At 57.8% G+C, this 57,671-nt stretch carries 39 protein-coding genes and 1 pseudogene (1 of these 40 running past the window's edge); 27 read left to right on the top strand and 13 right to left on the bottom strand.

Translation table 11 applies throughout. The features are described from left to right. Window positions 1-797, bottom strand: the 5' portion of a protein-coding gene (locus AC58X1_RS08950) for a TRZ/ATZ family hydrolase (protein WP_497428715.1). The gene continues 553 nt to the left of window position 1, outside the view; the window shows 797 of its 1,350 coding nt (coding positions 1-797); its start codon is at window positions 795-797; the stop codon falls past the left edge of the window. Between the two features lie 109 nt (window positions 798-906). Here AC58X1_RS08950 and mtnA point away from each other — a divergent pair, with 109 nt between their 5' ends. From mtnA to AC58X1_RS08870, 16 genes are all read left to right on the top strand, one after another. Continuing rightward, on the top strand, window positions 907-1,983 hold the full coding sequence (mtnA, locus tag AC58X1_RS08945; RefSeq protein ID WP_101321655.1) for an S-methyl-5-thioribose-1-phosphate isomerase: 1,077 nt from the start codon (window positions 907-909) through the stop codon (window positions 1,981-1,983). Window positions 1,984-2,264: 281 nt separating this feature from the next. After that, window positions 2,265-5,039, top strand: coding sequence for a DNA gyrase subunit A (gyrA, locus tag AC58X1_RS08940; protein ID WP_150571400.1), 2,775 nt, complete (start codon window positions 2,265-2,267; stop codon window positions 5,037-5,039). Window positions 5,040-5,109: 70 nt separating this feature from the next. Then, the gene (gene serC, locus AC58X1_RS08935; RefSeq protein ID WP_101323087.1) at window positions 5,110-6,195 is read left to right on the top strand and encodes a 3-phosphoserine/phosphohydroxythreonine transaminase; all 1,086 of its coding nucleotides are present in this window, start codon (window positions 5,110-5,112) and stop codon (window positions 6,193-6,195) included. After that, window positions 6,195-7,289 carry a prephenate dehydratase gene (gene pheA / locus AC58X1_RS08930; protein WP_101321653.1) on the top strand — a complete coding sequence of 365 codons (1,095 nt, stop codon included), beginning with the start codon at window positions 6,195-6,197 and terminating at the stop codon, window positions 7,287-7,289. The genes serC and pheA overlap by 1 nt, the downstream gene beginning before the upstream one ends. 249 nt (window positions 7,290-7,538) lie before the next feature. Further along, window positions 7,539-9,746, top strand: a complete 2,208-nt coding sequence (locus AC58X1_RS08925; RefSeq protein WP_497428787.1) for a bifunctional prephenate dehydrogenase/3-phosphoshikimate 1-carboxyvinyltransferase — start codon at window positions 7,539-7,541, stop codon at window positions 9,744-9,746. Beyond that, window positions 9,743-10,429, top strand: coding sequence for a (d)CMP kinase (cmk, locus tag AC58X1_RS08920; RefSeq protein WP_101321651.1), 687 nt, complete (start codon window positions 9,743-9,745; stop codon window positions 10,427-10,429). The genes AC58X1_RS08925 and cmk overlap by 4 nt, the downstream gene beginning before the upstream one ends. Window positions 10,430-10,552: 123 nt before the next feature. Beyond that, complete coding sequence (gene rpsA / locus AC58X1_RS08915; protein WP_101321650.1) at window positions 10,553-12,232, top strand: 30S ribosomal protein S1; 1,680 nt, start codon at window positions 10,553-10,555, stop codon at window positions 12,230-12,232. A gap of 283 nt (window positions 12,233-12,515) precedes the next feature. Beyond that, window positions 12,516-12,815, top strand: coding sequence for an integration host factor subunit beta (ihfB, locus tag AC58X1_RS08910; protein ID WP_101321649.1), 300 nt, complete (start codon window positions 12,516-12,518; stop codon window positions 12,813-12,815). A gap of 22 nt (window positions 12,816-12,837) precedes the next feature. Next, window positions 12,838-13,101 carry a LapA family protein gene (locus AC58X1_RS08905; protein WP_150571398.1) on the top strand — a complete coding sequence of 88 codons (264 nt, stop codon included), beginning with the start codon at window positions 12,838-12,840 and terminating at the stop codon, window positions 13,099-13,101. A gap of 107 nt (window positions 13,102-13,208) precedes the next feature. Beyond that, window positions 13,209-14,642, top strand: a complete 1,434-nt coding sequence (locus AC58X1_RS08900) for an MBL fold metallo-hydrolase RNA specificity domain-containing protein (protein ID WP_497428714.1) — start codon at window positions 13,209-13,211, stop codon at window positions 14,640-14,642. Window positions 14,643-14,903: 261 nt separating this feature from the next. Then, window positions 14,904-16,343 (top strand): mannose-1-phosphate guanylyltransferase/mannose-6-phosphate isomerase, encoded by a 1,440-nt coding sequence (locus tag AC58X1_RS08895; RefSeq protein ID WP_497428713.1) that lies wholly within the window; start codon window positions 14,904-14,906, stop codon window positions 16,341-16,343. Window positions 16,344-16,420: 77 nt separating this feature from the next. Next, the gene (locus AC58X1_RS08890; RefSeq protein ID WP_497428712.1) at window positions 16,421-17,452 is read left to right on the top strand and encodes a glycosyltransferase family 2 protein; all 1,032 of its coding nucleotides are present in this window, start codon (window positions 16,421-16,423) and stop codon (window positions 17,450-17,452) included. Between the two features lie 103 nt (window positions 17,453-17,555). Then, window positions 17,556-18,101: a dTDP-4-dehydrorhamnose 3,5-epimerase gene (gene rfbC / locus AC58X1_RS08885; RefSeq protein WP_497428786.1), complete on the top strand. Its 546-nt coding sequence runs from the start codon at window positions 17,556-17,558 to the stop codon at window positions 18,099-18,101. 108 nt (window positions 18,102-18,209) lie between these two features. Further along, window positions 18,210-19,040 (top strand): ABC transporter permease, encoded by an 831-nt coding sequence (locus AC58X1_RS08880; protein ID WP_430327733.1) that lies wholly within the window; start codon window positions 18,210-18,212, stop codon window positions 19,038-19,040. After that, on the top strand, window positions 19,030-20,406 hold the full coding sequence (locus tag AC58X1_RS08875; RefSeq protein WP_497428711.1) for an ABC transporter ATP-binding protein: 1,377 nt from the start codon (window positions 19,030-19,032) through the stop codon (window positions 20,404-20,406). The genes AC58X1_RS08880 and AC58X1_RS08875 overlap by 11 nt, the downstream gene beginning before the upstream one ends. A gap of 89 nt (window positions 20,407-20,495) precedes the next feature. Beyond that, window positions 20,496-23,867, top strand: coding sequence for a rhamnan synthesis F family protein (locus AC58X1_RS08870; protein ID WP_497428710.1), 3,372 nt, complete (start codon window positions 20,496-20,498; stop codon window positions 23,865-23,867). Between the two features lie 63 nt (window positions 23,868-23,930). Here AC58X1_RS08870 and AC58X1_RS08865 read toward each other — a convergent pair whose 3' ends face one another. From AC58X1_RS08865 to rfbB, 4 genes are read right to left on the bottom strand one after another with little or no spacing between them, the layout of a single operon-like run. Next, on the bottom strand, window positions 23,931-24,848 hold the full coding sequence (locus AC58X1_RS08865) for a glycosyltransferase (RefSeq protein ID WP_497428785.1): 918 nt from the start codon (window positions 24,846-24,848) through the stop codon (window positions 23,931-23,933). A gap of 29 nt (window positions 24,849-24,877) precedes the next feature. After that, complete coding sequence (rfbA, locus tag AC58X1_RS08860) at window positions 24,878-25,768, bottom strand: glucose-1-phosphate thymidylyltransferase RfbA (protein ID WP_486099058.1); 891 nt, start codon at window positions 25,766-25,768, stop codon at window positions 24,878-24,880. Continuing rightward, the gene (gene rfbD / locus AC58X1_RS08855) at window positions 25,765-26,670 is read right to left on the bottom strand and encodes a dTDP-4-dehydrorhamnose reductase (protein ID WP_497428709.1); all 906 of its coding nucleotides are present in this window, start codon (window positions 26,668-26,670) and stop codon (window positions 25,765-25,767) included. Before rfbD ends, rfbA begins: the two co-directional genes overlap by 4 nt. Next, the gene (gene rfbB, locus AC58X1_RS08850) at window positions 26,667-27,743 is read right to left on the bottom strand and encodes a dTDP-glucose 4,6-dehydratase (RefSeq protein ID WP_497428708.1); all 1,077 of its coding nucleotides are present in this window, start codon (window positions 27,741-27,743) and stop codon (window positions 26,667-26,669) included. Before rfbB ends, rfbD begins: the two co-directional genes overlap by 4 nt. A 433-nt stretch (window positions 27,744-28,176) precedes the next feature. Between rfbB and gmd the strand changes: the two genes are divergently transcribed. Further along, a complete protein-coding gene (gmd, locus tag AC58X1_RS08845; RefSeq protein WP_482126539.1) occupies window positions 28,177-29,208 on the top strand; it encodes a GDP-mannose 4,6-dehydratase in 1,032 nt (343 codons plus the stop codon). Window positions 29,209-29,269: 61 nt separating this feature from the next. Further along, window positions 29,270-30,232, top strand: coding sequence for a GDP-mannose 4,6-dehydratase (locus AC58X1_RS08840; protein WP_497428707.1), 963 nt, complete (start codon window positions 29,270-29,272; stop codon window positions 30,230-30,232). A gap of 20 nt (window positions 30,233-30,252) precedes the next feature. Here the strand turns inward: AC58X1_RS08840 and AC58X1_RS08835 are convergent, their stop codons facing one another. Together AC58X1_RS08835 and AC58X1_RS08830 are read right to left on the bottom strand one after the other, a co-directional pair. Further along, on the bottom strand, window positions 30,253-31,392 hold the full coding sequence (locus AC58X1_RS08835) for a glycosyltransferase family 4 protein (protein WP_497428706.1): 1,140 nt from the start codon (window positions 31,390-31,392) through the stop codon (window positions 30,253-30,255). 14 nt (window positions 31,393-31,406) lie between these two features. Continuing rightward, window positions 31,407-33,413, bottom strand: a pseudogene (locus AC58X1_RS08830) (glycoside hydrolase family 99-like domain-containing protein); the annotation flags it as partial. A 703-nt stretch (window positions 33,414-34,116) separates the two neighbouring features. Here AC58X1_RS08830 and AC58X1_RS08825 point away from each other — a divergent pair. The 3 genes from AC58X1_RS08825 to AC58X1_RS08815 all read left to right on the top strand — a co-directional run bounded on the left by AC58X1_RS08825 (window position 34,117) and on the right by AC58X1_RS08815 (window position 38,025). Next, window positions 34,117-36,036: an acyltransferase family protein gene (locus AC58X1_RS08825; protein WP_497428705.1), complete on the top strand. Its 1,920-nt coding sequence runs from the start codon at window positions 34,117-34,119 to the stop codon at window positions 36,034-36,036. Between the two features lie 106 nt (window positions 36,037-36,142). Continuing rightward, complete coding sequence (locus AC58X1_RS08820; RefSeq protein WP_497428704.1) at window positions 36,143-37,075, top strand: KpsF/GutQ family sugar-phosphate isomerase; 933 nt, start codon at window positions 36,143-36,145, stop codon at window positions 37,073-37,075. Window positions 37,076-37,323: 248 nt separating this feature from the next. Further along, entirely contained in the window at window positions 37,324-38,025 is a 702-nt protein-coding gene (locus AC58X1_RS08815; protein WP_497428703.1) for a glycosyltransferase family protein, read from the top strand. A 28-nt stretch (window positions 38,026-38,053) separates the two neighbouring features. Here AC58X1_RS08815 and AC58X1_RS08810 read toward each other — a convergent pair whose 3' ends face one another. The 6 genes from AC58X1_RS08810 to AC58X1_RS08785 all read right to left on the bottom strand — a co-directional run bounded on the left by AC58X1_RS08810 (window position 38,054) and on the right by AC58X1_RS08785 (window position 47,960). After that, the gene (locus AC58X1_RS08810; RefSeq protein WP_497428702.1) at window positions 38,054-39,148 is read right to left on the bottom strand and encodes a hypothetical protein; all 1,095 of its coding nucleotides are present in this window, start codon (window positions 39,146-39,148) and stop codon (window positions 38,054-38,056) included. Beyond that, on the bottom strand, window positions 39,145-40,605 hold the full coding sequence (locus tag AC58X1_RS08805) for a glycosyltransferase (protein WP_497428701.1): 1,461 nt from the start codon (window positions 40,603-40,605) through the stop codon (window positions 39,145-39,147). The genes AC58X1_RS08810 and AC58X1_RS08805 overlap by 4 nt, the downstream gene beginning before the upstream one ends. Window positions 40,606-40,661: 56 nt before the next feature. Next, window positions 40,662-43,037: a glycosyltransferase family 2 protein gene (locus tag AC58X1_RS08800; RefSeq protein ID WP_497428700.1), complete on the bottom strand. Its 2,376-nt coding sequence runs from the start codon at window positions 43,035-43,037 to the stop codon at window positions 40,662-40,664. Next, window positions 43,037-45,535: a glycosyltransferase gene (locus AC58X1_RS08795; RefSeq protein WP_497428784.1), complete on the bottom strand. Its 2,499-nt coding sequence runs from the start codon at window positions 45,533-45,535 to the stop codon at window positions 43,037-43,039. Before AC58X1_RS08795 ends, AC58X1_RS08800 begins: the two co-directional genes overlap by 1 nt. Window positions 45,536-45,678: 143 nt before the next feature. Continuing rightward, window positions 45,679-47,124: a DUF4214 domain-containing protein gene (locus AC58X1_RS08790; protein ID WP_497428699.1), complete on the bottom strand. Its 1,446-nt coding sequence runs from the start codon at window positions 47,122-47,124 to the stop codon at window positions 45,679-45,681. Window positions 47,125-47,141: 17 nt separating this feature from the next. Next, entirely contained in the window at window positions 47,142-47,960 is an 819-nt protein-coding gene (locus tag AC58X1_RS08785) for a hypothetical protein (RefSeq protein WP_497428783.1), read from the bottom strand. A gap of 629 nt (window positions 47,961-48,589) precedes the next feature. On the opposite strand from AC58X1_RS08785, the gene AC58X1_RS08780 reads away from it, so the two are divergent. The 6 genes from AC58X1_RS08780 (at window position 48,590) to AC58X1_RS08755 (ending at window position 57,492) form a co-directional block, all read left to right on the top strand. Then, window positions 48,590-50,401, top strand: coding sequence for a type I secretion system permease/ATPase (locus tag AC58X1_RS08780; RefSeq protein ID WP_497428698.1), 1,812 nt, complete (start codon window positions 48,590-48,592; stop codon window positions 50,399-50,401). Between the two features lie 12 nt (window positions 50,402-50,413). Continuing rightward, window positions 50,414-51,739, top strand: a complete 1,326-nt coding sequence (locus AC58X1_RS08775; protein ID WP_497428697.1) for an HlyD family type I secretion periplasmic adaptor subunit — start codon at window positions 50,414-50,416, stop codon at window positions 51,737-51,739. Then, complete coding sequence (locus AC58X1_RS08770; RefSeq protein ID WP_497428696.1) at window positions 51,736-53,184, top strand: TolC family outer membrane protein; 1,449 nt, start codon at window positions 51,736-51,738, stop codon at window positions 53,182-53,184. Before AC58X1_RS08775 ends, AC58X1_RS08770 begins: the two co-directional genes overlap by 4 nt. A gap of 253 nt (window positions 53,185-53,437) precedes the next feature. Next, on the top strand, window positions 53,438-54,406 hold the full coding sequence (locus tag AC58X1_RS08765) for a UDP-glucose 4-epimerase family protein (protein ID WP_497428695.1): 969 nt from the start codon (window positions 53,438-53,440) through the stop codon (window positions 54,404-54,406). Continuing rightward, window positions 54,403-55,407: an MraY family glycosyltransferase gene (locus tag AC58X1_RS08760; protein WP_497428694.1), complete on the top strand. Its 1,005-nt coding sequence runs from the start codon at window positions 54,403-54,405 to the stop codon at window positions 55,405-55,407. Before AC58X1_RS08765 ends, AC58X1_RS08760 begins: the two co-directional genes overlap by 4 nt. Before the next feature lie 75 nt (window positions 55,408-55,482). After that, the gene (locus tag AC58X1_RS08755; protein WP_497428693.1) at window positions 55,483-57,492 is read left to right on the top strand and encodes a polysaccharide biosynthesis protein; all 2,010 of its coding nucleotides are present in this window, start codon (window positions 55,483-55,485) and stop codon (window positions 57,490-57,492) included. Window positions 57,493-57,671: the final 179 nt, after the last annotated feature.

Here is a 57,671-nt window from a genome sequence, read left to right as displayed (position 1 = left end):
GCCAGGTCGTCGTCGCTGATCTGGGTCATGTGCACCGCCTGCAGGCTCGGCCCCAGCAGGCCAAGCCGCGCCAGCCGAGCCAGCGGCCGTTCGCCGTGCTCGGCAACGGCCTGCTCGACTTCGCTGGCGGTCTCGTGGATGTGCATGTGCAGCGGCGCATCAAGCTGATCGGCAATCACGCGGATCTTCTCCAGCGTCTCGTCACCGACCGTATACGGCGCGTGGGGGCCGAGGGCTACGGTGATGCGCGGGTGGTGGCGCAACTCGCCAAACAGCTCGATGGCCTGATGCAGGGCGTCGTCCGCAGTCGCTGCACCGGGTATCGGGAAGTCCAGCAGCGGCACCGCCACCTGGGCGCGAATGCCGCTCTGCTCGACTTGCTCGCAGGCTTCGCGCGGATAGAAGTACATGTCGGCAAAGCAGGTTATGCCGCCCTTGAGCTGTTCGGCGATGGCCAGGTCGGTACCGTCGCGGACAAAGCCCGGATCGACCCAGCGGCCCTCGGCCGGCCAGATGTGCTCACGCAGCCAGGTCATTAGCGGCAAGTCGTCGGCCAGGCCGCGGAACAGACTCATGGCGGCGTGGCCGTGGGCGTTGATCAGGCCTGGGCACAGCAGGCAGTCGGGCAACTCGCGCACCTGCAGCGCCGCCGGCGCGCGCTCGCGCGGGCCGAGCCAGGCGATCAAACCGTCGCGCAGGCCCAGCGCGTGCCCTTCGAGTACCACTCCGGCTGGCTCCACAGGCACCAGCCAGGTCGGCACCAGGAGCAGGTCGAGGGGGGCTACGGAGGTCGGCATGCGGCAGCTACCTGAAGGGTTTGGGCGGATCGCGCAGTATACCCGAGCGCCCGCGGCTGAGGCTCGCTATAATCGCCGGCTTTTGATCAGCAAAGCACGGGGAGAGGCGATGCGCGAGCGACTTTTGGCGGCAGAGAAGGTGACCGGCATTCAGTGGCGTGACGGCACCCTGCATCTGCTCGACCAGCGCCTGCTGCCGGCGCAAGAGCGCTGGCTGGCCTGTACCGACGTGTCTCAGGTAGTGAGCGCGATCCGCTCGATGGCGGTGCGCGGTGCGCCGGCCATCGGCATCAGCGCCGCTTATGGGTTGGTCCTGGCGCTGCGTGCCCGGCTTGCCGAGAAGGGCGACTGGGAAGAGTCGATCGAAGAAGACTTTCTGGATCTGGCCGAAGCGCGGCCCACCGCGGCCAACCTGTTCTCGGCGCTCAACCGCATGCGTGATCGCTTGCAGCGCCTGCGCCCCAATGAAAACCTGCTGGCGGCCATGGAGGCCGAGGCCATCGCCATCCACGACAGCGACCGCGAAGCCAACCTGACCATGGCCCAGTACGGCATCGAGTTGATCCGCCGCCAGCAAGGCAACGAGCAGACCATGCTGACCCACGGCAATGCCGGTGCGCTGGGCAGCGGGGGCTTCGGTACCGCGCTGGGCGTGCTGCGTGCAGCTTACCTTGAGGGCATGGTCGAGCGGATTTACGTCGGCGAGACCCGGCCTTGGCTGCAAGGCTCGCGCCTGACCGCCTGGGAGCTGGCGCAGGAAGGCGTGCCGGTCACCCTCTGCGCTGACTCGGCGATGGCGCATCTGATGAAGGTCAAGGGCATCACCTGGGTCGTGGTGGGTGCTGACTGCATCGCGGCCAACGGCGATGTCGCGGCCAAGATCGGCACTTACCAACTGGCGGTAGCGGCCATGCACCATGGCGTGCGCTTCATGGTGGTGGCGCCAAGCACCAGCATCGACCTGAACCTGGCAACCGGTGACGATATCCCGCTGGAAGAGCGCGAAGCAGACGAGCTGCTGGATGTTGCCGGCAATCGGGTTGCCGCACAGGTCGAGGTGTTCAATTCAGTGTTCGACGTGACTCCGGCTGACCTGGTTGACGTGATCGTGACCGAAAAAGGCGTGGTAGAGCGCCCAGACACCGCCAAGATCGCCCAGCTAATGTGCCGCAAGCGCCTGCATTGAGCGCCACCGCGCCGCGCAGGGCGCAGCTGTCGGGGCAAAGCGGCCATTGCTTGGCAGCGCCGCTTCTTGTTGCAGCTTGAGGCTTAAGCCTGATGCATTTTTGTGGTACCATCCGGCAGTTTCCAAGGCCGCCCGTTTATGCGGTCTTCATTGCGCAGATCCAAGGCACAACCTATTGATTTGTCGTAAGTCGTCGCACCACTGTGCGCTGCGGCGACGAGCTTCGTTCGTCCTCTGGGGACTTGGACGAGGTTTCACCAGAAAAAGGAATCAGGCTTCTCATGGGCGAACTGGCCAAAGAAATCCTCCCGGTCAATATCGAAGACGAACTGAGACAGTCTTACCTCGACTACGCGATGAGCGTGATTGTCGGGCGTGCACTGCCCGATGCGCGTGACGGCTTGAAGCCCGTGCATCGCCGCGTTCTGTTTGCGATGAGCGAGTTGGGCAACGACTGGAACAAACCGTACAAGAAGTCCGCCCGTGTGGTCGGTGACGTTATCGGTAAGTACCACCCGCACGGCGACACTGCGGTCTACGACACCATCGTGCGTATGGCCCAGCCATTCTCGCTGCGCTACCTGCTGGTCGACGGCCAGGGCAACTTCGGTTCGGTCGACGGCGACAACGCTGCGGCAATGCGATACACCGAAGTGCGCATGTCCAAGCTGGCACACGAGCTGCTGGCTGACCTGCACAAAGAAACCGTCGACTGGGTACCCAACTACGACGGCACCGAGCTGATCCCGGCGGTAATGCCAACGCGCATCCCCAACCTGCTGGTCAACGGCTCCAGCGGTATCGCCGTGGGCATGGCGACCAACATCCCGCCGCACAACCTCGGCGAAGTGATCGACGGCTGCCTGGCGCTGATCGACAATCCTGAAGTCACCATCGATGAGCTGATGCAGTTCATCCCTGGTCCGGACTTCCCGACTGCCGGCCTGATCAACGGCCGCTCCGGCATCATCGAGGCCTATCGCACCGGTCGTGGCCGCATCTATATGCGCGCCCGCTCCGAGATCGAAGACATCGACAAGGTCGGTGGCCGTCAGCAGATCGTCATCACCGAGCTGCCGTACCAGCTGAACAAGGCTCGCCTGATCGAGAAGATCGCCGAGCTGGTCAAAGAGAAGAAGCTCGAAGGCATCACCGAGCTGCGCGACGAGTCCGACAAGGACGGTATGCGCGTGGTCATCGAGCTGCGTCGCGGCGAGGTGCCTGAGGTCGTGCTCAACAACCTCTACCAGCAGACTCAGCTGCAGAGCGTGTTCGGCATCAACATCGTCGCCTTGATCGACGGTCGTCCGCGCCTGCTCAACCTCAAGGACCTGCTCGAAGCGTTCGTCCGTCACCGCCGTGAAGTGGTGACCCGTCGTACCGTATTCGAGCTGCGCAAGGCCCGTGAACGTGGCCACATCCTTGAAGGCCAGGCTGTCGCACTGTCCAACATCGACCCGGTCATCGCCCTGATCAAGGCCTCGCCGACCCCGTCCGAAGCCAAGGAAGCCCTGGTTGCGATGCCGTGGGAATCGAGCGCGGTGCAGGTCATGGTCGAGCGCGCAGGCGCCGACTCGTGCCGCCCGGAAAACCTCGATGCCCAGTACGGCATGCGCGATGGCAAGTACTTCCTGTCGCCAGAGCAGGCCCAGGCCATTCTTGACCTGCGTCTGCACCGCCTGACCGGCCTCGAGCACGAAAAGCTGCTGGCCGAGTACCAGGAGATTCTCGAGCAGATCGGCGAGCTGATCCGCATCCTCAGCAGCGCCGAGCGCCTGATGGAAGTGATCCGCGAAGAACTCGAAGCGATCCGTGCCGAATACGGCGACGTGCGCCGCACCGAGATCCTCGATGCCCGTCACGACCTCAGCTACGGCGACATGATCCCGGAAGAAGAGCGCGTGGTGACCATCTCCCACGGCGGCTACGCTAAGACCCAGCCGTTGACTGCGTACCAGGCCCAGCGCCGTGGCGGCAAAGGCAAGTCGGCGTCCGGCGTCAAGGACGAGGACTACATCGAACACCTGCTGGTTGCCAACAGCCACGCCACGCTGTTGCTGTTCTCCAGCAAGGGCAAGGTCTACTGGCTGAAAACCTACGACATCCCGGAAGCCTCGCGCGCTGCCCGTGGCCGTCCGCTGGTCAACCTGCTGCCGCTGGAAGACGGCGAACGCATTACCGCCATGCTGCAGATCGACCTCGAAGCCCTGCAGCAGAGCGCCGATGTCGATGAAGAGCTGGAGGACGGCGACGACACCGTGCTCGAGGGTGAGCTGGTCGAAGCCGAAGAAGTCGACGAAGAAGACGGCGATACTGCCGAGTGGGCTGCAGAGCCTACCGGTGCCTACATCTTCATGGCGACGGCGTCCGGTACCGTCAAGAAGACCCCGTTGGCGCAGTTTGCGCGTCCACGTACCAGCGGCCTGATTGCGCTGAAGCTGAAAGAAGGCGACACCCTGATTGCCGCCGCCATCACCGATGGCGCCAAGGAAGTCATGATGTTCTCCGACGCCGGCAAGGTCATCCGCTTCGCTGAAAGCGTCGTGCGTGAAATGGGCCGTACCGCTCGCGGTGTGCGCGGCATGAAGCTGGGCAAAGGCCAGCGGATCATCTCGATGCTGATCCCCGAGTCCGGTGCGCAGATCCTCACCGCCTCCGAGCGTGGCTTCGGCAAGCGTACCCCGCTGTCCAAGTTCCCACGGCGCGGTCGTGGTGGTCAGGGCGTGATCGCCATGGGCACCAAGGGCCGTAACGGCCTGCTGATCGGCGCGATCCAGGTGCAGGAAGGTGAAGAGATCATGCTCATCTCCGACCAGGGCACGCTGGTGCGCACCCGCGTTGGCGAAGTATCCAGCCTGGGTCGTAACACCCAGGGCGTGACCCTGATCAAACTGGCCAGCGACGAGACCCTGGTGGGCCTTGAGCGGATCCAGGAGCCATCCGAAGACCTCGAGGAGTTGCTCGAAGGCGAGGAGGGCGCAGAGGGCGTCGAACTCGATGCGGTAGAGGCGGCAGATGATGACGCCGGCGCCGCCGAAGAGGCGCCGCAGGAATAAACAGCGCAACAACCCGAGCGGGGCGGCCATGGTCGCCCCGCTTACTGACCAGAGCAGAGCGAGAGTGGATGTGAGCAAACGAGCCTTTAACTTCTGCGCAGGCCCTGCTGCGCTTCCTGAAGCAGTCCTGCAGCGCGCCCAGGCGGAAATGCTGGACTGGAATGGCAAAGGTCTGTCGGTGATGGAAATGAGCCATCGCAGCGATGACTACGTGGCCATTGCCGAAAAGGCCGAGCAGGACCTGCGTGACCTGCTGTCCGTCCCCTCCAATTACAAAGTGCTGTTTCTGCAAGGTGGCGCCAGCCAGCAATTTGCCGAGATCCCGCTGAACCTGCTGCCGGAAAACGGCACCGCGGACTACATCGAGACCGGTATCTGGTCGAAAAAGGCCATCGAAGAAGCGCGTCGCTTTGGCAACGTCAACATTGCTGCCAGCGCCAAGCCCTACGATTACCTCGCTATCCCCGGCCAGAACGACTGGACCCTGAGCAAGGACGCCGCTTACGTCCACTACGCGTCCAACGAAACCATCGGCGGCCTGCAGTTCGACTGGGTGCCGCAGACCGGTGACGTACCGTTGGTGGTCGACATGTCTTCGGACATCCTCTCGCGCCCGACCGACGTGTCCCAGTTCGGCTTGATTTACGCCGGCGCGCAGAAGAACATTGGCCCAAGCGGCCTGGTTGTGGTGATCGTGCGTGAAGACCTGCTCGGTCGCGCCCGTAGCAGCTGCCCGACCATGCTCGACTACAAGGTTTCGGCCGATAACGGTTCGATGTACAACACGCCGGCAACCTATTCCTGGTACCTCTCGGGGCTGGTCTTCGAGTGGCTCAAGGAGCAGGGCGGTGTCGAAGCCATGGAAGCGCGCAACCGGGCGAAAAAAGATCGCCTGTACGGCTTCATCGACTCCAGCGATTTCTACAGCAACCCGATCAGCGTCAACGCCCGTTCGTGGATGAACGTGCCGTTCCGCCTGGCTGACGAGCGCCTGGACAAGGCCTTCCTCGCCGGTGCTGACGCCCGCGGCCTGCTCAACCTCAAGGGCCATCGCTCGGTGGGCGGCATGCGCGCATCGATCTACAACGCCCTTGGTCAGGACGCCGTTGAAGCTCTGGTCAGCTACATGGCTGAATTCGAGAAGGAGCACGCCTGATGGTCGAGCACGAACTCAAAGCCCTGCGTGTACGCATCGATAGCCTCGACGAGAAGATCCTCGAGCTGATCAGCGAGCGCGCCCGCTGCGCCCAGGAAGTGGCCCGGGTCAAGATGGCCAACCTGGCCGAAGGCGAGACGCCGGTGTTCTACCGTCCCGAGCGGGAAGCTGCCGTGCTCAAGCGCGTCATGGAGCGCAACGGCGGCCCACTGGGCAACGAAGAGATGGCGCGTTTGTTCCGCGAAATCATGTCTTCGTGCCTGGCCCTGGAGCAGCCGCTGAAGGTCGCCTACCTCGGCCCTGAAGGTACCTTCACCCAGGCTGCGGCGATGAAGCACTTCGGCCACGCGGTGATCAGCCGGCCAATGGCGGCGATCGACGAAGTGTTCCGTGAAGTGGCCGCTGGTGCGGTCAACTTTGGCGTGGTGCCGGTGGAAAACTCCACCGAAGGTGCGGTCAGCCACACCCTCGACAGTTTCCTCGAGCACGACATGGTTATCTGCGGCGAAGTCGAGTTGCGCATTCACCATCACCTGCTGGTGGGCGAGAGCACCAAGACCGACAGCATCACCCGCATCTATTCCCACGCCCAGTCGCTGGCCCAGTGCCGCAAGTGGCTCGATGCGCATTACCCGAATGTTGAGCGGGTGGCGGTGTCGAGCAACGCCGAAGCGGCCAAGCGGGTCAAGGGTGAATGGAACTCGGCGGCGATTGCCGGCGATATGGCAGCCAACCTGTATGGCCTGACGCGTATTGCCGAGAAAATCGAAGACCGCCCGGACAACTCCACGCGCTTCCTCATGATCGGCAGCCAGGAAGTGCCGCCGACCGGCGACGACAAGACTTCGATCATTGTGTCGATGAGCAACAAGCCGGGCGCGCTGCACGAGCTGCTGGTGCCGTTCCACGACAACGGCATCGACCTGACCCGGATCGAAACCCGGCCGTCGCGCAGTGGCAAGTGGACCTACGTGTTCTTCATCGACTTTGTCGGCCATCATCGGGATCCGCTGATCAAGGCTGTGCTGGAGCAGATCAGCCAGGAAGCCGTTGCGCTGAAAGTGCTGGGCTCGTATCCGAAGGCGGTACTCTGAGGTTGAAGCTGGTCTCTGCGCTACTGGGGCCGCTGCGCGGCCCTTCGCGGGCAAGCCCGCTCCCACAGGATTTGCATCAAGCCCGCACGGGTGATCGACGCAAAGCCCTGTGGGAGCGGGCTTGCCCGCGAAGGGCCGCGCAGCGGCCCCGGTGCGGCAATCGATCAGCATGGTTTGATCCGGCACATGCTGCCGTTCTGAACAGGGTTCGCACTCGTGGTTGATGTGGTAGCAAACAAATCCGCGCCGATTATCGGCCGCCTGGTCGTGGTCGGCCTCGGCCTAATCGGCGGCTCGTTCGCCAAGGGCCTGCGTGAAAGCGGCCTGTGCCGCGAAGTCGTCGGCGTCGATCTCGATGCCCCGTCGCGCAAGCAGGCTGTCGCCCTCGGTGTAGTCGATCGCTGCGAAGAAGACCTCGCCAGCGCCTGCGTCGGCGCCGACGTGATCCAGCTCGCCGTGCCGATCCTGGCCATGGAAAAACTGCTCGCCGTGCTGGCCAGGCTCGACCTTGGCAATGCCATCGTCACCGACGTCGGCAGCGCCAAGTGCAACGTGGTCCGTGCCGCCCGCGAAGTGTTCAGCAGCAATCTGCCGCGCTTCGTTCCCGGCCACCCGATTGCCGGCTCCGAGCAGAGCGGGGTAGAGGCCTCCAACGCCGCGCTGTTCCGCCGGCATAAAGTCATTCTTACGCCACTGGCTGAAACCGACCCTGCCGCACTGGCCATGGTCGACCGCCTGTGGCGCGCATTGGGCGCCGATGTCGAACACATGACGGTCGAGCGTCACGACGAAGTGCTGGCGGCTACCAGTCACCTGCCACACCTGCTGGCCTTCGGCTTGGTCGATTCGCTGGCCAAGCGCAATGAAAACCTCGAAATCTTCCGGTACGCTGCAGGGGGCTTTCGCGATTTCACAAGAATCGCCGGCAGCGACCCGATCATGTGGCATGACATCTTCCTCGCTAACCGCGAGGCGGTGCTGCGCACGCTAGATACATTTCGCAGCGACCTCGACGCCTTGCGCGACGCGGTCGATGCAGGGGATGGGCACCAGCTGCTGGGGGTATTTACCCGCGCACGGGTTGCCCGCGAGCATTTCAGTAAAATCCTGGCCCGCCGGGCCTATGTGGACGCTATGAACGCCAACGATCTGATTTTCCTGGCCCAACCTGGTGGCCGCGTGTCCGGACGGATCCGCGTTCCAGGCGACAAGTCGATTTCCCATCGCTCGATCATGCTCGGCTCGCTGGCCGAAGGCACCACTGAAGTCGAAGGCTTCCTTGAAGGCGAGGACGCTCTGGCGACCTTGCAGGCCTTCCGCGACATGGGTGTGGTCATCGAAGGCCCCAACCATGGCAAGGTCACCATTCACGGTGTCGGCCTGCACGGCCTGAAAGCCCCGCCCGGGCCGATCTACGTCGGTAACTCCGGCACCTCGATGCGCCTGCTGTCGGGCCTGCTCGCCGGCCAGCCGTTCGACGTGACCATGACTGGCGATGCTTCGCTGTCGAAGCGGCCGATGGGCCGTGTCGCCAACCCGCTGCGGGAAATGGGCGCAGTGGTCGAAACCGGCGCCGATGGCCGGCCACCATTGACCATTCGTGGCGGGCAAAAACTCAAGGCACTCAACTACACGCTGCCAATGGCCAGTGCCCAGGTCAAATCCTGCCTGCTGCTGGCCGGCCTGTATGCCGAAGGCGTGACCACCGTCACCGAGCCTGCGCCAACCCGCGACCACACCGAGCGCATGCTGCGCGGCTTTGGCTATGCGGTCGAGTCCAACGGCCCGGTCGCTTCGCTGCAAGCGGGTGGCAAACTCACCGCAACCCGTATCGAAGTGCCGGCAGATATCTCGTCTGCTGCGTTCTTCCTGGTTGCCGCGTCGATCGCCGAAGGCTCCGACCTGCTGCTTGAGCACGTCGGCATCAACCCGACCCGCACTGGTGTCATCGACATCCTGCGCCTGATGGGCGGCGATATCACTCTGGAGAACCAGCGTGAAGTCGGTGGCGAGCCGGTAGCCGACCTGCGTGTGCGCGGCGCCAAGCTCAAAGGCATCGAGATCCCTGAAGAGCTGGTACCACTGGCTATCGACGAGTTCCCGGTGCTGTTCGTCGCCGCGGCTTGCGCCGAAGGCCGGACCATCCTGCGTGGCGCCGAAGAACTGCGAGTGAAGGAATCCGACCGCATCCAGGTAATGGCCGACGGCCTGATCACCCTGGGCGTGAAGTGCGAACCGACCCCGGACGGGATCATCATCGACGGCGGCCCGATTGGCGGTGGCGAAGTACACGGCCACGGCGACCACCGTATCGCCATGGCTTTCAGCATAGCCTCGCTGCGGGCCACTGCGCCGGTGCGTATCCATGACTGCGCCAACGTTGCCACCTCGTTCCCGAACTTCCTCGCGCTGTGCGCCGAAGTCGGCATTCGTGTGGCCGAAGAGGCCAAGTCGTGAACGCCCAGGCCCCGGTCATTACCATCGACGGCCCGAGCGGGTCGGGCAAAGGCACCGTAGCCGGGCTGCTGGCGCGTGAGCTCGGCTGGCGCCTGCTCGATTCCGGCGCGCTGTACCGTTTGCTCGCTTTCAGCGCGCGCAACCATGGCGTCGACCTGACCAACGAAGAGCTGCTGACCAAGCTGGCCGCTCATCTGGATGTGCAGTTCTACCCGGCCGAGGAGGGTAAGCTGCAGCGCATCATGCTCGAGGGTGACGACGTCAGCCTCGACATCCGTACCGAAGCAGTCGGCGCCGGCGCCTCGATGGTGGCCTCGCTGCCCGCGGTGCGCGATGCCCTGCTGCAGCGCCAGCGCGCGTTTCAGGAGGCTCCGGGGCTGATCGCAGACGGCCGCGACATGGGCACTGTGGTGTTCCCGGACGCGCCGTTGAAAGTGTTTTTGACCGCCAGCGCCGAGGAACGGGCGCGACGTCGTTATTTGCAGTTGAAAGCGAAAGGCGACGATGTTAGGCTGGCGAGTCTGCTAGATGAGATTAGTGCGCGCGATGAGCGCGATACCCAGCGTGCGGTGGCCCCGCTTAAACCGGCGGCCGACGCGATTCAGCTGGACTCTACCGAGTTGTCCATCGAGCAGGTGTTGCAACGCATCAAAAGCGAGATCGCCCTGCGCGGTATCGCCTGATGATCAGGAAAGCAGGCAGGGGCACCAGTCAACGTCTTGCCGGTTTTCCTTTAAATAACGAAACCCACATTGTCTGGAGTGTGGTTAGGGGCGTCTTCTTCGCCCAAATCTACAGGAATTAAAATGAGCGAAAGCTTTGCAGAACTCTTTGAAGAAAGCCTGAAAACCCTCAATCTTCAGCCGGGTGCGATCATCACCGGTATCGTTGTCGACATCGACGGCGACTGGGTTACCGTACACGCTGGCCTGAAGTCCGAGGGCGTCATCCCGCTCGAGCAGTTCTACAACGAAGCTGGCGAGCTGACCATCAAGGTCGGTGACGAAGTTCACGTTGCGCTGGACGCGGTCGAAGACGGCTTTGGCGAAACCAAGCTGTCCCGTGAAAAAGCCAAGCGCGCCGAGTGCTGGATTGTTCTGGAAGCTGCTTTCGCTGCCGAAGAAGTTGTCAAGGGCGTTATCAACGGTAAGGTTAAAGGCGGCTTCACTGTCGACGTTAACGGTATCCGTGCGTTCCTGCCAGGTTCGTTGGTTGATGTCCGCCCAGTGCGCGACACCACCCACCTCGAAGGCAAAGAGCTGGAATTCAAGGTCATCAAGCTGGACCAGAAGCGCAACAACGTCGTTGTTTCGCGTCGCAGCGTCCTCGAAGCCGAGAACAGCGCCGAGCGTGAAGCTCTGCTCGAAACTCTGCAAGAAGGCCAGCAAGTCAAAGGTATCGTCAAGAACCTCACCGACTACGGCGCATTCGTGGATCTGGGCGGCATCGACGGCCTGCTGCACATCACCGACATGGCTTGGAAGCGTATCAAGCACCCGTCGGAAATCGTCAACGTTGGTGACGAAGTTGATGTTCGCGTCCTGAAGTTCGACCGTGAGCGCAACCGCGTTTCGTTGGGTCTGAAGCAGATGGGCGAAGATCCGTGGGTAGCTATCACTGCTCGTTACCCAGAAGGTACTCGCGTACAAGCTCGCGTTACCAACCTGACCGACTACGGCTGCTTCGCTGAGCTGGAAGAAGGCGTTGAAGGTCTGGTGCACGTTTCCGAAATGGACTGGACCAACAAAAACATCCACCCGTCGAAAGTCGTTCAGGTTGGCGACGAAGTGGAAGTTATGGTTCTGGACATCGACGAAGAGCGTCGTCGTATCTCCCTGGGCATCAAACAGTGCAAGTCCAACCCATGGGAAGACTTCTCCGGCCAGTTCAACAAGGGTGACAAGATCACCGGTACCATCAAGTCGATCACCGACTTCGGTATCTTCATCGGCCTGGACGGCGGCATCGACGGTCTGGTTCACCTGTCCGACATCTCCTGGAACGAAACCGGCGAAGAAGCCGTACGTCGTTTCAAGAAGGGCGACGAGCTGGAAACTGTCATCCTGTCGGTTGATCCAGAGCGCGAGCGCATCTCCCTGGGCATCAAGCAGCTGGAAGACGATCCGTTCTCCAACTTCGTTGCTGTCAACGACAAGGGTGCAATCGTCAAGGGTATCGTCAAAGAAGTTGACGCCAAAGGCGCCATCATCACCCTGGCCGACGACATCGAAGCTACTCTGAAAGCTTCCGAAATCAGCCGTGACCGCGTTGAAGACGCGCGTAACGTTCTGAAGGAAGGCGAAGAGATCGAAGCCAAGATCATCAGCGTTGACCGTAAGTCGCGCGTTATCAGCCTGTCGATCAAATCGAAAGACGATGCTGAAGAGCGTGAAGCTATCCAGAGCCTGAAACAGGCTCCTGAGGCAGCTGCTGCCGACACCACCATGGCTGCGCTGCTGCGCGAAGCAATGGCCAAACAGAACTAAGTTCTGCTTGATCGGTAGAAAAAGGGCGACTTAGGTCGCCCTTTTTTATTGCCTGCGATTTGTCGCCTGTTGTCAGAGGGTTGCGCCGCTGCCCGCGGCGTCTCAGCCCAACTGGTGCAAACCCCTCTACCCAGCGCTGCCCAACCCGCTGCACCGAAAAAGTTCCCCGCGCACCAATCTTGAATTTTTTTATTAAGTCAAGAACCGCCCTGTTCAAATCCTCCTGAGCGTGCTACAAACTGGTTAAGCAATGATCTAGCTGCTTGATAACGAAGGGAAAAACATGACGAAGTCGGAGCTGATCGAACGTATTGTCACCCATCAGGGTTTACTCTCGTCCAAGGACGTCGAGTTGGCCATCAAGACCATGCTCGAGCAGATGGCCCAGTGCCTGGCAACGGGCGATCGCATCGAGATCCGCGGCTTTGGCAGCTTCTCGCTGCACTATCGCGCACCTCGCGTAGGTCGCAACCCCAAGACCGGCCAGTCGGTAAGCCTTGAAGGCAAGTTCGTGCCGCACTTCAAGCCGGGCAAGGAATTGCGCGACCGGGTCAACGAAGAAGAGCACGAAACCGAAGCCTGAGTGCAATCAAAGGATCAGATCGATGCGTAACCTCAAGCGCGCCCTGGCGCTGTTGTTCGTCCTGCTGCTGGCAGCAGTGGTGATGTTCTTCGTGCTGGAGAACCAGCAAACCGTCGCCCTGGTATTGTTCGGCTGGACTGCCCCTGCAGTGCCCGTAGCACTGCCAGTACTCGCCGCCTTGGTGGTGGGGTTGGCCCTCGGTCCATTGCTTGGCGCCTACGGCGTCATGCGCAGCAAGCGCAGGATTCGTGCATCGGCACGTCAGGCGGCCTTGGCAGAGAGCTGAGGAAGCGTCCTACAGCTTTAGCAGACATAGCGGATATGAGATCTGCGAAGAAAATGGAGTAATAGCCCGCTTCGTTTTCACCCCCTGCGCAGGGCTTCAGCAGCAGCATGACCTTTCCCGTTATCACGCACCATGGCGGCACCCGCGGCGTCACGGGCTCCTGTCATCAGCTGCACCTAGATTCCGCCACCAGCCTGCTTGTCGATTGCGGGCTTGAGCAAGGCGCCGATGCCCGTCCTGATTCTTCCGCGCTGGGCTTCGATATCAGCGGCATCCAGGCGTTGGTGATCACCCATGTGCACCTCGACCATGTCGGTCGCATTCCTTCACTGCTGGCCGCAGGCTTTCGCGGCCCGATCTTCTGTAGCGTGCCTTCCGCGAAGCTGCTCCCGCTGGTTCTTGAAGATGCCTTCAAACTCGGCATCAGTAGCGAGCCCGCGCAGGTAGCGCGTTTTCTGCATCTGCTGAAAAGTCTGGTTGAGCCGATCGCCTTTGGTCAGTGGCACAGTCTGATCGAGCAAGGGCACCTGCAATGTCGCATCCGCCTGCAGCGTGCCGGCCATCTGCTCGGTTCAGCGTACGTCGAGTGTGACATCAGTACCCCTGCGCAATCGTGCAGCACACGTGTGGTGTTCTCTGGCGATATCGGCGCGCCCTACAGCCCCTTGCTGCGTCCAGTCCAGCCGCCAGAGCGCGCCGATGTGCTGGTACTCGAAAGCACCTATGGCGACCGCCTGCATCCTGACCGCAGCGACCGGCGCCAGCGTCTGGAAGCAGCGATAGATCGTGCCTTGGTTGACCAGGGCACGATCCTGATCCCCGCATTCAGTCTCGGTCGTACGCAAGAGTTGCTCTATGAGATTGAAGAGGTCCTTCACCTTAAAGGCCTGCTCGACACCTCGGGCGCGGCAGCCTGCGATGATCAGGTCGACTGGGCGCAGTTACCGATCATCCTCGACTCGCCGCTGGCTCAGCGCGTGACCCAGGTCTACCGGGAGCTGCATCAGTACTGGAATGACGAAGCCCGACTACGCTTGAGCGAAGGGCGCAAGCCGCTTGGCTTTTCCCAGTTGGTATGTGTGGATAGCCACGCCAAGCACCAGCAAGTGGTCAATTATCTAAAGAGTACTGGCCGGCCAGCGATTGTGATTGCCGGCAATGGCATGTGTTCGGGTGGGCGGATTGTTAATTACCTCAAGGCCATGCTGAGTGATCCGCGGCATGAGGTGGTTTTTGTCGGGTATCAGGTCAGCAATTCGCCAGGTGCGGTCATTCGAACTAGTCAGGGCAGGGCGGGCGCGTCGCAGGTAAGTCTCGACGGTCACATGCACGTCATTCGGGCCAAGGTCGTGACTTTGCACGGGTATTCAGCGCATGCAGATCAGGCCGGTCTTGTCGCATTTGCTTCGGGCTCCAGGCGCGCGCCTGAGTCAGTCTTCCTGGTGCATGGCGAGCCTGCCGCCAAGGACGCATTGCGCAGGGCTCTGCAGCGGTGCTATCAGCGACATGGGTGGCGATGTGAAATCACCGTCCCGAAATGATTTGGATGTCTGGCTACTGTGTCTTGTCGTTGATGCATGCCCGCAACTGCTGGCCAGCGCGCAAGCCTCGATGAAAGATCTCTGGTATTCTAGTCGGCAGTGCTTGAAATCCCTGCTTATGGACGGCGAAGGGATCGGACGTTGGGACGCATATTTTTCACGCCGTCCAGCTCCATTCCGTCTAGTCGTGGCAGCGTCAGAAGCAGACTAATGCCAGGTCTTTGAAGTTATCAACTTCGTATGACCGTTAAGGATTCAACTATGGAATTAATTCCGGTTATTTTATCCGGTGGCGTCGGTAGTCGGCTGTGGCCAGTATCCAGAGAAACTCATCCGAAACCATTCATGACATTGCCAGATGGACAGAACCTGATCCAGAAGGCTTTTATTCGGGCTGCTGGCCTGGAGCAGGTGGCCGAGGTCCTGACCGTCACCAATCGCGAGCTGTTGTTCAAGACCGAAGACGAATACCGCTCGGTGAATTCCAGTGAGCTGCCGCTAGGCTATATCCTTGAACCCTTTGGTCGCAACACTGCAAGTGCAGTTGCTGCAGCCGCGCTGCGCTTGCAGCAAAGTCATGGCCCACAGGCCTATATGCTTATTCTAGCTGCTGACCACCTGATCCAGAAGGATGGTGCATTCCGCGACGCAGTTGCGAAAGCCATCAGCCTCGCTTCCGAGGGATGGTTGGTCACCTTTGGCGTCAAGCCGAAGTATCCGGAAACCGGTTTTGGCTACATCGAAACGGCCAGCGCGGTGGTTGGCGCTGGCTTGAAAGTCGAGCGTTTCGTTGAGAAGCCGGATCTGAAAACGGCTAAGTCTTATCTGGCAACCGGCAATTACTTCTGGAACACCGGCATGTTCTGCTTCCAGGTCGGCACAGTGCTCGAAGAATTCAAGCAGCATGCGCCGGACGTACTTGAAGCGGTTGAGCGTACGCTGAGTGTCTCACGCTCCTCAAGTGCATCTGGCTATGCCTGTCTGGTGCTGGATAGCGAACAATTTGCAAAGGCGCCTGACATTTCCATCGACTATGCGCTGATGGAGCGCTCCAGCAAGGTGGCGACTGTTCCTTGCGATCTAGGCTGGAGTGACATTGGCTCTTGGAAAGCGTTCAGTGAACTGACCAAGGCAGATGAGCATGACAATCGCTTCGAGGGCGACGTCATGGCATACGCTGCAAGCAACAACTATGTGCACACTGAAGACCGCCTTGCAGCATTGGTCGGTGTGCAGGATCTGCTGGTGGTTGATACGCCAGATGCACTGTTGATTGCCCACAAAGACCATGCGCAAGATGTGAAGCACATTGTCACTCGGCTGAAAAGCGAGGGTCATGCTGCACACCTTATGCATCGAACGGTACACCGACCCTGGGGGACGTATACCACCCTGGAGGAAGGGGACCGCTTCAAGATCAAGCGCATCGTGGTCAAGCCCAAGGCCTCTCTTTCACTCCAACTGCATCACCATCGCAGCGAGCACTGGATTGTAGTCAGTGGCATGGCTGTGGTGATCAATGATGGCCGCGAGTTAATGCTCAATACCAATGAGTCAACCTACATCCGAGCAGGCAATCAGCACCGTTTGCAAAATCCGGGTGTTATTGATCTGGTCATGATCGAAGTACAAAGCGGTGAGTACCTTGGCGAGGATGACATCGTTCGCTTTGAGGACAACTACGGTCGCTGCGGCTCGTGAATTGAGTATTTATATTACACTCGGTGGCACGTAAAACTGAAAGCGCATAGTACGCACCTACAGTATGGACTGAGCCAGTGAACGAAATTATTCAGTCCAGATCCACTCACTTGGATAGGGGCAGACTACATGGAGAGCGTGACAACTTGATGGGTGGTTATAGCTTTACCGATGTTGCAGTTGAGGCGCCTGTCAGCATTGCAATATTGATGTGTACCTACAATGGTGCATCGTTTTTACGTGAGCAGCTTGAATCCTTCAGCGGTCAGACGTTCACTCATTGGACCCTGTATGTCTCAGATGACGGGTCTACCGATGAGACGCGTCTGATACTGTCTGAATTTCAACAAAGATGGGGTGCTGGCCGTTTGCAGGTATTTGAGGGGCCGCGCCAAGGGTTCGCAAAAAACTTCATCTCGCTGCTGCAGCGCCCGCAGGTCAACGCCCAGTACTACGCGTTTAGCGATCAGGACGACATCTGGTTCAATGACAAGCTGGAACGAAGCCTGGCTCATCTGGTCAGATTAGCGCCTGATCAGCCGGCTCTGTATTGCTCAAGAACTCAGCTGGTCGATGCAGCGCGGCGCACTGTGGGGTACTCACCGCTGTTCACGCGGCCGCCATCCTTCCAAAACGCGTTGGTTCAGAGCCTTGCAGGCGCCAACACGATGGTGATAAATGCGGCCGCTCGCGAGCTGATCATGCAGCTACCGCCCGATGCTCAGGTCGTGGCCCATGACTGGCTGGCTTACATCCTGGTCACCGGATGTGGTGGTACCGCGATATATGATGCTGAGCCCAGTCTGGAATATCGTCAGCATGGCGATAATCTGATTGGCGCGAACACGAGCTTTAAGCAGATGCTGCATCGATTCGGCAAGATGCTGACAGGTCGTTTTGTAACCTGGAATGACACCAATTTGACGTTGCTGTGTACCTTCAAGGCTGGTTTGACACCGCAAAATCGCGCCATTCTCGAGCACTTTGAGGGCGCCCGGCGATCCGGTTTGACTTCACGCTTGCGAGCATTGCGTCGATCAGGTGTGTATCGACAGACCTTTGCCGGTAACATCACGCTGACTATCGCTGCATTTTTAGCCAGAATTTGATCATCGCGTAACGTCCTCAGCCTTTGTTTCAAGGATGGGGCAGCATTCGGGGATGCCCTAAATGGCACACCGGAACGAATAGTATTTGGAGATTTTTTTTCACATGAAAGCAACAGCTCTGGCAATTCCTGAAGTCATCCTCTTCGAACCGCGGGTTTTTGGCGATGATCGTGGCTTCTTTTTCGAGAGCTTCAATCACAAGGTGTTCGAAGAGGTCGTTGGCCGGCCTGTGAAATTTGTCCAGGATAATCATTCCCGTTCGATCAAGGGCGTGCTGCGTGGTATGCACTACCAGATCCAGCAACCCCAGGGCAAACTTGTGCGCGTCGTGCAGGGCGAAGTGTTCGACGTCGCGGTCGACATGCGCAAGAGCTCGGCGACATTTGGGCAGTGGGTGGGCGCTCATCTTAGTGCTGAGAACAAACATCAGCTGTGGGTGCCTGAAGGCTTCGCCCACGGCTTTGTAGTGCTCTCGGAAAGCGCCGAGTTCCTGTACAAGACCACTGACTACTGGGCACCTGAGCATGAGCGCAGCCTAGCCTGGAATGACCCTACCGTTGGTATTGAGTGGCCCTACCAGGGCACGCCGGCACTGTCAGCAAAAGATCTGCACAATACAGCATTCGAGGACGCGGATACCTTCGCCTGATTGTCTCGAGGCCCGCGCAGGTTCGACACCGCCACACGTGCTGCGGTGTTTGAGCCTGCGCGGGTTTTTCGCGTATGCAAAGATCGATTAATTCATCGAGGTAACTGAATGAACCCGCATTCGCAGGCCCCCATATCGCCGCAGGCGTTGATCAGCAATCTCTGGCAATACCGCCGGTTGATCATGCAGATGGCGCGTCGAGAAGTGGCAGGCCGCTATAAAGGCTCGGTGATGGGGCTGTTGTGGTCCTTCCTGACGCCATTATTTATGCTGGCTGTCTACACCTTTGTCTTTTCAGTCGTATTCAAGGCGCGTTGGACGACATCTCCCGATGAAGGCAAAGGCGATTTCGCCGTGCTGTTATTTGCCGGCATGATCGTTCACGGCTTGTTCGCTGAGGTGTTGAACAGGGCGCCAGGCTTGATCCTGGCGAACGTGAACTACGTTAAAAAAGTGGTGTTTCCGCTCGAGATATTGCCCGTCATCTCGATGTGCACCGCGCTATTCCACAGTGGCGTCAGCCTGCTGGTCCTGCTGTGCGCCATCATTGTCGTCAATGGTGAGTTTCACGCGACCATGTTGTTGGTACCCTTGGTGGTGCTGCCCTTCATCATATTCGTACAAGGCTTGGCATGGGTGCTCGCATCGCTGGGGGTATACCTGCGTGACGTGGGGCAAACCATCGGCATTATCACCATGGTGATGTTGTTCATGTCCCCTGTGTTCTTTCCCGTCAGTTCGCTGCCGGTTGAAATGCGGCCATTGATGGAGGCAAACCCGCTGACCTTTATCATTGAGCAGGTGCGCGAAGTCCTGATTTGGGGCCATCTGCCAGATTGGATGGGGCTGGGCCGTTACATGTTGATGGCGTTGTTAACCGCCTGGCTTGGCTATGCATGGTTCCAGAGAACAAGAAAGGGCTTTGCTGATGTCTTATAATTCCCCCCAGTCTGCAGAACCGGCGATTGTCGTAACAGGCGTATCGAAATGCTTTCATATCTACAGCAAGCCGCAGGATCGCTTGAAGCAGTCGATCATGCCGCGTGTGCAGCAAGCCCTGGGGCTCAAGCAGAAAGCCTACAGCCGAGAATTCTGGGCCCTGAAGAGTGTCTCATTTACCCTGAACAAGGGTGAAACCCTCGGTATCATTGGCCGCAACGGTTCGGGCAAGTCGACCCTGCTGCAGCTTATATGCGGCACCTTGAGCCCGACTCATGGCCAAGTGCAAACGTTTGGCCGAGTTGCTGCGTTGCTGGAGTTAGGTGCAGGCTTCAACCCTGAATTCACCGGTCGAGAAAACGTCTACCTCAGCGCTGCATTTTATGGTTTGAGCAAAGAGCAGACAGACGAGCGTTTCGATGACATCGTAAATTTCTCCGAGATCAGGGATTTCATCGATCAGCCGGTGAAAACCTATTCAAGTGGCATGTTCGTGCGGCTTGCCTTTGCCACCATTGCTCATGTCGATGCCGACATCCTCATCATCGATGAAGCATTGGCTGTCGGCGACGCCATCTTCACGCAGAAATGCATGCGCTTCCTGCGCAAGTTCAAAGAACAGAAGACGCTGCTTTTCGTCAGTCACGACAGCACCTCCGTTATTGCGCTGTGCGACAAGGCACTGTGGTTATCCGATGGGCAGACCCAGGAACTTGGCGATGCCAAGGAAACCAGTGAGCACTATCTGAATTTCATTCTCGGTGCCACTCAGGACAAAAGCCTTCAAGAGCAGACACAGGCGTCGACGACCGCCAGGAAGTTGCGCGAAATCTGGGCCGGCGAGCATCGCTATGCTTCGGCAGGCCCGATGAGCCTGTTCCAGTCCAACTTGCAAGCCTCACCTCAGACAGAGCCGCTGGGCGCGCAGATCAAGCATGTCAATGTGACGGCAGAGGATGGCAGTGACATCCGTGCGCTTACCGGCGGCGAAGTGGTGACCCTGTCGATTCATGCCATCGCCTTCACCGAACTGAAAAGCCCTGTGCTGGGCTTTTACATCAAGGATCGTCTCGGGCAGTTCCTGTTTGGGAGCAACACGCTGAACATCGAAGACACACTGCGCCCCGCTGCCGCGCCAGGGCAAGCAATCAATGCGCAGTTCACCTTTGCCATGCCTTGGCTTGCCAGTGGTGACTACTCGATTCAGGTGGCGATTGCAGATGGCACCCAGCAAGACCACACATCACATCACTGGATTCACGACGCGGTCATTTTCCACTGCAGTCATGATCCATCGGCGTCTGGTCTGATCGGGATTCCGATGTTGGATATTCAACTACATGTCAGTGCTCAGCCAGGCCTGTAACAGGGCTCGCGTCCGAGCGGAACGGCCGGGGGCCTAGACGCACACGGGCACTGCGCTGCCCTTGGCGTCGTCAGATCACAGGCTTGCAGATGCATTTGCAGAATAAAATACTCGATCGCTTGAGCGATATCGTAGATACCCGAATGTCGGGGGAGGCTGAGTTAGTGAACGTTGAGCAAAGCACGCCGGAGGCACGGTTAATCAGCCAGCTGCGTGAAGAGAACGCCGCATTGCAGGGGAGCCGGCATCATTTGCAAGCTCAGCTTGCCCAGGCTGAAACAAATCGACGTCTGATGCAGGGCCAATTGGCGGAAGCGCAAAAGGCGCCGGCGCAAATGACAGCAGCGCTGCAAGCGCAATTGGCCGATGCCCAGCAGCAGGCGCTCGCCGCCGAGCTTGACCGAGAGGCGCTCTCCAGTCTGCGGGATGAACTGGTGAACGCGCGCAATGAGACTGCCAGGGCGAGGCAAGAGCTGCAGAGCCTGCGCATGCAGCTTGCGGGCCTTCAAGAACAGGCCAAACGTTCTGCCGAAGATTATGCAGCGATCGTGCACGGCCTTCACAGCTCTACCAGTTGGAAGATCACGGCTCCGTTGCGGGTGCTCTCGCGCGCTGTGCGTGGTCAGCGACCGCTGGTTGCCGGTGGTCTGCGTGCGCGGCTGCTTGATCAGGTCAAGCCCTTGTATTGGGCGATACCGCCGAAGTATCGCACCCCAGTGCTGCACTGGGGTTATCGCAATCTGGGAGGGGTGTTCCGCGGCAGCCCTCACTACGAGCTGTGGAAAAACGGCGCTCAGGTGCACATCGAAGCAGTCGATAACACTTTGATCGCGCTCGATAGCGTAGAACAAGTCGAGCATGTCCAAGGCACGATCGCTATCCACTTGCATATGTATTACGAAGACCTGGCTCCTGAGTTCGCCGGGTATTTGAAGAACATGCCCTTCGACTATGATCTTTACGTGTCGGTAAAAGACACCGAGGGCGAAAGTGCCTGCCGCGCAGCGTTCGCCAAGCTGGAGCATTGCAAGGCGCAGACATTCCAGATCGTCGACAATCGCGGCCGCGATATTGCGCCGATGTTCTGCACCTTCGGCGAAGCGCTGCGCCGCTATGACTACATTGCCCATTTGCACAGCAAGAAGTCGCTGTACAACGCTGGTGCCACCGAAGGTTGGCGCCAGTATCTGGCTGGCAATCTGTTGGGAAGCACTGCAACCATCCGTAGAATCTTTACCTTGCTGGCCGCGGACAAGGGCATTGTCTATCCGCAAAACTTCAAATCGGTGCCCAGTCAGGCCAATACCTGGCTGGCCAACAAGGGCATGGGCGCTGCCTGGTGTGCACGGCTGGGTATTGCGCCAGTGCCACAGGGGTATTTCGATTTCCCGGCCGGCTCCATGTTCTGGGCCCGGGGAGACGCGTTGCGGCCGTTGTTCAATGCCAACATAACCATCAACGACTTCGATGAGGAAGCCGGCCAGACCGATGGGACATTCGCTCACTGTCTGGAGCGGCTGCTGGCCCTGAGTGCACGCAAGCAGGGTCTGCAGCCTGGGATCATCCAGGATACTGTAAACCCGACCTGGTCTTCTTGGCGGCTCGATCAATCGGTCGGACGCTCGTTCGATTCGATGGTCGAGCATTTCTCGAATCCGAAGATCAAGTGCATCGGCTTCGATATATTCGACACGCTGCTGATCCGTCCGCTGATCGACGCAGAATCGACCAAGCGTATCGTTGCCGCCAATCTGTCGGAAAATCTGGCTGGGCTGTACAGCGATTATCGCGTGGCTGCGGAAGGCGAAGCCCGCAAGAACAAGGGCCGCGATGTTGACCTGGATGATATCTATAAAGCATTCCAGCACATGAGTCAGCTGTCGGACCAGGATGTAGCGACCATCCGCAAGCTTGAAGAGCACACCGAGTACAAATCGCTGTCCGCACGCAGTGGTGGCGTCGAGTTGTTCGAGCGTGCCAAGTTGGCGGGCAAGCCGTTGGTGCTCATCTCGGATATGTTCCTGCCCAAAGCGCTGATCATCCGCGCACTGAACGCCAACGGCATCCATGGCTGGACCGAGCTCTACCTGTCGAACGAAGTGGGCGTGCGCAAGGACAGCGGGCAGCTCTATGACCATGTTCTGCAAGTTCACGGGTTGCAGCCTGATGAACTGATCATGGTGGGCGACAACGAGCGCTCCGATCTGCAGATACCCTGCGACAAGGGTTGTGTAGGCTTGCATATTCTGCGCCCGACCGAATTGGCTCGGGGCATGCCGCGCTTGCGCGGCATTGTGGAAAAATATGAGTTTGCCCACGACCTCAATGCCGAGCTGACCCTGGGCTTGTTGTTCAGGCAGAATTTCCCGGCGGTGACTTACCCCGAGCTGAACCCGGGCTCGTTGTTCCACGCCACTCCGTACAATATCGGGTACAGCCTTGTGGGTCCAATTTTGACCGGCATGGCCCAGTGGCTGATAGACAATGCCCAGCGCGACGGCGTCGAGCGGCTGCACTTCCTGGCCCGTGAGGGACAGCTGATGAAGGCCGTTTACGATGTCTGGGCGCAAGGTATAACAAGCGCACCGCCGGCTGAATATCTGGTGGTTTCGCGTCGAACCTGCAGTGTGCCGCTGCTCAAGACTATTGACGATATTTTCACCGTAGCCAAGGGTGATTACTACATCAATACCGCATCCAACTATTTGCTGGAGCGCTTCGGTCTGGAATTGAGCGACGATGTCTGGAGCCAACTGCAAGCTGAAACAGGTATTGGTCAGCAGACGTCTGTGGAGGTTCGCAACGGCAATCTGACCGCTTTGAAGCAGTTGTTGATCAAGCTGGCCGAGACCATCTTCGAGCAGGCGCATGCAGAGCATGCTGCGCTGAGCCTTTACCTGCAGTCGATGGGGCTGATGGGGGGTGAGAAAAACGCAGTGGTCGATGTGGGGTATGGCGCAACCATTCAGAACTACCTGTGCAGGCTGACTGGCCAACAGATTCATGGTTACTATCTGGCGACCGACGAGCGCTCAATCGAAGTTGCCGACAGCCACGAAGTGATTATTCGGGGTTGCCTGATGCATAACGTCGAACACAGCCTGGCGGCACCGATCATGTATCTGCGCAGCTTTGAGCTGGAGAAACTGCTCAGTTCGAGCGATGGACAGGTGGTCAAGTACACTTCTGCAGATGGTATTAGTGTCCAGGCGCACCATCGTCAGTTGTCTGCTCCGGAGCGTACCGGCGACGCGTTCAGACAAGAGCTACGCAATGGCGTCATCCAGTTTGCGGAGGATGCGCTGCAAGTACGTAACGTGTTGCTGAGCAGCTTTGCGCCTTCGCTGGAAGTGAGCAGGGCGATTGCTGATGAGTTCTTCTCGAAGCACTCCACCGATGAGCTGAAAATGCTGAACCACGTGATGCTGGATGATCACTATTGCGGCCGAGGCGTCGTGTAAGCCGAACGCCAAGTAAAAAAGGCTATCAGGAGATCTGATAGCCTTTTTTAATGTGCCCAACTTTTATCGATGTCGGGTAATGCTGCTCAGCAAGCAAATGGCGAACAGCATCGCCCTGTCACGCGGGCGGCGGCGACAGTGAGCGACACTGAGCGCCAGCGTGATCCACGCCTTTGCCTTGGTCGACTCACCGTCAAGTATCCTGAAGGGGCTATGGATATCCAGAAGAGTGGCCGTCAGTTGGATCTGGGAAAACCACCAGCCGTCAGTGATCTTGCGCAAACGTGAACGCGCCGAGGCTACGCCATTGTTCACCCCGACCTGATTACGAGCGTGTTGCCGGTAATCAAGGCTGGGGGTTGGGTCGATAATCCATGAGTAGTGATGGCTACGGGCGAACGCGTAACAGAACCAGTCATGCAAATCGATACGCTGGACCTCATCCCAATGGCTTAACAGCAGCGACTTGAACGCTGATGCCAACCTGAGGGTTAGGACATACGTGCAGCCAGGGCCAGCGGCCTCGAAGAGATAGTCCCAACGCACCTGCGGTTGTGCTTTGTTTACCAGCAGGCGCCGACCATCATCCCAGAAGGCGACCACGTTGCTTGAGTAGCCCTCGGCATCGCTGCCTCGCAGCGTGGTCACCGCGCGATCGAGCTTGTCTGCGTACCACACATCATCCTGATCGGAAAACGCAACGTAGTCGTACGCTGACAGATCAACATCTTTGATCAAGCGAAAGAAGTTGCGTGAGGCGCCTTTGAATGGGCCGGCGGGAGGCAGTACAGCAATATTGGCGTGTCGCTGCGCCAGCCGAGCGCACAAGGCCTCGGTACCGTCGGTCGAAGGGTCGACACTAATGTAGATATCAACACTGGCATGAGCCTGGGCGAGGATAGAGGCCAGTTGCTCCTCTATCCATTCGCAACCATTGTAGGCAGCCAGCAGAACCGCGATCCGGGCGGGCCCGGAGGCCATTTCGGTAGAGCTGCTACCTGTAGTCATACTCAGTGATGACCTGGCTCCAGAAGGCTCTGCAAATACTGGCCGTAGCCTGTCTTCTTAAGTTTTTGGGCCTGGCTGGCAACTTGCTCGCGAGTGATCCAGCCATTGGTGAAGGCAATTTCTTCAAGGCAGGCCACTTTCCAGCCCTGGCGCTCTTCGATGGTCTGGATGAAGTGGCTGGCTTCCATCAACGACTGATGAGTGCCGGTGTCCAGCCAGGCGAAACCGCGGCCGAGGATTTCAACGCTGAGGTTCTTCTGCTCGAGATACACCCGGTTCACATCGGTGATTTCCAGCTCTCCACGCTCAGACGGCTTGATGTTCTTGGCGATCTCGACAACCTGATTGTCATAGAAATAGAGGCCTGTGACCGCGTAGCTCGACTTCGGCTCGGCAGGCTTTTCTTCAATGCTCAAAGCCCGGCCATTGGCGTCGAACTCAACCACCCCGAAGCGCTCTGGATCTGCTACGTGATAGCCGAACACAGTGGCGCCTTCAGTTTGCTGGGTAGCGGAGCGCAAGTTATCCGAGAAGTGCTGGCCATAGAAGATGTTGTCCCCCAGGATCAGGCAGCAGGGGTCACTGCCGATGAATTCTTCACCGATGATGAAAGCCTGAGCGAGGCCGTCTGGCGTCGGCTGCTCGGCGTAACTCAGTTCTATGCCGTAATTGCTGCCATCACCCAGCAGTTTGCGGAACGATGGCAGGTCTTCCGGGGTAGAGATGATCAGGATTTCGCGCATCCCCGCCAGCATCAGCACCGACAAAGGGTAAAAGATCATTGGCTTGTCGTAGATCGGCAGCATCTGTTTGGAGACGCCCAGCGTAAGCGGGTGAAGGCGCGTTCCCGAACCACCAGCCAGAATGATCCCTTTACGATTGGTTGTGTTCATTTGTTCAGAGCTTCCATAAGCATGCGGGTTACACCACTTTGCCAATCCGGCAAGTGCAGAGAGAAAGAGTTGCGAAGTTTTGCTGTCGACAACCGCGAATTCGACGGGCGCTTGGCCGGCGTTGGGTACTCGCTGGTGTTGATCGGTTTGACCGACGTTACCTTGAGCGTTTCACCCTGCGTGCGGGCAAAGTCGATGACGTAACTGGCATAAGCATGCCAAGTTGTCTCGCCAGACGGGGCCAGGTGATAGATACCGGCCAGCTGAGGATTGCGCAGCGCTTGCTGCAGAGCGGCCACGGCCACATCGGCGAGCAGGTCGGCGCCGGTCGGCACGCCGCGCTGATCGGCAATCACGCTGAGTTCTTCGCGGTCTTTGGCCAGGCGTAGCATGGTCTTGGCAAAGTTGTTGCCGCGGGCTGCATACACCCAGCTGGTACGGAAGATCAGATGCTTGCAACCTGACGCCTGAATCAGCTGTTCACCTTCAAGCTTGGTGGCGCCGTAGTAATTGACTGGCGCCACGGTGTCAGTTTCGGTCCATTCAGACTCGCCGCTGCCGTCAAACACGTAATCGGTGGAGTAGTGCACCAGCCAGGCATTGAGGCGTTTGGCCTCCTGCGCCATTACTTCGCTTGCCAGCGCATTGACCGTGTGGGCCAGCTCGCGCTCGCTCTCGGCTTTATCCACTGCCGTGTAGGCGGCGGCGTTCACGATTACCTGCGGCGCAACAGCGCGAATGGTGGCGCGCAGGCTATCAAGGTCCGACAGGTCACCGGCCAGCTCACCATATGCAGTGTCTGTCCGATGACGATCCAGGGCTACGACTTCGCCCAGGACGCCGAGGGCGCGCTGCAACTCCCAGCCAACCTGACCGTTTTTACCCAGCAGCAGAATCCTCATGCCTTGCTCACGCGTGTGGAGTAGTTGGTGTCAATCCATTGCTGGTAGCTGCCGCTTTTGACGTGGGCAACCCATTCAGGATTGTCCAAGTACCACTGTACTGTCTTGCGAATGCCCGACTCGAACGTCTCTTCAGGCACCCAGCCCAGCTCCCGCTGGATTTTGCTGGCGTCGATCGCGTAGCGTAGGTCATGGCCTGGGCGGTCTTGAACGTAGGTCAGCAGTTCGACGTGAGGACGGAATGCCGACTCAGGGCGCAGCTCATCGAGCAAGGCACAGACAGTACGTACAACTTCGATGTTCTGTTTTTCGTTATGACCGCCGATGTTGTAGGTCTCACCTATTTCACCTTCGGTTACAACTTTGTACAGCGCACGGGCGTGGTCTTCGACGTATAGCCAGTCACGGATCTGATCGCCCTTACCATAGATAGGCAGCGCTTTGCCTTCCAGGGCGTTGAGGATGACCAGGGGGATCAACTTCTCCGGAAAGTGGCATGGGCCGTAATTGTTCGAACAGTTGGTGACCAGAGTCGGCAGGCCGTAGGTACGGGCCCAGGCGCGAACCAGATGGTCGGAGCTGGCTTTGCTGGCCGAGTAGGGCGAGCTTGGTTGGTAGGGAGTGGTCTCGGTGAAGAGGTCTTCCGGCCCTTCCAGATCGCCGTACACTTCGTCGGTGGAAATGTGGTGGAAACGAAAGGCCGACTTGCGCGTCTCGTCCAGCTTGGCCCAATACCCACGTGCTGCTTCGAGCAGGTTGTAGGTGCCGATGATGTTAGTCTCGATGAACTCCGATGGGCCGCTGATCGAGCGGTCGACGTGGGACTCGGCGGCCAGGTGCATCACGGCGTCAGGCTGATGCTCGCGGAATACTCGGTCGAGTTCGGCGCGGTCGCAGATGTCGACCCGCTCGAACGCATAGCGCGCATTCTGGTCGACCGACTGCAACGACTCCAGATTACCGGCATAGGTCAGCTTGTCGACGTTGACCACCGAGTCATTGGTGTTCGAGATGATGTGACGCACAACTGCCGAACCGATGAAGCCGGCACCACCTGTTACTAAAATCTTCACGAGAATTTTCTACCTTGAGGTTCTGACAGAGCCTATGAACTCTGCATAAGTCCCTGCACGTTATGACTTAGCCATCATATAGAGCGATGCAAAAGTATACCTGAATAGCCCACGGCTACGGCAATTCATGATGCGCAGGTCGCGGGCCCGACGGGGCTGTGCAGCACCCGAGTCGGCAGGTAGGACAGGCTGGGATAGAGCGAGGTTCCGCGTATGCTTTGTGCGAGTACTGGAATGGTTGATGGCAGTATCCATCCGCACACTTACAGAACTAACAAAAATCGGCATATAGGGTAAGCCTGACATAAACGGTCGGATTAACTTTCAACCTCGTACCCGTGGCGCTTAGTCAGTATCATGTCGTTATGCAGGTCCATCAAGCCGTCAGGGCACTTCAAGAGAAGGCTGTGATGGTGACTTTTCTGGAGGATTCATGATCGCTATCGTCACCGGTATTACAGGCCAGGATGGAGCGTATCTTGCGCAGCTTCTGCTTGGCAAAGGGTACACCGTGTACGGCACCTATCGGCGCACCAGCTCCGTCAACTTCTGGCGGCTGGCCGAGTTGGGCGTTGAGCAGCATCCCAATCTGCACTTGGTGGAGTACGACCTGACTGATCTCTCGGCCAGCATCAGGCTGCTGCAGACAACTGAGGCGACTGAGGTGTACAACCTTGCCGCCCAGAGCTTCGTAGGCGTTTCGTTCGACCAACCGATCACCACATCTGAAATCACAGGCCTTGGCGCTGTTCACCTGCTGGAGGCGATTCGTATCGTCAATCCGAAGGTGCGCTTTTACCAGGCCTCGACCTCGGAAATGTTCGGAAAGGTCCAGCAGACACCTCAGGTTGAGACAACCCCGTTCTACCCGCGTAGCCCTTACGGTGTGGCCAAGCTCTACGCGCACTGGATGACTATCAACTATCGAGAGTCCTACGGTCTCTTCGGTGCCAGCGGCATCCTGTTTAATCACGAGTCGCCGCTGCGCGGTCGTGAGTTTGTTACCCGCAAGATCACCGACAGTGTGGCCAAGATCAAGCAGGGCAAGCTGAGCCTGCTGGAACTCGGCAACATGGACGCCAAGCGGGACTGGGGTTACGCCCAGGAATACGTCGAAGGCATGTGGCGCATGCTCCAGGCCGATGAGCCCGACACGTTTGTTCTTGCCACCCACCGTACAGAGTCCGTACGCGACTTTGTCACTCTGGCGTGCAAGGCCGTCGACATCGATATCGTATGGAAGGGCAAGCACGAAAACGAGATTGGTATCGACGATGCCACAGGGCGGACCCTGGTAGCGGTCAATCCGAAGTTTTACCGCCCGACTGAAGTCGATCTGCTCTTGGGCAATCCGGAAAAGGCCAAAGCAGTATTGGGCTGGGAAGCCCGGACCTCGCTCGAAGAGCTGTGCCGCATGATGGTCGAAGCAGACCTTCGCCGTAATGAATCGGGTGTCTGTTTCTAAAGGCTGAGCGTATTCGCGAGCCTGCCGCGAGCGGCAGGTGAGCACGATTTGGAGTTGGACGATGGCCCGGATTCTTTTGACAGGCGCCAATGGTTTCGTTGGCAAGGTGCTGCAGCGCAGATTGCGCCAGGACCAGCATGAACTTATCGGTACCGTTGCATTCCTCCCGTCGCCCGTTGATCAGGGTGGCGATTTCGAGGTGATGGACATTTGCGATAGCGCTGCGGTGGACGCGGTCATCGCACGCTTGCAGCCGACACATCTTATTCATCTGGCGGCCATTTCCAACGTGGCATTGAGTTTCAAGGAACCTCTGCTGACGTGGAACACCAACGTCATCGGCACCCTCAACCTGATGGAATCCTTGAAAAAACACGCCCCGGATTGTTTCACTCTTTTTGTGAGCTCATCAGAGGTCTACGGTGAAAGCTTCAAGCGGGGACAAGCACTTGACGAGTCTGCCCCGTGTGCGCCGATGAATCCTTACGCAGCGAGCAAATTGGCTGCCGAACATGCCGTCACGCAATATTTACGTCAAGGCCTGGGCGGGGTGATCGTGCGCCCGTTCAACCATATCGGCCCTGGCCAGAGTGCAGATTTTGTCACCGCGTCGTTCGGCAGGCAGATCGCGTTGATTGAGGCTGGCTTGCAAGAGCCTGTCCTCAAGGTGGGTAATCTTGATGCCAGTCGCGACTTCCTGAGCGTTGACGATGTCTGTGACGGGTATGCGCGTCTGGTCGAGGTAAGCAGCCGCAGCCTTGCCCATCGGGTGTACAACCTGTCCTCCGGAGCCAGCACCCGGATCCGTAGCGTACTGGACGAGATGCTGGCGCAGACCACGGTGCCTATCGAAATTCACACAGACCCCGCGCGCCTGCGCCCTTCGGACATCCCGGTTGCAGCAGGGTCAAACCAGCGCATCAAGGCCGAGCTGGGTTGGCAACCAACCATCCCGCTTGCGCAGACGGTGGATGCCATCCTTGGCTATTGGCGAGAGCATGTCAGGCAGACTTTGCAGCATTGAGCGCTTGCCTCATATGAGGTTCAGGCCAGGCGTGTTTTCCGGATCTCGTCCAGACGTGCCCTGTAGCGCAGCCCGGTGTAGCGGTAGCTGAAGTTACTCTGCATGTGCAATTGCGCCTTTTTGCCTAACGCCCGGCCCATTGCCGGATCATCGACCAGTTGCAGCATGTAGGCCACAGCCTGGTCCTGATCCGGCTCAGCCCAGTGTTGGCCATGATGGTGCGGATATTCACCCTCCAATACCGGGATCAACCGGTAACCCACGGGCAGGCTGGTGTCTGACGTCATGAAGTCCATGTTGCCCGAATACGCAGTGGCGATCGCTGGTTTGCCCAGTGCCATTGCCTCGGCGACACCAAAACCATAGCCTTCGGACCGATGCAGTGACACGAAACAGTCACTGCAACGCAAGAGATTCTTGACCTCACTGCTGCTCATCATTCGATCGATCAACGTTACCCGGCCATACAGTGCCTGCACCTCTGCCTGCAGCTCTGCGAACGCCTGCGGGTTCATGTCGACCCCGTTCACTTTGATCACCAGATGTGTGCGGGTATAAGGCCTTTGATTGAGCAGTTGCTTGTATGCTTCAAACACCCCGCGCGGGTTTTTACGGGCCGAGTACGAGCGCAGATCGTAGAAGAACAAAAACACATAGTCAGCTTCAGGCAGGCCGAAATAGCGTCGGCTGTAAAACCCGTCCAATTGGATTTCAGTGGCCAAAGGCATATGGACCACAGGTTTGCTGCAGACCTCTTTGAGGCCGTCCATGACAAAACGTGAGGCTGCCCAGATTTCGTCAAAGCGATCCAGTTGCTCTGCCCACTCCTGCGGATAGCGCGGCAGCTCCCAGAGCGGGTAGATGATGTTGTAGCCGGTCCACGAACGAGCCTGGTTGATGTGCTCCAGGGCGCCAGCGACCTCATTGCCGTTGATATGGAAAATATTGATCGGCGCAGGATCTTCAACCATGGCCTGGCCAAACTCGGCCACTTCATCGTGGCTGGCGGGCACGAGCTTGTAGATGTCGTGCAGCTGCGGCGGTTGGTAAACAGTGTTCAGCGACCTGAAGGTGGCTCGCACATGTTCGCCCATACCGATGGGGGCAAATGGGTGGCCGGCCAGACATACGTCACTGCTGTCTTTAATGCTATCGGTCATCAGTCTTCAGCCACTCAGTTTTTCTTCAACAGACGCGAGGCGTCCAGCGCATTGCTCACCGCTTCGAGGTAAGTGTGACCGAAGCGACGGTCGGGCTCGAGGTAAGCACCTTCGGCCCATTCGTTCCAGGCATTGATGAATACCAGGCGCTCGTCGCCAAAGTGTTGCTCACGGGTATCGGTAATCGACTCTTCGAGCCAAGCCTGGAATGCGCCGGGCGTCGACATCTCGAAGCAGCCGCCGGCATGCTGGCGGCGGGCGGTGTTGTCCCAGCCAGGCATCACTCCTTTGAAACGGGTGTATCCAGGGGCAGGACGCGAGGCGAAGCTTACCGCAAGGTCGCGGTAGTCAGCCGAGTGGCCAACAAACTCCGGATTGAGCATCGCACCGGTTGGCGGCTTGGGCTCTACCAGCCCACCTGGCGGGAATTCCACTGCCGCATCACAGCCAAACAATGAGGGATGGAAGCCGGCTGTGGCGAGTTCGAACGACTCGACCATGGCAATGTAGATTTCCCCCACACCTTGCTCGCGGCACGCCTCTCGCCAGCGAGCAGCGGTTTTAGCGAAGTCCGGGAACAGGGCAGGCCGGTAAATCACCATCAGCGGACGATCATCCACTTTGATGTAGCGGTCATCCTTGAAGAAACGGATAAGATCGTTGATAACCGCAAGGTCGTCGTCTTCACTGTGGGCCTGAGCGATCAACACCTCCTGTTCCAGCCCGTCCCAGCGCCGTGTCCAGTTTTCGTTGGCCCAGCACAGGCAGAACGGGATGTCCGGCTTGTCACTGAGCAGCAGCTGCTCGACTGGACGCTCCAGCAGGCGTTTGCCATCGAACCAGTAGTAGTAGAAGCAGAACCCATGGATGCCGTAGCGCTGCGCCAGGTCTGCCTGAGCTTGCAGCACTTCAAGCAAGCGCAGGTCGTAGTAACCCATATCGGCAGGCACCCGGGGCTGGTAATGGCCCACAAAGTTTGGCTTTGCCTTGCTGACGTTGGTCCACTCGGTGAAGCCTTTGCCCCACCACAGATCGTTTTCCGGCACCGGATGGAATTGTGGCAGGAAGAAGGTGATGAGGCGCGGATCAAAGTGCTGGTCCAGCGTAGCGCCCCACTTCTTGTTCAGCACGCTGACGTTGTTGGCAATGGCAGCCATCTTGAAATCGTTGCCTGTCGCGGCGGTGGTCCTGGACAGGTGGTGGACGATGGTTGCATGCGGATTGTAGTAGACCTCATAACCAGCAGCTCGAATCGTCAGGCACAGGTCGCTGTCTTCGCAGTAACAGGGCAAGAACTCTTCCGAGAAACCCCCAATGCGCTTGAGCAACGCGGTAGGCGCCATCAGGCAAGCGCCCGATACGTAGTCGACTCGACGTGTGTAATTGAAACGCGGCTGGTCTGGGTGTTCTGCAAAGCCGATCATGGTCGAAACGCCATTTGGCGCCAGTGCTGCCCCGGCCTCTTGCAGATGGCCGCTGGGATAGACGAACTTTGGCCCAACCACGCCCACTTGGTCGTAGTCGACGAACGTCGCCAGCAGCGCTTCCAGCCAGCCAGCAGTCACCTGTACATCGTTGTTCAGATAAACGGTAAAGGCGCCGTTGACCGCGGCCATCGCTCTGTTGCAATTACGCAGAAACCCAAGGTTCTCTTCACTGCGCAGGTAGCGGATGTTGGCAATCGGCTCGAGCAGGGTCTGGGTTTCGTCGCTGGAAGCGTCATCAGCAACGATGATTTCTACGGCCAGGTCGGCGGGCAGGTGCTGCTGGATCGATGCAAGGCACTCGAGGGTTAGCTTGGCGTTGTTGAATACCGGGATCAGTATGGACACCAGAGGCAACGCCCCAGCGGGCTGGAACCGAAGCTGCTCAGCATGGCTGGGCAGGTCGGCCTCGGCGAAATCCAGAACTTCTATCAGCGAAACAGGCTGAGCAGCACGGTGCGCGGCCTTGGCTGCGGCGATGCGCGCTCGGACCTGGGCATAGTCCTGCCACTCCCAGACGCCATCGGCGCACGGCAGGTCCAATTCAGTGAGAGGCGACAAGTGGCCAACGCTGGTATCAGGTTCGACGCTGTGAGCTGGCGTCGGCGAATGTTCTGGGTGCGGGGGCTGGGCAACGACGCCGGGTGCGACCGTCTGGGTTGGATCTTGCGTCATGGCGGTTGAGGATTCCTGTAGAGACGCGTGCGTGACAGCTACCGCGTGAGATGGGCTGGCACGTCTGCGATTGGCCGCAGCCGCGTCGGTTGCGTGAGCTGATCAGCTCTACGATAAACCGCTCGTGGGCGCGCAGGCCATTGAATAACAAGTGAATAATGAAACAGCCTGCTGACGATTTCCAGCTAAAACTGGAGTCCGAGCGCCGCTGTGACGGGGCCGTAGATTCTCGTTGTAACCGCGGGCATTGAGCACAAGCATATAGGGCTTCGCCTTTACACGGTACCTGCCAGGTCATTAAGCGGGACGATTACAGGGCTCCAGCAAGGTCAGACGAGGCATAAACTGTAAGTCAAAAATCAGAGGGTGATACTGCCAAAAGCTGTACCCGAACAATTGGGAGATAACGCCTGTATTGGTGGGGCGTGGCAGCTTGATTGGGGACTTGCCATAAGCCACCGTATTGCCGCCAGACGGTAAGGCTTTGTGCCACTGTCGTATACATATTGTGTGGTAGATTCAGCGTGATGTTTCAAGCGCGTTTGATGACTACCAAAGGATAGGTATGCGATTCAGGGATGATGTAAATGGCCTGCGGGCACTGGCAGTTTTGGCCGTTGTTGTATTTCATTTCAATTCAACGGTACTGCCGGCCGGTTTTGCTGGCGTCGATGTGTTCTTCGTCATTTCTGGCTACCTGATGACAGGGGCGATCTATCCAAAGGTGCAATCGGGCACTTTTTCGTTGCTTGGTTTTTATGTCAGCCGGGCCAGGCGGCTGATTCCAGCATTGTTGGTCCTGTGCGCTGCCATGCTGGTCTGGGGGTATTTCAACCTCCTGCCTGTTGATTACAAGCAGCTCGGAACGCATGTCGCAGGCGCGCTCACCTTTACCTCGAACCTGGTTTTCTACAGCGAGTCCGGTTATTTCGACTCGGCATCGCACCTGAAATGGTTGCTGCACACATGGTCGCTGTCGGTCGAGTGGCAGTTTTATTTGCTTTATCCGCTTCTGATCATGGCGTTGCTGAGGGCCGTTGGCGCTCGTTCGGGCCGGCTGGCGATCGTGGCACTGATGTGTCTCTCGTTTGCGCTGGCAACGTGGTTGTCCTACCGCGCAGAGAGCTTTGCTTACTTCATGCTGCCGTCACGCGCATGGGAAATGCTGATTGGTGGTGTTGTGTACCTCTATCCGCTGGAGCTGCGCGGCCGGAATAAAGCATTGGTGGCACTGACGGGACTGGGGCTGATCATCCTGTCGTTGGTTGCGCTCGATAGCACGACACCGTGGCCAGGGCAGTGGGCGCTGCTGCCTGTCGCCGGTACCTGTCTTGTCATTGTCGCGGGCTATGCAGGATCCTGGCTGACCACCAATGGCCTGGTCGCCTGGCTAGGCAAGACATCCTACTCGACCTACCTCTGGCATTGGCCGGTTTGCGTCTATCTCTATAAACATGGGCTGGTCGACCAGCCATGGGCAATTGTGGGTGGTATCGCATTGTCATTTGCACTGGGCTCAGCCTCCTACTGGACGGTAGAGCAGTCAGGCACCCGCCGAGCGTCCGCCGTGGGCGCGCTTGGCAAATGGCGCTCCAAAACACGACGACCGCTGGCCATCAGCACCTTCGTTCTGGTAGTGCTCAGCGGGTATACCATTACTAAAAGCAACGGGGCCCCTTACCGGTTTGCAGACGAAATCAAAGCCCTGTCGGCCATTACCAATGTCTACGAATATTTCGATTTCAAGCAGAATATCCGCTACGGGGTGTGCCACTCGGTGCCCAAAGATGCGAGCTATGCACAGTGCATCGAATCTGGACGCAAGATGATCTTCATTTGGGGTGATTCGTATGCCGCTGCCCTCTACCAAGGGGTGCTGAAAGTACGTGATGACGGTTATCCGGAGTATGGGATAGCGCAAATGACGGACGGTAACGGGCCACCGTTCTTCACCGTCTCGGGCAAGACCGATGAAGGCAAACCGGTTGTCGAGGCGAATGATGATCGGCTGGCTGCAGTGGCGATGTACAAGCCAGATGTGGTGATCCTGAGTTGGCTGGTATTTGGCAGCAACGCGCCTCACGAGCAAAATCAGGCATTGGCACTGCTTGGCGATACGGTGGCAAAAATAACCGCGGCATCGCCATTGACCAAGGTGGTTGTGATTGGCCCGGTACCGCACTGGAATGGCAATCTCAGCTCCAAGATCCTGAACTACTGGGCGCAATACAAGCAGTTGCCCCCGCAGTACATGGAGTACGGGCTGAACCCACAAGTCATGGCCTGGGACAGTTTTCTCAAAACGCGCGTACCTGCCATCGGCGCATCCTATATCTCGGCGTTGGACGTTTTTTGCAAGGCGCAAGCCTGCTTGAGTCGGCTTGGCGACGATGTCACCGATCTGCCAGTGGTCGACTTTGGCCATCTCAGCAAACATGGCTCGGTGTACTTGATCGACAGGATCAAGGCGGACGTCTTCAACTGATGGCGCACCAACCGCCCCACGCCCAGCCATTGCGCATACTTTGCACAGGGCTGTTTTAGACCGTACCATGGCCGCTTACGTGTTAATCAATTCATTACGGAAGACTATGAATCACCTTCAGATCGCCAAAGAAGCACTGCGGGCTCAAGCTACTGCGGTAAGTGCTATTGCAGACCGTTTAGGCGAGGAGTTTCAACGCGCAATTGAGTTGATACTCGGTTGCAAGGGCCGGGTCGTGGTCTGTGGTATGGGGAAGTCCGGACTCATTGGTAAAAAGATGGTGGCCACCTTTGCCTCGACCGGCACCCCCAGCTTCTTTCTTCACCCGGCAGAAGCGTTCCACGGTGACCTGGGCATGCTCAAACCGGTCGATGTGCTGATCCTCATCAGCTATAGCGGTGAAACTGAAGAGGTGATCAAACTCATTCCGAGTTTGCAGTCGTTTGGCAACCAGGTCATCGCGATGGCCGGCAACGGCAAATCCACCCTGGCCAAGCATGCCGACATCTGGCTCGATGTATCCGTCGAACGCGAAGTGTGCCCTAACAATCTGGCGCCGACGACCTCAACGCTGGCCACCATGGCCATGGGTGATGCATTGGCAGTGGCCCTTATCGAGGCTATCCAGTTCAAGGCCATGGACTTCGCCCGGTACCATCCCGGTGGCAGCCTCGGCCGGAAGCTGTTGACCCGGGTCAAAGACGTCATGCACTCGCCTGCGCCAGCAGTGTCGCCTCATACCACCTTTCATGACTGCCTGATGGTAATGACTCAAAGCCGCCTGGGCATGGCTGTAGTGCTGGACCAGGGAAAGCTCGTCGGTATCGTCACCGATGGCGATCTGCGTCGAGCGCTGCTTGAAAACGAGGGCGTTATTCGTCAGCCCGTGTCAGATTTCATGACTGCCAAGCCTCACACTATCAATGACAGTGCTCAGCTGTCCGAGGCTGAGATATATATGCAGGAAAACAAGATCAGAGCCCTGGCTGTAACCAGCGATGACGGTGCGGTATTGGGCGTAGTAGAAATTTTTGACTAGTGAGTGTCTTTGCCTTTACAGGACAACGGCAAGTGGTACAACCGGGCAGGGTAGTCCGGCTGTCCCTGCAAGGGCCCTGATCTCATCTCTCGATTTGAATAGCTGGCGCAGGCAGGGCCTATATGTCTCGAGAACGAATAGGTTGTGGGATTATCACATGCAACCGGGCTGAGAGCTTCCAGCGATTACTAGGATCTCTTGAAGGTACTTGCCTGGACGCGTTAGTCATTGTCAATGACGGCACGGAAATGGCAGGTTCAGTCGGTGCTGAGGTTATTAAAAACGAGCTTAACCTCGGGGTCGGGCGTTCTAAGAACAAGGCGTTAAAGCACTTGCTTGACAAAGGCTGTGACCATATTTTTCTTATAGAAGATGACGTCTATGTCAAAGATTGCACAGTTTTTGACAGGTACATAGCGGCTTCTGAGCGTACCGGTATACAGCATCTCAACTTTAGCCAGCATGGCAACCTAAACAGGAAGAAGTCAGGTGTGCCCAAACCGATCGCGCGCGTTATCAGCGGCGGCGTTGAGTTGGATATCTATAAGCACTGTGTGGGCGCATTCTCCTACTATTCGAGAACGTGCCTAGACACGGTTGGCTTGATAGATGAGCGTTATTTTAACGCTTTGGAACATGTGGATCATACCTACGAGATCATTAAGGCAGGTATGCATCCGTCTTTCTGGAGCTTTGCGGATATCGCTGAGTCTTATAAGTATATTGGTGATGACGGGTGGAGCGTGGAGCAATCTAACATCTCGTCGCGCGCAGACCATGAGGCCAGCGTAGCGGCCGCATTGGATATATTCAAAGGCAAGCATGGGGTTGTGCCGAGTGAAATATCAATGCCTGCTGTGGATGAGCTGATTGATCAGCTTGAGCGTATTGGGCGCACGCATTCTTGTAATGAGCAGTTTGAGGGGGCCAGGCTGCTAAAAATTTACTAGCCTGCGCTGGCCCACCAGAAAAATTGAATCAAATTTCCATTATCAGATTCTTCAGGGGGTTACGAATCTGAGGTTTTGCCAGAATCTGGCTAATCGCAAGGTCGAAGCCTTCTACGTTGAAGCTGTGAAGCAACCCGGTGGTTGGCACTGCCGGATTGCTGGCTTGTAACTCTTCAGGTGTTGAGAACAGCGATGCCCCTGAGAGTGAATCGGTAACCGTCTTCAAGCCTTCATTGCAAAATATCGATACAGGTACACCGTACATCTCGTACTCAAGCAGGCAGGTAGAGACGGTCGAAACGCCTTCGGAAGCATGCTTGATAAGCTCCTCGGTTGTGTCGATCGAGTGGAAGTAGATCTCTCTATCATGCCCGTAGCGGAGGAGGTTACTCGGTTTTGCACTGAGCATGTAATGAATCAAATTCTGAGTGTTCAGCTCTGCAGGATGGGGCGCCCAGATGTACAGTTTTTCAGGGTTGGCCCTCGCCAGTTCAAATATGGACTGTGCAAGTACACGCTGATCCTGATAGCTATAGAGATACCAGTTGGTGTTGGTAGTAATCACCGTAAACACGGGTACGACCGGTGGGCTTTCCTTTTTCACGCGTTGAGCCCGGTTTCTGGGATACCCGATAGAGGCGTCGGCAAACCAGCTCAACTGATGATCGGCAAAAGATGGAACTGGGTATCCAGCACCTGATGTATGTGAAGCCGTATTCACGAATTTGGAATCGTCGGACAAGTTAAAACCAAGCTGATACAGACCATGCGGTACCTCGATGATTGGAATCGAAATGGCAACGCATGCTTTGAGAACTGTAAGAATGCCCTTTTCTAGCACGGGGCTGATATGACCTACCGTTGTAATCGCGGCGCTGAAGACGCCCGCTAGCATGATCACCGACTTCGCATCGGATGTGATTTTAACATTGTCCGGTAGCACGTAATCCGTAGCCAGATTGTAGTCTTTCTGCGGACTATTATTGTATATCAAGTAATCAAACTTGGAGCCGAGCGCAGACAGCAGCGCCAACTCCACTTGCGGAAAGTTATTCGTCACATAAAGCAGTGTCTGCTTGGACTGCTTTAGATTCAGTTGCTCAGATCTGATGACGCCGCTCATTGTGCGCTTACCACGTGATGTTTGAGGACTGCTTCCCTGGCCTTCAGAGAGGCACGAGCTATGACTGCAGGGTCTTTGATCAGCTTTTCAAGCGTGGAGTACCATTCTGCTTGCGATTCACACAGCCAGCCATTGACGCCATGCGTGACGGCTTCGACGAACTCGTCTCGCGGACTGGCAATCACCGGCACACCTTGGGATCCACACTCGATAAACTTAATGTTTGATTTCGCATTATTGAAAATCGTGTCCTCAAGGGGGGCGAGGGCGATGTCATGTTCGGAAATAACACTTAACATCTCGTTAAAGTTGACGCGAGAGATGACTGTGACTTTAGTGTTAAACAGTTCGATCGGATTGGACTGGGTGCCGGTATTTCCGAGGAAGGTAATTTCAAATCGGTCCGGATACTCTTGTGCTAGCTTCAGGAGTGGGCCCTGAGCAATAGAGAAATCTTTTTTATGGGTAGCAGTGCCAGACAGATAGAGTATTTTTACCTTGCGGCTTGTAATATTTTTCAATTTTTCAACGCACTGCTGTTTAGGCAATACCATTGCCGAAACAATTTGATTTCTGTGCAATTCAATGGGCTTCGCCAGATGTGCCATTGCTTGGGCGATCAATGGTGTACTGCAACGAAATGCATCGGCATACAGAAGGAATGCGGACTTCCCCATAATGTTCTTGCGCGCATGTTCGACGGTTTTCCCGTCGCTCGATCTGACATGTCCGAGGTACTCGCAGTGCTCGGGGAGTAGCAGGTCATCGTAATCAAGTGTAACTTTTATGCCGATATTTTTAGCCAGCTCGATGAGATAAAGCGACATCTCGTTATGTTCAGGTCGTGAAAAAATCAGCTCTTTACAATTGAAGATCGCACGAACCATTTTATGGATTTCGGTCTGGCCGTGGTACACCAGATTCTTCGAAATCTTTTGTGATTGGAACAGGCACCGATAGACGAATGAGCCGTCACGTCGCGGTGCGCTCGAGAGAAAAAGCGTTGCTTCGTGGGTGTTCTTAAAGGTTTGTGAATGCCTGAGCAACCCCGGCCGGATCAGCTCGCGTGATTCTTTGAATCCATACGTGAAGTAGTGGTCCGCAGCGTGCATCTCATTTTTAAGAACATCGCTGTATTTCGCAGTATATTTTTTGTGATCAATCAGGCACTTGTATATGTGACTCGGGTCGATGTCTGGCCGGTCACGGATCAATTGCTCTGCAAATCTTTTGGTCGGATTCGTCGACCCGGTGAACACATAACCAGCTTGATTGGTGATCATCGTGACAGGAGGTGCCACTTGCTCAAGTTTAGGCATATCTTGGGGGGTAGTCGCAGGTTGGGCCGCGATTGCAGTCGATTTATGGCTAACGACTTCTGCGGACAGTACTGGCGTGCGAGCGTCTTTGGCGTTTTTTAGATTTTGCACTTTTTTTCTGGGGTTTTTAATAGTCAAGATTAATGCCTTGGCCTGCTGAGCAGACCGCGTAGGTAATGGATATAGACGTTGTCTTAGCGCGTTACCGGGGGTCTTGGAGGAAGAGCCAACCCTCCATAGGCGCCGCTCAGGTAATCCAGCGAGAGGCTTGGGTGATAGTGAGGGTCACCGCCCTGGGTCGAGACCCAGCGTTCTATAAAGTTTTTCTGCTCTCGCAGCGCTCGCGCCTTTTTCTCCGGCGTTAGATCTTTGCCACGGCTGGCCGACTCTGCATGAATGAGTTTGGCCTTGGAGGACCAGATTATGCGCTTGCCCGTGGCTTTCACCTTCAGGCAAAGATCAACGTCATTGAATGCCACTGGGAATGCTAACTCGTCGAGTCCTTGCACTGCCTGGTAAAGGGATTTAGAGATCAACAGGCAGGCTGCAGTGACCGCACTCTGCTCTCGGGTAAGATGGTTGAACGCGAGGTAGCCCGGGTCCTGGTCGTTGAGTAGGTTGCCAGTGTGTGCCGCCAGCCCATTGATGCCGACGACCACGCCGGCATGCTGGACCATATGGTTGGGCCACAACAATTTAGCACCGACCACACCAACATCTGGGCGCAGCGCATGCGAAACCATTTCCTTTAGCCATCCGCCTTCAACGATCTCGATGTCATTATTGACCAGGCCAATCAGGTCGCCCGTCGCGTGGCTCACACCAACATTATTGATTGTCGAGTAATTGAACGGGTGGGGGTGAGAGACCACCGCAACGCCTCGCTTCTTGAGATCCTCGAAATACGCAAGGGTCTGCGGGTCACTCGACTGATTGTCGACGACAATGATTTCCAGATCAGGATAATCGGTCTCGTTCAATAGACCTTCAATGCAGGTATGCAGCAACCTGAATTGGTCGCGCGTAGGAACAATCAAGCTTACGCGCGGTAGTTGCTGCGGCAGTGGCCAGAGTGGCCGCAAAAGCGCTGGATAATGCTCAACAGAACTAACCGTTGTACCAGTCGCTAGCGACTCACATAACCATTCCACCGCGAGCCTACGATGCGCCGAAGGTTCCGCTTGCTCGGGGCTTTCCGGGGCGCAAGTCGAGCGATGATAGAGAACGCGGGGTAAATGGGCCACGGGTACTTTGTTTTGCTCTGTAGCCAGTGCAATAGCTGCAGTCAGGTCATGCCAATTCACAGCAGAATGTTTTACTCGATCCGGGAGAAGGCTCAATGCCTGGGCGATGAATGGAGCGCTGAAGATGGCCCCCGGCGTGAATACATCGGCCCCAATAAACAGGTCGATATCCCATATCGGCTTCAGCCAGGGATGTGTCCGCTCGCCTGTGGGACTGTCTTGGTCGCAGTCACCATATGCCCACGCATTATTGCCGTCGAGCAGTGCGCACAGATGACCTAGTGCCGATGGCGCAAGACGATCGCCGGCAATTAAGGGCAATATAAAATCGCAGCCTGCTGTCAGCACCTTATCCACAGCAGGCATTAAGTCTTCAGCAGGCGTGATCGCAATCTCATGTACCAAGCCCCGGTCTTGGCCCAGGCTGTCCAGCGTTAGCTGTTCATGTGCGCAATTCCCGTCGCTTATCAGCACCACTCCAACCCTACCCTGCAGTTCAACCGCTGGCAAACTGTCCAAGCGCTGAAATGCTTCAAACCAGCTCGGGTACAGGTGCCAGCCGGCACTTTTGGGCAACAGAACCGTATGTTCGTTTGCGACATCTGTCAGCAGCGAAATGAGCGCAGGATCTGATTCAACTTCCAATTTCTGCAGCAGGCCGGTGACGCCTTCGGGCCAGCAGCAAACACTAATGGGGCTGCCAGCAAGTTGCTGACCTCGATCATCGGTCAATTCCAGCTTGTGTACCATTCCATCGGCCAGCTCCCAGGGAAGGTCAATGGAGAAACCGTGATCGCTCGTCGCGCGATATGCCAGTGCCTGATTGTGCGAGTTGCATGTCGCACTAGCGATGACCACATTGCCCTCGCTGACTGTGACTTCCACATGCCGCCTGGGTGACTGTGGGTCCCAGCACCAGCCACTGAGTCGAAGTCCACCCGTGTGCCAAACCTGTGCCGCTATTGCGTGGCTAGAATCTGGCGGGCCCGCCGGGAGCAGCACATTGCCGTCGAGCTCGAAACCATCATTGGCAATCCGCACCGCAATCACCGCTGCTTCATCCAACCAACTCTGCCGCAGTTGCACGGTAAAACCGTGGAACTGGTCGCCCATGGGGGCCACAGGCTCATATTGGTCTGCACGGGCGAGCGCGACCGGTGCGCCATCGATGATCACTTCCACAATCAGTCGTTGATCTGGTTGTGCCGTATTCATCGCCCAGCCATGTAACACGTCCCCTTGCAGGCCAAGGATGACACCGGCATGCGTGCAGGGCAGTACTGGGTGTTGGCCCGCCTGGGGCTTTTCCAAGAGATCTTGAGTCATCAGGCCTGGCTCACTGAGAAGGGTAAAGAAGTCAAAGCGCTCGCACCGGCTTCGGTCGCCACCGTACCTGGATCGGCAAACAGTGGCACAGCCAGAGTCTTGGCGAGCATTGGAGCGATCCAGTCGGCGCCTGGTGCATCATCGAGGCTTAGCACGGCGCTGCAGCCCGCAGCGCGAGCGCGCTCGGCCAGGCTGAAATCGTGCAGCAGCGGAAGCCGGTGAACGACACCGGTCGCCTGTAGAGCCTTAACCCAAGGCCCATCATCCTTGGCTAACAGTACCAGCGGTAATTGTTCACGAATGGCCTGTCTGGCCAGGCTTAGCCAGCGCTGGGCGAGGGCTGGCCGGCTGAGGCTGTCGCCGATCAGCAACACCTGCTGGTGGGTTGCAGCCGCTACAGGGTTTGTTACGGGTGCAGGTGCAGGTGCAGAGGCATGGGTGGGAGGCAGCAAGGCTGCTTCTGGAAGCCCACTTGCGTAGCCTGCCTGCAACGCGTGCCAAGGTAGCTGGATGGCAGTTGCTGCGTTGGCAAAGCGCTGCCAGTCGAAGGTAGCGTCCTGACTGAGGAGCCGGTTGTCCCGGCAGATGATCCGGTAGGGCAGTCCGAGCAGGGAAGGTAGCTCGCACAGCTCAGCAGGGCAGCGGGACAGCTGCTCGTATTGAATTTCGCAAATCGGCAGCAACTGCAACGTCTCAACCAATTGCTCATACTGCCCCGGCAGCTCGAAGTCCAGGCTCAGCGACAGCGGCCGCATGGGCGCCTTTAGCGTGGCCCAGACGCGGTGATGCTCGTGGCGCCACGCGAGGCTGAACACCGATTCGCTATGTGCATCGCCGCCACTTACATGAAGGGTCTGGCTGGTCTGCTGGCTCCAAAATGCTTTTTGCGCAGTAGTGCTTAGACCTGCCAGATTGGCTACACGGGCTCGCTGTAATTGCTCGCGAGCCGGTTTGATCGGATCGCGCAGGCAAAATGCATTGTAGCGAGCAGAAGCGTCAGGGTAACGCTTGCGCAGGATGGCGTTGTTATGTGCCACGCGCAGCGTTTTTTCGGCGCCGAATGAAATCCCGCCCTGATGCGCGACAAATACATTCGCCGCGCCCATATGACGCCAACCGAGACTGCGCGCACGCAGGCACCAGTCGGTTTCTTCGCCGTAGCCGCGCGCCAGGTGCACTTCGTCCAGGTAACCCACCTGATCCAACGCGCTGCGCTTGATGTACAGGCAAAACCCGCAGCCGGTCTCGATTTCTACCGGCGGGCTGTCGGTCTGCCGGGCGAGGTCGTCCAGCTGCGCCTGCTCCGTGGCGCTGGGCATGGGGTGGCTGACTCTGCTCTGAGGGAAGCTCATCAGCTCGCCATTGTTGGTGAACGGCGTCACCGAGGCGACGCTGATATCGCTGTAGGCCACCTTGCGCAGACGATCAAGCCAGTTGCCGTGCACGCGGGTGTCGGCATTCAGCCACACCACATCCTTGTTCGGGCTCAGCGCCATGGCGCGGTTCATGCTGCGAATGAAGCCCAGATTCACCGCATTGTTTACCAGCGTGATCTTGCCTTTGCTCGCGAGTACCTTCAACGCCTTGGCGAGGGCGGGCAGGGGAGTGGCGTCCTCGACAACGACCACGCGGTGCGCAGTGCGATTGAGCTTGCGTGCCTCGAGCGCGCTATGGATGCATTCCAGCGTCTCATCAAGGCCAGCGTAGACCGGTATCAGCACGTCCACTGGATGCTTTTCACCCCCTCCGCCCGATGCGGGTGGCGGTACAAACGCAGGCATGGCAAATACCGGGCTCCCCAGCAGCGGAGTGCCATCAGCAAAGCGCATGTGAACTGCCGCAGTCGGATTGGGTACGTTCACGCGCAAGCCGCCATGGGTCGTGGGCAGGCCGGCAGCACTGAGCAAGGGGTGCGGTGCGCTGGCGTGGGTGTCGACACTGACGGCGTTGGCGTCGAGTCGAAGCGCAACGGGGGTCTGCAGATTGTGCAGGTCGATCGCCCAGCCCTGGATCACACGTTGTTCAGGGATGTAGCGCACCACCCCAATTCTGCCCGAGGCCTCGGTTTGCGCGGCCAGCAGCTTGAGCACTTGTGTGAGCTCCTGCGCTGTATGGATTTCAGGCAAATGCGCAAGGATCATCCGGCGCAGCTCGGCGGGAGTCTCTGACTGACTGCGGGCCTGCCATAGCGTCATGCGCAGCGCCAGGTCATTAGGCTGGGTTTTCCAGGCTGTCGTCAGGTAACGGGTAGCGAGTTCGAAGTGGCCTTGCGCCAACAGGCTGCGGCCAACCAGTGCATGGATGTCGGCACGGTCGGGCAGCACCTGGGCTGCATTGGCAAAATAAATAAAAGCCAGGTCAGGCGTTTGCGGGAGTGCCGCAATGCCTTTCCACACCAAGGCTTCCGGCCGGTACTCGGCGGTCTGCATGGCACGCTCGAGCGCAGCAGCCGCGAGGCTCTGCTCGTTGGCTAGGCGATGGCGGTGGAACATGCCCATGAGCGTTTCTCGCCCATGGTCGAGGTGTCTGGACATAAACTTGGCTTGAGTGAAAATAAAAAAGAGGGGCGACCCGGAAGTCGCCCCTTTTCGCATATACCCGACCTTGCGGCCGGGCATACGCATCGCTACGACAGGGCTAGTTACACCTGGCCGTGCAGCACAACGACGTTGTCGATGTGGTCAACAGCTTCTGGCGAACCAACGATGCCCAGGGCAACATCGGCGTGAGTGCCGCCGTTGGCCAGCAGGCCCAGCCAAGCAGCCTTGCCAGTTGCGTCGGAATCGCGACCCAGAGCGGTCTGGTACAGGCCTTCGATGAAGTCTGCATCGGACTTGGTCTGAGCTTCAGCGGAACCAACAATGGCGGAAGCCACTTCGGAACGGCTTGCACCGTTGAACAGCTGACCGACCCAAGCGTTCAGGCCTTCTTCTTCAGCTTCACGGCCCAGGACGTTTTCGTACAGGTCGCGTACGAAGTCGCCGTTGGACGCATCGGCAGCGATAGCTTCTTGCGAAACTGCGATCGCAGCAGCGATGTCGGTCAGCGAACCGCCATTGGCCAGCAGGCCAGCCCAATCCGCAGCGCCTTCGGCGTCAGCGTCACGACCCAGCAGAGCTTGGTACAGGTCGTTGATGTCGGCAGCGTTGACAACGCTGGTGACTTCGGACGAGTTCAGGAACAGGTTGGCGATGTCGGTCAGCGAAGTGCCACCGTTAACAGCGCCTACGAAGTCCTTGGCACCTTGCAGGTCCGCATCGCGGCCCAGGATACCTTGGTACAGACGCAGGGCAGAAGCTTCAGCTTCGCTGTGAGCCAGTGCAACGGTCTCAACGGTGTCGCCGTCAACGAAGGTCAGGAACTCAGCGTTCGAGATCGAAGCGGTTTGGCTACCGGTCAGAGTAACGTTGAAGTTGGAGTTGGCAGCGAACTCGTAGTCAGCACGCGAACCGTCCAGTTGAACCACGTCGTAGCCAGCGCCAGTGTCGACGATGTCAGTGTGGTTGACGCCGCTCAGGACGACAGTGTCGTTGCCCGAACCGGTTTTGACGTTGTTGTTGCCAGCGCCAGCGATAACGGTGTTGTTGCCGTTGCCGGTAACGATGGTGTCGTTGCCGTCGCCGCCGTCGATGTAGGTGTTCTGGTCGCCGTTAACGGTGATCACGTCGTTGCCGTTGCCGGTGGTGACAACCAGGCCGATTTCGGCGTTGGCGTCAGCGCTGACAGCGATGTCGGCAGCCAGAGCAGCGAAGGCAGCAGGGGCAGCGCCCGATTGGCCTTGCAGGGTGACGTTCAGGCTTGCATCGCTTTCCAGGATGTAAGCACGAGCGCCAGCAGCTTCAGCTTCGGACAGGTCCAGGGTAACCAGGTCGGTTGCAACACCAGCGATTTCGCCAGTAACAACATCTACTGCGCCGCCAGCTGGCAGCTCCAGGTTCACGCCGTCGAAGCTTGCAACGTTGACGGTTGCGCCTTCAGCGTCCAGGCCCAGCAGCGAGCTGATGGCGTTGACAGTGCTGTCAGTCAGCGTGGTAGCTGTCAGGAAGGACTGAAACTCGGTAGACGAAACGGGGCTATCGTATTGCATGATCGATTCCTACGACTTCAAGCCAATTGGCTTGCGATACTTATGTTCTGCTGGTAAGCAGAGTTTTCCCACGGAGACTTAGAGCGGGCAGCGTTCATCTTCGTGACGGGAGTTATGGCGATATGCAGCGCCACCAGTGGCTCGTTGCCAGTGGGGCCATGCATCATCTGACTGGCGATCAACCGTTGTGGTTCGGCGTTGCCGAAAACGATATGACCGGAAATTTCGTAATGTTTGCGCCGCGGCCCGACTAGGCTGAAGCCTGCGCAGATCAGTGGCAGGCCCTCGCCGCGAATGCCGACGAAAGTGCCGGTCGAGACGTTGCGGCTGGGGCCGGAGCCGGCCACCATGCAGGTGTAAAGCAGGTCTACATCCGCTGGTTTGTCTGGCCAGCCAATGGCGAACGCTTCGATGAATTCCTCGCTGTCAGGGGCGCCTACCCAGCCTTCGCTCGAGACGACTTCGCCGGCATGTTGCAGGTGTGCAGTGAGCTCCAGAGCCATGGGCGCAGTGCTGGCTTCCAACGCAAGTTCCGGATCGCTGGTGGCGACCACGGCAAACGTACGCATGATGGCAGGGGAGTTGTCGATGCGGTCTATGCGCAGGTCAACGGGGTCGATCACGTCGTCGAACATGTGATATTCGGTGATCAGAACCGTGGTCACGCCGCCCTTGACGCGCGCAACGATGGTGTCGCCAAGCGTGTTCAGCATGTTCTTGCTGACACCCTCGGCGGGGAAGAAATCGATTGAGCCCTTACCGAGTGGCGCTTGCTGCAAGGCTATGCACACAGGCTTGTCGGCGGGGGGTTGGGAGGCGTACCGGAAGATGTACATGCCCGGCTCGAGCAGCGTGACTCTCGAGCTGATTTTCAGGCCATCTAGCGGCTGCGAAGGGGAGGACATGGCGTTGTTAAGCTCCTTTTAAACAAAAACACTGGCAGCTAACTTGCTCAAACCCGTGCATACGCCTGGAACGGACAGCGGACGCTCCATGCGAGGGACGAAGATGCAGGGATGTGAAAATGTTGTCAACTCACTCATGTAAAATAATTTTCATTTTTTTTCTGAACTAAATGTCTGGCTCAATGATCGCAGCGTCGGACTGAGTGCGATGCAGACGTTCCTATGACTCTATGTCTGCATCGAAATTCACTATGTTTTTCAGATGCTTGCAGCGTTAATATGAGCGTGCGTCAATGCTTTGGCTTGGGCGTGTCAAGGCCTGTTGTCAGCAACCAGGCTTAGTGCCGTTGGTCGCTGAACACTCTTGCAGATGGCCTTGTGATATCTAAGTTGACTCTGAAAGTTCGCTTATGCTCGTTTGTTGACGCTGGTCATTATTTTTTCATAAATAAAACGCTTCATCGGCTCGTCAAGCGGCGCCGTGGGGAATCAGGCACGCTGCCCCCCTAATCGAGTGTTACACTGCTTGCCGTTTTTTTGCCCTCCCCAGTATGGATACCATGAGTTCACTATCCGAAAACAACCTGCAAGCCGCCCTCAAAGCCTGTAAGAGCAGCTTCCTTTCGGTCGGTTTCTTCAGCTTCTTCGTCAACACGCTGATGCTCGTGCCAACGTTCTACATGATCCAGATCTCTGGGCGTGTGGTGCCATCGAGCAGTACCTCAACCTTGCTGATGCTGACCGTGATTCTGACTTTGTTGTTGGCAACCATGGGGTCCCTTGAGTGGGTGCGATCGCGGGTGATGGTGCGCATCAGCAACCGGCTCGACGTGATGCTTAGTCGCGATGTATACCGTGCCAGCTTCAAACGAGCACTGAACAGTGGCGGCGCAGATGCTACCGCGCAATCGTTGAATGACCTCACTGCGCTGCGCCAGTTCTTCACCGGCAACGGGCTGTTCGCTTTTTTCGATGCGCCCTGGTTCCCTATCTACACCTTGGTCATGTTCCTCTTCCACCCCTGGTTCGGCTACATGACCCTGGCATGCGGGGCGGTTCTGACCGTTCTGGCCTTCATCAACCACCGCTTGACTGCCAACGCCCTGGCCAATGCCAACAAGGAAAACGTCGCCTCGAACATGGTGACTACCAAGACCTTGCGCAATGCCGAAGTCATCGAGTCGATGGGCATGCTCGAGACACTGATGAATCGCTGGGCCAAACGTCAGCGCCGAATCATGCTGCTGCAGTCCGAGGCAAGTGACAAGGGCGGTATCGTCAGCACCATCTCGAAGACATTCCGCACCTGGTCACAGTCGATCATGCTGGGCATCGGCGCCTACCTGGTAGTCACCCACGAAATCAATCCCGGGCTGCTGATGGCGGGCTCTCTGCTGTTGGGGCGTGCCCTGGCACCTATCGATCAGATGATCGGCAGCTGGAAGGGTTTCGTCGCTGCCAAGGTTCAATACGATCGCCTGAGCAAGGTCATGGATGACCTCAACAAAGAGCCGGAGCGCATGCCACTGCCCGCGCCGGAAGGGCACATCCAGGTGGAAAATCTGGTTGTTGCACCCCCGGGCGCGAAAGCGCCGGTTATCCGCAATATCAGCTTCGTGGCGCCCGCAGGTTCCATCGTCGGTATCGTTGGCCCAAGTGCGGCAGGCAAGTCCACGCTGGTGCGGGCAATCATGGGTATCTGGCCGCCGCAGCATGGCGTAGTGCGTCTGGATGGCGCTGACATCCATAGCTGGGACAAGCACGCGCTTGGTCCTTATGTCGGCTACCTGCCGCAGGACATTGAACTGTTCGAAGGCAGCATCAGCGAAAATATTGCTCGATTCGACAAGGTTGACCCCGACAAGGTTGTGCACGCCGCACAGATGGCCGGCGTTCACGAAATGATCCTTATGCTGCCTGACGGCTATGACACCGTGATTGGTTCGGATGGTGTCAACCTCTCGGGCGGCCAGCGGCAACGTATCGGACTGGCCCGAGCCATCTACGGTAACCCGCGGCTGATCGTGCTCGACGAGCCAAACTCGAATCTTGACGATGTCGGCGAGCGCGCCTTGGGCGTGGCGCTGCAGAAACTCAAGGAAACCGGCGCGACGGTATTTATCGTGTCGCACCGGCCCAACATCCTCAGTCGTCTGGATCGCGTGCTGGTGATGTCGGGCGGCACCATTTCGTTGTACGGCGAGCGCGACCGAGTCATTGCTGAGCTGGCGGCTCAGCAGGCCAAGGGTCAGCAGCGTGTCGCTCAGCCCGATGCAGCGCAGCCTCCGGCGGCGGGTCCTGCCGCTCCAAAATCAGCGCCACCAGCGACGGCCGCCGCAGTGCCGGTTACCACCACCAGCCCCGGCGTGTGAAGGGATTTCCAGATGAGCAGTAAAGCGATCACCACGTTCGACCACAACTTCGACGATATGCCAACCTCCGATCGCGGTATTCGCCGTATCGGCATCACCATCATCGTGATCACCTTCGGCGTCTTCGGCACCTGGGCTGCGTTCGCCCCACTGAGCAATGCGGTGCACGGTTCCGGTGTGGTAACCGTGCAGAACTACCGCAAGACTGTGCAGCATCTGGAAGGCGGCATCGTCAAGGAGCTGCTGGCTCGCGATGGCGATCTGGTACAGAAAGGCGATCCGCTGATCGTGCTGGATGAAGCCCAGTTGAGCGCCGAGTATGAATCCACCCGCAACCAGCTGATCGTAGGTCGCTACAAGGAAGCGCGCCTGCGTGCCGAGCGGGATGGCCTCCAGGAGATCCCGGCGGTAACCATGGATGGCACCGATTCTGAGCGGGCCAGAGAGGCGTTGGCCGGAGAGCTGCAGGTATTCAAGGCTCGTCATGACTCACTGATGGGTGAGATATCAGTCAATCGCGAGCGCATCGAGCAGATGAAGCAGCAGATTGCCGGCCTCGATGACATGATCCGCACCAAGCGCAACCTGGAGAAGTCCTATACGGGTGAAATCAAGCAGTTGAAAGAACTGCTGGCCGAGGGTTTCGTCGACAATCAGCGTTTGCTCGAGCAGGAGCGCAAGCTCGACCTGCTCAAGACAGAGGTGGCTGACCATCAGTCGAGCATCACCACGACCAAGCTGCAGATCGGTGAAACCGAACTGCAGATTGTGCAATTGAAGAAGAAGTTCGACTCGGATGTGGCCAATGAGCTTTCTGAAGTCCAGGCTCAGGTGTTCGATCTTCAGGAGCGGGAAGCGGCGCTGCGTGATCGTTTGTCGCGGGTGGTCATCCGTGCCCCGGAGAGCGGCATGGTGCTGGACATGAAGGTTCACACCATCGGTGGCGTTGTAAGTGCCGCCACTCCGCTACTGGACATCGTTCCAGCGAGTTCCGAGCTGGTCGTCGAAGCCAAGGTTGCAACCAAGGATATCGACCGCCTTGAGCTTGGCAGGACAGCAGATATCCGCTTCGTCGCCTTCAACCAGGCGACTACCCCGGTAATCGAAGGCACGTTGATCCGCGTCTCCGCCGACAGCCTGACCGAAGAGCGCACCGGCGATCAGTACTATCTGGTGCGGGTCAAGGTATCTGAAGACGGCATGAAAAAACTCGGCAATCGCAAACTGCAACCCGGTATGCCGGCTGACGTCCTGATCAACGCAGGTGAACGCACCATGTTGCAGTATCTCCTGAAACCAGCGCGCAACATGTTCGCTGAATCGCTGATCGAGGAATGATTGTGCGTTTGCTACTCGGTGTTTTGATGTGCATGGCCGCCAGCCAGACGCTGGCGGTGCAACCCCAGGATGAAGTGCCCCGGGAAGTTGCAGCGTCCAGTTACGCGCTTGACCTTGCAGGTCTCTATCGCGAGGCCCGCCTGGAAGATCCTCGTGTGCTGGCGGCCTATGCCCGTGCGCGTTCTGCCGCTGAGCAACAGCGCGAAGCCCTAGGTGGCTTGTTGCCGCAAGTGTCGGCCAATGCCAATACCAGCCGTGTGTTGCGCAAGAATGAAAACACGCGCGACATCTACAACAACGAAAACTACTCGCTCAGCTTGACTCAGTACTTGTACAACAAGCCTGCGTGGGAGCGTTATCAGAAGTCCAAGAGCGTCAAGGACCAGAAGGGCCAGCAGGCGGAAGATACTTTGGCCGAAGCGACCGTCGACCTGGCCAAGCGCTACTTCGTTGCTTTGGCTGCTGACGATGAACTGGCGCTCGTTCAGGCCGAACGCCGCGCCACGCAAAAGAACCTTGATCGGGTCAGCATGATGTTCGACCGGCAGATGGCCAAGATCACCGACAAGCTCGATATGCAAGCGCGTGTCGACTCTCTCGCAGCGCAGGAGGTTGACGCGCGTAACCAGGTCCAGGTCAGTCGCGAGGCCTTGGCCGAAATCGTCGGACGGCCGATCAGCGAGCCGCTGAGCCGGGTGCGTAACGATGTGCAGTTGCAGGCGTCGACGCGCCCATTGCAGAGCTGGATTACCCAGGCGGTTGAAACCAATCCGATGCTAAAGGCCTCCCAGAGTGGCGCCGAGGCTGCGAATGCCGCCGTACGTGAGGGCAAGGGTGAGCACTATCCGCAGCTGTCGCTTAGTCTGAATGCGCAGCAAAGTGACCAGGGTTATGACAACACCCAGGCGCCACGCAGTGACAGCTATGTCGCGACGCTGGGTGTAAAAATCCCGCTTTATAGCGGCGGATCTACTTCCGCTCGGGTTCGGGGGCTATACGACGAGCAGCTGGCCGCTGAAGTGCAAATGGAGGGCATTCGTCGCCAGGTGGTGCGTGAAACCACCACGGCGTATCTCACTGCTCAGTCCAGCGTCGAGAAGATCCGCGCCAATCGCAATGCCTTGTCCTCTGCGCAGAAATCCAGTGTCGCTGCGCAAAAGGCGTTCACCTATGGCGTGGTCAACGCGGTGGATGTGCTGACTGCGGTGCAGAACGAGTTCAAGACCCGCCGTGACCTGCTCAAGTCGCAGTATGACTTCATCACCAACCTGTTCCTGCTGAATCGCTGGGCAGGTGAGTTGAATCAGGACAGCGTCGACAGCGTCAATGTCTGGTTGAGCCCGGTACCCGAGACCAGCCTGCCTGGCGGTGCGGCTCAGGGGGATGGTGAGACTACTGGCCAGGCCCGTGCTGTGTCCAGGGCGGGGGCATCGCAGGTGCGATGAAGCGGGTTGACCGTGCCTTCTACCGCCCGCTCACAGGATTTTCTGAGTCGAGTCAACGACCTAACGTCTGTATACTTGGCCGCTGACTAATCACACGGGCTTTATACAACGATGCATGGCAAGCCATTGTGCCTCTGGGTAGAACGGTAGGTGAGCGGTTGTACAGCTACGCCATTCGATTCTGCGCTGCAGCAACTCATCCCTTTTTTGAGTTCGCCCAGGGTGGTGTGGCGCCGTCATCAGGTATGCGTAAATGGGTAGGCGGGCGATTTTGGTCACCGGTGCCACCGGCTTCGTGGGTAGTGCACTTTGCCGCAGCTTGCTTGATGCGGATGTGTTTGACGTTCACGCGGCGCAGCGTAGCAGCGCCGCAGCGCTGGCTGCGGGTGTGGAACCGTTCACGGTCGGGGAGCTGAGCTGCAAAACAGTTTGGGGAGCTGCCCTGGCCGGGGTTGATGTGGTGATACACGCAGCAGCACGTGTGCACGTGATGAACGAAACTGCCGACAACAGCCTTGGCGAATTTCGCCGGGTCAATGTCCAGGGTACCCTCAACCTGGCACGTCAGGCTGCAGCAGCGGGCGTGCGCCGGTTCATCTTCATCAGTTCAATCAAAGTAAATGGCGAGTTTAGCCGGCCCGGTCAGGCGTTGACCGCTGATGACGTTCCAGCACCACTGGACCCCTATGGGGTCTCCAAGTATGAGGCTGAACAAGGCCTGTTCGAGCTAGCTTCTGCCACCGGCATGCAAGTTGTGGTGATTCGCCCGGTGCTGGTATACGGGCCTGGCGTCAAGGCCAACTTCCACAGCATGATGCGCTGGGTTCGGCGCGGGCTGCCGTTGCCACTAGGTGCCATCGATAACCGGCGCAGCTTGGTCGCGCTTGATAATCTGCTCGACTTGATCGTGACCTGCATTGATCATCAGCGAGCTGCCAATCAGATCTTCCTGGTCAGTGATGGTGAAGACGTATCTTTGACCCAGTTATTGCGGGCACTGGGGCGGGCGCTAGGGCGACCGGCCAGGCTGATTCCGGTTCCGGCGACTATGTTGAGGCTGGCGGCGGTGATGTTCCGTCGGCGAGATCTTGCTCAGCGTCTGCTGGGCTCTTTGCAGGTGGACATCACCAAAAACCGCCAACTGCTTGGTTGGACACCTCCCGTTACACTGAGTCAAGGCCTGGAAAAAGCCGCTCGATCCTTGCTGGATGATCACCGATGATGTGGTTGATGTTCGCGGCCGCCGCCGCTTCGTTGCTGATGACTGCAGCGCTGCGCCGTTATGCGCTGTCGCGCAGTCTGTTGGACATTCCCAATTCCCGAAGCTCTCACACCTTGCCCACACCGCGCGGTGGTGGTCTGGCCTTTGTCGCTGCGTTCGTGGCAGGGGCGTTGTGCCTCGGTTGGGCCGGCGCGGTCGATACCGAGTTGGTCACCGGCGTAGTAGGTGCTGGTAGCCTGGTTGCGTTGATCGGCTTCATGGACGATCACGGTCACATCGCCGCTCGCTGGCGCCTGCTTGGGCACTTCCTGGCTGCGGGGTGGGGGTTGTACTGGATTGGCGGCATGCCACCGCTGCTGATTTTCGGGCAGCCGCTTGAGCCGGGGGGGGGGATGACCATTATCGGGCTGCTTTATCTGGTCTGGTTGCTCAATCTCTATAACTTCATGGACGGTATCGATGCTATTGCGAGCATTGAAGCCATTTGCGTTTGCCTGGGCGGATGCCTGCTCTACTTGATAACAGGGCAGGCCTGGGCGAGTTGGCTGCCGCTTCTGCTGGCCGTGACGGTGGCCGGCTTCCTGTTCTGGAACTTCCCTCCCGCGCGTATTTTCATGGGCGACGCTGGCAGTGGGTTTCTCGGCCTGATCATCGGTTTGCTGGCAGTGCAGGCAGGTTGGTTAAACCCGCTATTCTTCTGGGGCTGGTTAATACTTTCGGGTGCGTTCGTGGTGGATGCCACCTTTACGTTGGGAAGGCGGCTGCTGCGTGGCGATAAGGTCTACGAGGCCCATCGCAGCCACGCTTATCAGTACGCGTCACGCCAGCATGGCAGCCACCTAGCGGTAAGTCTGGCAGTGGCGTTGATAAACCTGTGCTGGCTGTTGCCGGTCGCTCTCGTAGTAGTCGTCATGAAAATCGACGGGGCGCTGGGAACGCTGGTCGCCTACGTGCCTCTTATACTGCTGGCGATCAAGTATCGTGCTGGCGCACGGGAATAATATGATCAGGTGCGCAAGCGTTGGTAACGCCAGCCGGTCAGGTAACCGAGGTACTGTGGCGCTGAGGAGGGCCTGATGAACCATACAAGCAAGGGCGGTGTGCGCCGCTACCTGGTGAATCTGTCCCGGCGCAAAAAACGTCTGATCCAGGTGTGCACCGACGTCGTACTGATCTGGCTGGCTTTGTGGCTTTCGTTCACAGTGCGGCTTGGCATCGATGAGATGTATAACCCTATCTTTGAGCACAGCTGGCTTTTTCTGGCTGCGCCGGTTGTAGCCATCCCTCTGTTTATCCGCTTCGGAATGTACCGAGCAGTGATGCGCTACTTCGGCAATGATGCGCTGATTACCATCATCAAGGCGGTTACCCTGTCAGCCTTGATTCTGGCAGTCGTGGTGTACTGGTACAGCAGCCACAAGGTCGTTGTGCCGCGTTCGATCATCTTCAACTACTGGTGGTTGAGCATGGTCATCATCGGTGGACTGCGCTTGATCATGCGTCAGTACTTTCTCGGCGACTGGTTCTCAGGGGCCCAGCAGATCCCATTCACCAATCGCGACGACGGCCAGGTCAAGGTTGCCATTTACGGTGCCGGTACCGCTGGCAATCAGCTGCTTGCTGCACTACGCATGGGTCGTACCATGCGTCCAGTAGCCTTCATCGACGATGACAGCGACCTGGCCAACCGAATAATTGCTGGCTTGCAGGTTTACAAACCCAAGCATCTGCAACAGATGGTCAAGGAAACCGGGGCTCAGGAAATACTGCTTGCACTGCCCTCGGCTTCTCGCGCAAGGCGTAAGGAAATTCTCGCCTTGCTTGAACCCTATCCCATGCACGTGCGCAGTGTTCCGGCGTTCGCTGACCTGGCAAGCGGAAGGGTCAAGGTCGACGATATTCAGGATGTAGACATCGCCGATCTGTTGGGGCGCGATGCGGTGCCAGCTCAAGAAGAGTTGCTCTGGCGCTGCAACAAGAAACAGACCGTGCTGGTGACCGGGGCGGGCGGTTCCATCGGCTCTGAACTGTGTCGGCAAATTATCAGACTGGGCCCCAAGACCCTGCTGCTGTTCGATCATAGCGAATTTAATCTGTACAGCATTCTCACGGAGCTTGAGCAGTGCGTCAGGCGTGAGTCGCTTGCTGTGCAACTGCTCCCGATCCTGGGTTCGGTGCGTAATCAACAGCACCTGGCTGATGTGATGAGTACCTGGCGGGTAGATACCGTTTACCATGCGGCTGCCTACAAGCATGTGCCGATGGTCGAACACAATATTGCTGAGGGTATCCTCAACAACGTCTATGGCACGCTGTGCACTGCGCAGGCCGCACTGCAATCGGGCGTGCCCAACTTTGTGCTGATATCCACTGACAAAGCGGTAAGGCCGACCAATGTCATGGGCAGCACCAAACGGCTGTCCGAGCTGATTCTGCAGGGGTTAAGCCAAGAGGCTGCCCCCGTCATGTATGGCGATAGTGACAAGATTTCACGTGTTAACAAGACCCGCTTTACCATGGTGCGTTTCGGTAATGTGCTTGGGTCATCGGGCTCGGTCATCCCCCTGTTTCATCAGCAGATCAAATCAGGCGGGCCGTTAACTGTCACTCATCCCAAGATCACTCGCTATTTCATGACCATTCCCGAAGCGGCACAGCTGGTCGTGCAGGCCGGGGCAATGGGGCAGGGTGGCGATGTCTTTGTACTGGACATGGGCGAGCCGGTAAAAATCTTCGAGTTGGCAGAAAAAATGATTCATCTCTCGGGCTTCAGCGTGCGTAACTCGGCTAACCCGCAAGGTGATATCGCCATCGAGTTCAGTGGGCTGCGCCCGGGTGAAAAACTCTTTGAAGAGTTGCTGATCGGGCACGACGTATCGCCTACCGCACACCCGATGATCATGGCTGCCAATGAGGATTACCTGCCTTGGGACGTGTTGCGTGAACGTTTGGGGTGGTTGTTCAAGGCTGTGTCAGATGACGATTACGCTCGTGTTCGGCAGTTGCTAAGGGAGTTGGTTAACGGCTACATGCCAGAAGGAGACATCGTCGATTGGGTCTACCTGCAGCAGCGCCTGAACCGGTAGGTCCGGCCGGACCTCATCGCACAACCGGTACATCCTTGCTGAGGGAGCAGACAAGGAACCGTCATGTCGAATGCTCCTACGGGTGAGCAGTATTAATCCGTGCCGCAGAGTTGATCAATATTAGTTGCGATTTGCTTATGTAATGTCTGGAAAGAAAATCCGGGTTTTACGCATCCTTT

Source organism: Pseudomonas sp. PGPR N4 (assembly GCF_059693665.1).
This window is presented reverse-complemented; position numbering and strand designations above follow the sequence as displayed.

Coding starts and splice junctions, on each gene's coding strand:
- AC58X1_RS08765 (WP_497428695.1), top strand. CDS start 53,438: ATGGGTAGGCGGGCGATTTTGGTCACCGGTGCCACCGGCTTCGTGGGT.
- AC58X1_RS08905 (WP_150571398.1), top strand. CDS start 12,838: ATGCGTAACCTCAAGCGCGCCCTGGCGCTGTTGTTCGTCCTGCTGCTG.
- AC58X1_RS08785 (WP_497428783.1), bottom strand. CDS start 47,960: ATGTACATCTTCCGGTACGCCTCCCAACCCCCCGCCGACAAGCCTGTG.
- pheA (WP_101321653.1), top strand. CDS start 6,195: ATGGTCGAGCACGAACTCAAAGCCCTGCGTGTACGCATCGATAGCCTC.
- ihfB (WP_101321649.1), top strand. CDS start 12,516: ATGACGAAGTCGGAGCTGATCGAACGTATTGTCACCCATCAGGGTTTA.
- AC58X1_RS08775 (WP_497428697.1), top strand. CDS start 50,414: ATGAGCAGTAAAGCGATCACCACGTTCGACCACAACTTCGACGATATG.
- AC58X1_RS08900 (WP_497428714.1), top strand. CDS start 13,209: ATGACCTTTCCCGTTATCACGCACCATGGCGGCACCCGCGGCGTCACG.
- AC58X1_RS08780 (WP_497428698.1), top strand. CDS start 48,590: ATGAGTTCACTATCCGAAAACAACCTGCAAGCCGCCCTCAAAGCCTGT.
- AC58X1_RS08880 (WP_430327733.1), top strand. CDS start 18,210: ATGAACCCGCATTCGCAGGCCCCCATATCGCCGCAGGCGTTGATCAGC.
- AC58X1_RS08870 (WP_497428710.1), top strand. CDS start 20,496: ATGCATTTGCAGAATAAAATACTCGATCGCTTGAGCGATATCGTAGAT.
- gyrA (WP_150571400.1), top strand. CDS start 2,265: ATGGGCGAACTGGCCAAAGAAATCCTCCCGGTCAATATCGAAGACGAA.
- AC58X1_RS08770 (WP_497428696.1), top strand. CDS start 51,736: ATGATTGTGCGTTTGCTACTCGGTGTTTTGATGTGCATGGCCGCCAGC.
- mtnA (WP_101321655.1), top strand. CDS start 907: ATGCGCGAGCGACTTTTGGCGGCAGAGAAGGTGACCGGCATTCAGTGG.
- rfbC (WP_497428786.1), top strand. CDS start 17,556: ATGAAAGCAACAGCTCTGGCAATTCCTGAAGTCATCCTCTTCGAACCG.
- AC58X1_RS08820 (WP_497428704.1), top strand. CDS start 36,143: ATGAATCACCTTCAGATCGCCAAAGAAGCACTGCGGGCTCAAGCTACT.
- gmd (WP_482126539.1), top strand. CDS start 28,177: ATGATCGCTATCGTCACCGGTATTACAGGCCAGGATGGAGCGTATCTT.
- AC58X1_RS08815 (WP_497428703.1), top strand. CDS start 37,324: ATGGCAGGTTCAGTCGGTGCTGAGGTTATTAAAAACGAGCTTAACCTC.
- AC58X1_RS08825 (WP_497428705.1), top strand. CDS start 34,117: ATGCGATTCAGGGATGATGTAAATGGCCTGCGGGCACTGGCAGTTTTG.
- AC58X1_RS08760 (WP_497428694.1), top strand. CDS start 54,403: ATGATGTGGTTGATGTTCGCGGCCGCCGCCGCTTCGTTGCTGATGACT.
- AC58X1_RS08840 (WP_497428707.1), top strand. CDS start 29,270: ATGGCCCGGATTCTTTTGACAGGCGCCAATGGTTTCGTTGGCAAGGTG.
- AC58X1_RS08790 (WP_497428699.1), bottom strand. CDS start 47,124: ATGCAATACGATAGCCCCGTTTCGTCTACCGAGTTTCAGTCCTTCCTG.
- AC58X1_RS08865 (WP_497428785.1), bottom strand. CDS start 24,848: ATGGCCTCCGGGCCCGCCCGGATCGCGGTTCTGCTGGCTGCCTACAAT.
- AC58X1_RS08810 (WP_497428702.1), bottom strand. CDS start 39,148: ATGAGCGGCGTCATCAGATCTGAGCAACTGAATCTAAAGCAGTCCAAG.
- AC58X1_RS08795 (WP_497428784.1), bottom strand. CDS start 45,535: ATGGGCATGTTCCACCGCCATCGCCTAGCCAACGAGCAGAGCCTCGCG.
- rfbD (WP_497428709.1), bottom strand. CDS start 26,670: ATGAGGATTCTGCTGCTGGGTAAAAACGGTCAGGTTGGCTGGGAGTTG.
- AC58X1_RS08835 (WP_497428706.1), bottom strand. CDS start 31,392: ATGACCGATAGCATTAAAGACAGCAGTGACGTATGTCTGGCCGGCCAC.
- AC58X1_RS08895 (WP_497428713.1), top strand. CDS start 14,904: ATGGAATTAATTCCGGTTATTTTATCCGGTGGCGTCGGTAGTCGGCTG.
- AC58X1_RS08755 (WP_497428693.1), top strand. CDS start 55,483: ATGAACCATACAAGCAAGGGCGGTGTGCGCCGCTACCTGGTGAATCTG.
- rpsA (WP_101321650.1), top strand. CDS start 10,553: ATGAGCGAAAGCTTTGCAGAACTCTTTGAAGAAAGCCTGAAAACCCTC.
- AC58X1_RS08875 (WP_497428711.1), top strand. CDS start 19,030: ATGTCTTATAATTCCCCCCAGTCTGCAGAACCGGCGATTGTCGTAACA.
- AC58X1_RS08800 (WP_497428700.1), bottom strand. CDS start 43,037: ATGACTCAAGATCTCTTGGAAAAGCCCCAGGCGGGCCAACACCCAGTA.
- rfbA (WP_486099058.1), bottom strand. CDS start 25,768: ATGAACACAACCAATCGTAAAGGGATCATTCTGGCTGGTGGTTCGGGA.